The 57,671-nt window shown below is 50.8% G+C and carries 53 protein-coding genes and 1 pseudogene (1 of these 54 running past the window's edge); 18 read left to right on the forward strand and 36 right to left on the reverse strand.

Annotated features, from left to right (window positions below; translation table 11 throughout):
* The first annotated feature begins 226 nt into the window (after positions 1-226).
* From KME12_17770 to blaOXA, 7 genes and pseudogenes are all read left to right on the forward strand, one after another.
* Positions 227-583 (forward strand): YciI family protein, encoded by a 357-nt coding sequence (locus tag KME12_17770; protein ID MBW4489635.1) that lies wholly within the window; start codon positions 227-229, stop codon positions 581-583.
* A 17-nt stretch (positions 584-600) separates the two neighbouring features.
* A pseudogene (locus KME12_17775) lies at positions 601-1,101 on the forward strand (VOC family protein).
* 56 nt (positions 1,102-1,157) lie between these two features.
* Positions 1,158-1,586 carry a YciI family protein gene (locus KME12_17780; protein ID MBW4489636.1) on the forward strand — a complete coding sequence of 143 codons (429 nt, stop codon included), beginning with the start codon at positions 1,158-1,160 and terminating at the stop codon, positions 1,584-1,586.
* A gap of 81 nt (positions 1,587-1,667) precedes the next feature.
* Positions 1,668-2,102, forward strand: coding sequence for a VOC family protein (locus tag KME12_17785; GenBank protein MBW4489637.1), 435 nt, complete (start codon positions 1,668-1,670; stop codon positions 2,100-2,102).
* Positions 2,103-2,157: 55 nt separating this feature from the next.
* A complete protein-coding gene (locus KME12_17790) occupies positions 2,158-2,559 on the forward strand; it encodes a VOC family protein (protein MBW4489638.1) in 402 nt (133 codons plus the stop codon).
* 39 nt (positions 2,560-2,598) lie between these two features.
* Positions 2,599-2,763, forward strand: a complete 165-nt coding sequence (locus KME12_17795) for an acetyltransferase (protein MBW4489639.1) — start codon at positions 2,599-2,601, stop codon at positions 2,761-2,763.
* A 124-nt stretch (positions 2,764-2,887) separates the two neighbouring features.
* On the forward strand, positions 2,888-3,730 hold the full coding sequence (gene blaOXA / locus KME12_17800; protein MBW4489640.1) for a class D beta-lactamase: 843 nt from the start codon (positions 2,888-2,890) through the stop codon (positions 3,728-3,730).
* A 126-nt stretch (positions 3,731-3,856) separates the two neighbouring features.
* On the opposite strand, the gene KME12_17805 is transcribed toward blaOXA, so the two are convergent.
* Both KME12_17805 and KME12_17810 read right to left on the reverse strand, forming a co-directional pair.
* Complete coding sequence (locus KME12_17805) at positions 3,857-4,495, reverse strand: ThiF family adenylyltransferase (GenBank protein ID MBW4489641.1); 639 nt, start codon at positions 4,493-4,495, stop codon at positions 3,857-3,859.
* A 1-nt stretch (position 4,496) separates the two neighbouring features.
* Positions 4,497-5,330: a hypothetical protein gene (locus KME12_17810; GenBank protein MBW4489642.1), complete on the reverse strand. Its 834-nt coding sequence runs from the start codon at positions 5,328-5,330 to the stop codon at positions 4,497-4,499.
* 105 nt (positions 5,331-5,435) lie between these two features.
* Here KME12_17810 and KME12_17815 point away from each other — a divergent pair, with 105 nt between their 5' ends.
* Positions 5,436-5,660: a hypothetical protein gene (locus KME12_17815; GenBank protein MBW4489643.1), complete on the forward strand. Its 225-nt coding sequence runs from the start codon at positions 5,436-5,438 to the stop codon at positions 5,658-5,660.
* A gap of 66 nt (positions 5,661-5,726) precedes the next feature.
* On the opposite strand, the gene KME12_17820 is transcribed toward KME12_17815, so the two are convergent.
* The 8 genes from KME12_17820 to KME12_17855 form a co-directional block, all read right to left on the reverse strand.
* The gene (locus KME12_17820) at positions 5,727-6,164 is read right to left on the reverse strand and encodes an NADAR family protein (protein ID MBW4489644.1); all 438 of its coding nucleotides are present in this window, start codon (positions 6,162-6,164) and stop codon (positions 5,727-5,729) included.
* Between the two features lie 156 nt (positions 6,165-6,320).
* The gene (locus KME12_17825) at positions 6,321-6,974 is read right to left on the reverse strand and encodes a DUF4291 domain-containing protein (protein MBW4489645.1); all 654 of its coding nucleotides are present in this window, start codon (positions 6,972-6,974) and stop codon (positions 6,321-6,323) included.
* Between the two features lie 282 nt (positions 6,975-7,256).
* Positions 7,257-7,700, reverse strand: coding sequence for an IS200/IS605 family transposase (gene tnpA, locus KME12_17830; protein MBW4489646.1), 444 nt, complete (start codon positions 7,698-7,700; stop codon positions 7,257-7,259).
* A 9-nt stretch (positions 7,701-7,709) separates the two neighbouring features.
* The gene (locus KME12_17835; protein MBW4489647.1) at positions 7,710-7,877 is read right to left on the reverse strand and encodes a hypothetical protein; all 168 of its coding nucleotides are present in this window, start codon (positions 7,875-7,877) and stop codon (positions 7,710-7,712) included.
* Positions 7,878-7,919: 42 nt separating this feature from the next.
* A complete protein-coding gene (locus tag KME12_17840; protein MBW4489648.1) occupies positions 7,920-8,228 on the reverse strand; it encodes a hypothetical protein in 309 nt (102 codons plus the stop codon).
* A 115-nt stretch (positions 8,229-8,343) separates the two neighbouring features.
* Positions 8,344-8,907 carry a Uma2 family endonuclease gene (locus KME12_17845; protein MBW4489649.1) on the reverse strand — a complete coding sequence of 188 codons (564 nt, stop codon included), beginning with the start codon at positions 8,905-8,907 and terminating at the stop codon, positions 8,344-8,346.
* A gap of 87 nt (positions 8,908-8,994) precedes the next feature.
* Positions 8,995-10,428: a hypothetical protein gene (locus tag KME12_17850; protein ID MBW4489650.1), complete on the reverse strand. Its 1,434-nt coding sequence runs from the start codon at positions 10,426-10,428 to the stop codon at positions 8,995-8,997.
* A gap of 543 nt (positions 10,429-10,971) precedes the next feature.
* Positions 10,972-11,178 carry a hypothetical protein gene (locus KME12_17855; protein MBW4489651.1) on the reverse strand — a complete coding sequence of 69 codons (207 nt, stop codon included), beginning with the start codon at positions 11,176-11,178 and terminating at the stop codon, positions 10,972-10,974.
* Positions 11,179-11,419: 241 nt separating this feature from the next.
* Here KME12_17855 and KME12_17860 point away from each other — a divergent pair, with 241 nt between their 5' ends.
* From KME12_17860 to KME12_17885, 6 genes are all read left to right on the forward strand, one after another.
* On the forward strand, positions 11,420-12,085 hold the full coding sequence (locus KME12_17860) for an SDR family oxidoreductase (protein MBW4489652.1): 666 nt from the start codon (positions 11,420-11,422) through the stop codon (positions 12,083-12,085).
* A 112-nt stretch (positions 12,086-12,197) separates the two neighbouring features.
* Entirely contained in the window at positions 12,198-12,383 is a 186-nt protein-coding gene (locus KME12_17865; GenBank protein ID MBW4489653.1) for a hypothetical protein, read from the forward strand.
* Positions 12,384-12,509: 126 nt separating this feature from the next.
* Positions 12,510-12,755, forward strand: coding sequence for a hypothetical protein (locus tag KME12_17870; protein MBW4489654.1), 246 nt, complete (start codon positions 12,510-12,512; stop codon positions 12,753-12,755).
* 150 nt (positions 12,756-12,905) lie between these two features.
* Positions 12,906-13,502, forward strand: a complete 597-nt coding sequence (locus KME12_17875; protein MBW4489655.1) for an HAD family hydrolase — start codon at positions 12,906-12,908, stop codon at positions 13,500-13,502.
* A 282-nt stretch (positions 13,503-13,784) separates the two neighbouring features.
* A complete protein-coding gene (locus KME12_17880; GenBank protein MBW4489656.1) occupies positions 13,785-14,264 on the forward strand; it encodes a GNAT family N-acetyltransferase in 480 nt (159 codons plus the stop codon).
* 349 nt (positions 14,265-14,613) lie between these two features.
* Positions 14,614-14,880 (forward strand): hypothetical protein, encoded by a 267-nt coding sequence (locus KME12_17885; protein MBW4489657.1) that lies wholly within the window; start codon positions 14,614-14,616, stop codon positions 14,878-14,880.
* Positions 14,881-15,568: 688 nt separating this feature from the next.
* Here the strand turns inward: KME12_17885 and KME12_17890 are convergent.
* The 8 genes from KME12_17890 to KME12_17925 all read right to left on the reverse strand — a co-directional run bounded on the left by KME12_17890 (position 15,569) and on the right by KME12_17925 (position 27,429).
* Entirely contained in the window at positions 15,569-15,733 is a 165-nt protein-coding gene (locus KME12_17890; protein ID MBW4489658.1) for a hypothetical protein, read from the reverse strand.
* A gap of 725 nt (positions 15,734-16,458) precedes the next feature.
* A complete protein-coding gene (locus tag KME12_17895) occupies positions 16,459-16,647 on the reverse strand; it encodes a hypothetical protein (GenBank protein ID MBW4489659.1) in 189 nt (62 codons plus the stop codon).
* 185 nt (positions 16,648-16,832) lie between these two features.
* Positions 16,833-19,883: a DUF3854 domain-containing protein gene (locus KME12_17900; protein MBW4489660.1), complete on the reverse strand. Its 3,051-nt coding sequence runs from the start codon at positions 19,881-19,883 to the stop codon at positions 16,833-16,835.
* 1,024 nt (positions 19,884-20,907) lie between these two features.
* Positions 20,908-22,881, reverse strand: coding sequence for a helix-turn-helix domain-containing protein (locus KME12_17905; GenBank protein ID MBW4489661.1), 1,974 nt, complete (start codon positions 22,879-22,881; stop codon positions 20,908-20,910).
* Between the two features lie 270 nt (positions 22,882-23,151).
* Positions 23,152-23,919 carry a thioredoxin domain-containing protein gene (locus KME12_17910; protein MBW4489662.1) on the reverse strand — a complete coding sequence of 256 codons (768 nt, stop codon included), beginning with the start codon at positions 23,917-23,919 and terminating at the stop codon, positions 23,152-23,154.
* Positions 23,916-24,521, reverse strand: a complete 606-nt coding sequence (locus tag KME12_17915; protein MBW4489663.1) for a hypothetical protein — start codon at positions 24,519-24,521, stop codon at positions 23,916-23,918. The genes KME12_17910 and KME12_17915 overlap by 4 nt, the downstream gene beginning before the upstream one ends.
* 38 nt (positions 24,522-24,559) lie before the next feature.
* Positions 24,560-25,081, reverse strand: a complete 522-nt coding sequence (locus KME12_17920; protein MBW4489664.1) for a hypothetical protein — start codon at positions 25,079-25,081, stop codon at positions 24,560-24,562.
* A 23-nt stretch (positions 25,082-25,104) separates the two neighbouring features.
* Positions 25,105-27,429: a M23 family metallopeptidase gene (locus KME12_17925; protein MBW4489665.1), complete on the reverse strand. Its 2,325-nt coding sequence runs from the start codon at positions 27,427-27,429 to the stop codon at positions 25,105-25,107.
* A gap of 449 nt (positions 27,430-27,878) precedes the next feature.
* Here KME12_17925 and KME12_17930 point away from each other — a divergent pair, with 449 nt between their 5' ends.
* The gene (locus tag KME12_17930) at positions 27,879-28,313 is read left to right on the forward strand and encodes a hypothetical protein (protein MBW4489666.1); all 435 of its coding nucleotides are present in this window, start codon (positions 27,879-27,881) and stop codon (positions 28,311-28,313) included.
* A gap of 34 nt (positions 28,314-28,347) precedes the next feature.
* Positions 28,348-28,887 carry a hypothetical protein gene (locus tag KME12_17935; GenBank protein ID MBW4489667.1) on the forward strand — a complete coding sequence of 180 codons (540 nt, stop codon included), beginning with the start codon at positions 28,348-28,350 and terminating at the stop codon, positions 28,885-28,887.
* Positions 28,888-28,932: 45 nt separating this feature from the next.
* On the opposite strand, the gene KME12_17940 is transcribed toward KME12_17935, so the two are convergent.
* The 12 genes from KME12_17940 to KME12_17995 form a co-directional block, all read right to left on the reverse strand.
* Positions 28,933-36,384 (reverse strand): bifunctional 3'-5' exonuclease/DNA polymerase, encoded by a 7,452-nt coding sequence (locus KME12_17940; protein ID MBW4489668.1) that lies wholly within the window; start codon positions 36,382-36,384, stop codon positions 28,933-28,935.
* On the reverse strand, positions 36,381-38,828 hold the full coding sequence (locus KME12_17945) for a strawberry notch family protein (GenBank protein MBW4489669.1): 2,448 nt from the start codon (positions 38,826-38,828) through the stop codon (positions 36,381-36,383). The genes KME12_17940 and KME12_17945 overlap by 4 nt, the downstream gene beginning before the upstream one ends.
* Before the next feature lie 16 nt (positions 38,829-38,844).
* On the reverse strand, positions 38,845-39,042 hold the full coding sequence (locus tag KME12_17950; GenBank protein ID MBW4489670.1) for a hypothetical protein: 198 nt from the start codon (positions 39,040-39,042) through the stop codon (positions 38,845-38,847).
* 2 nt (positions 39,043-39,044) lie between these two features.
* Positions 39,045-40,529, reverse strand: a complete 1,485-nt coding sequence (locus KME12_17955) for a hypothetical protein (GenBank protein ID MBW4489671.1) — start codon at positions 40,527-40,529, stop codon at positions 39,045-39,047.
* 13 nt (positions 40,530-40,542) lie between these two features.
* Positions 40,543-42,267, reverse strand: coding sequence for a type IV secretion system DNA-binding domain-containing protein (locus KME12_17960; protein ID MBW4489672.1), 1,725 nt, complete (start codon positions 42,265-42,267; stop codon positions 40,543-40,545).
* Positions 42,268-42,312: 45 nt separating this feature from the next.
* Positions 42,313-43,011 (reverse strand): hypothetical protein, encoded by a 699-nt coding sequence (locus tag KME12_17965; GenBank protein MBW4489673.1) that lies wholly within the window; start codon positions 43,009-43,011, stop codon positions 42,313-42,315.
* Between the two features lie 1,680 nt (positions 43,012-44,691).
* A complete protein-coding gene (locus tag KME12_17970) occupies positions 44,692-45,468 on the reverse strand; it encodes a hypothetical protein (protein ID MBW4489674.1) in 777 nt (258 codons plus the stop codon).
* An 18-nt stretch (positions 45,469-45,486) separates the two neighbouring features.
* The gene (locus KME12_17975; protein MBW4489675.1) at positions 45,487-46,623 is read right to left on the reverse strand and encodes a hypothetical protein; all 1,137 of its coding nucleotides are present in this window, start codon (positions 46,621-46,623) and stop codon (positions 45,487-45,489) included.
* Between the two features lie 98 nt (positions 46,624-46,721).
* Complete coding sequence (locus KME12_17980) at positions 46,722-47,864, reverse strand: hypothetical protein (GenBank protein ID MBW4489676.1); 1,143 nt, start codon at positions 47,862-47,864, stop codon at positions 46,722-46,724.
* A complete protein-coding gene (locus tag KME12_17985) occupies positions 47,854-50,682 on the reverse strand; it encodes a hypothetical protein (GenBank protein ID MBW4489677.1) in 2,829 nt (942 codons plus the stop codon). The genes KME12_17980 and KME12_17985 overlap by 11 nt, the downstream gene beginning before the upstream one ends.
* A complete protein-coding gene (locus KME12_17990) occupies positions 50,679-51,032 on the reverse strand; it encodes a hypothetical protein (GenBank protein MBW4489678.1) in 354 nt (117 codons plus the stop codon). Before KME12_17990 ends, KME12_17985 begins: the two co-directional genes overlap by 4 nt.
* Before the next feature lie 113 nt (positions 51,033-51,145).
* The gene (locus KME12_17995) at positions 51,146-51,859 is read right to left on the reverse strand and encodes a hypothetical protein (protein MBW4489679.1); all 714 of its coding nucleotides are present in this window, start codon (positions 51,857-51,859) and stop codon (positions 51,146-51,148) included.
* Positions 51,860-52,219: 360 nt separating this feature from the next.
* Between KME12_17995 and KME12_18000 the strand changes: the two genes are divergently transcribed.
* Together KME12_18000 and KME12_18005 are read left to right on the forward strand one after the other, a co-directional pair.
* Positions 52,220-52,975: a response regulator transcription factor gene (locus tag KME12_18000; protein MBW4489680.1), complete on the forward strand. Its 756-nt coding sequence runs from the start codon at positions 52,220-52,222 to the stop codon at positions 52,973-52,975.
* 36 nt (positions 52,976-53,011) lie between these two features.
* A complete protein-coding gene (locus tag KME12_18005; protein ID MBW4489681.1) occupies positions 53,012-54,130 on the forward strand; it encodes a HAMP domain-containing histidine kinase in 1,119 nt (372 codons plus the stop codon).
* Between the two features lie 8 nt (positions 54,131-54,138).
* Here the strand turns inward: KME12_18005 and lepB are convergent, their stop codons facing one another.
* The 6 genes from lepB to KME12_18035 form a co-directional block, all read right to left on the reverse strand.
* On the reverse strand, positions 54,139-54,696 hold the full coding sequence (gene lepB / locus KME12_18010) for a signal peptidase I (GenBank protein ID MBW4489682.1): 558 nt from the start codon (positions 54,694-54,696) through the stop codon (positions 54,139-54,141).
* Positions 54,693-54,899, reverse strand: coding sequence for a hypothetical protein (locus KME12_18015; protein ID MBW4489683.1), 207 nt, complete (start codon positions 54,897-54,899; stop codon positions 54,693-54,695). Before KME12_18015 ends, lepB begins: the two co-directional genes overlap by 4 nt.
* Before the next feature lie 5 nt (positions 54,900-54,904).
* A complete protein-coding gene (locus KME12_18020) occupies positions 54,905-55,408 on the reverse strand; it encodes a hypothetical protein (protein ID MBW4489684.1) in 504 nt (167 codons plus the stop codon).
* On the reverse strand, positions 55,405-55,935 hold the full coding sequence (locus tag KME12_18025; GenBank protein MBW4489685.1) for a hypothetical protein: 531 nt from the start codon (positions 55,933-55,935) through the stop codon (positions 55,405-55,407). Before KME12_18025 ends, KME12_18020 begins: the two co-directional genes overlap by 4 nt.
* A gap of 108 nt (positions 55,936-56,043) precedes the next feature.
* Complete coding sequence (locus tag KME12_18030) at positions 56,044-57,300, reverse strand: hypothetical protein (GenBank protein ID MBW4489686.1); 1,257 nt, start codon at positions 57,298-57,300, stop codon at positions 56,044-56,046.
* Positions 57,301-57,444: 144 nt separating this feature from the next.
* Positions 57,445-57,671, reverse strand: the 3' portion of a protein-coding gene (locus tag KME12_18035; GenBank protein ID MBW4489687.1) for a relaxase domain-containing protein. Its footprint extends 1,537 nt past the window's final position; the window shows 227 of its 1,764 coding nt (coding positions 1,538-1,764); its start codon lies off the right edge, out of view — the gene reads right to left on this strand; the stop codon is at positions 57,445-57,447.

A 57,671-nucleotide genomic window follows, 5' to 3' on the forward strand; every position in this document is an offset into this window, starting at 1 on the left:
GCCCGATAAACAGAGGCGATCGCCTGAGTAACATCCGATTTTGTGGTTGGAGCCATAGCTGAGCTAAAAAGACAAAAAACTTTTTGGTGAAGTGTCGATTTGAGCAATTCCCGTTCGACTGACTTACGAAGGAGGCAAAGCTCAATCGTACCGAATGAAAAAACTTTTTGGCGAGGTGTCGATTTAAGCAATTCCCGTTCGACTTAACTACAAAGGAGGCAACGGAATGAAATACATGCTGCTGATCTACATGGACGAAAACGCCCTGAGCGAAACCGAGCGAGAGCATTGCTATGTAGAATCCGCCCAACTCGCACAGGAACTCAACGCCAAGGGTCAGTATTTGGCGACCGCTCCACTCCATCCCGTGGCAACAGCAACCAGTATCCGCGTTCGCGACGGTAAATCACTCGTGACTGATGGACCGTTTGCTGAAACCCGCGAACAATTGGGTGGATTTTTTCTGATTGATGCTCAGGATCTCGATGAGACGATCGCGATCGCCACCCGCATCCCAGGAGCGCGAGTTGGCACGGTCGAGATTCGTCCTGTTCTTGAAATTGTGGGATTACCAGCGCATTGAACTTGAGGAGAACCATCATGCAAAATAATCATATGATCACCCCCTGCTTGTGGTTTGACGATCAAGCCGAAGCCGCCGCTCAGTTTTACACCGCCATTTTTCGCAATTCCAAGATCGTTCACATCAGCCGTTAGGCAGAAGCTGGACAGGAAATTCACGGAAAACCCGCTGGAACCGTCATGACCGTTAGCTTTGAACTAGACGGTCAGCCGTTCACAACCCTGAATGGAGGCCCAACCTTCAAATTTAACAAAGCGATTTCCTTCCAAGTCTTTTGCGACACCCAGGAGGAAGTGGATGATTACTGGCAAAAACTGTCTGCGGGTGGGGATGAAACTGCACAGCAATGCGGCTGGCTCAAAGATCAATATGGCGTCTCATGGCAAATTATTCCTCGCATTCTGATTGAGCTGCTCAACCACCCCGACGCAGCAATATCCCAAAGGGTTACCGCTGCCATGCTGCAAATGAAGAAAATCGAGATTGATGAACTTAAGCGTGTCGCTGCGAGTGAGTAATCAGCACACCAAACCCATAGCCGTCCAGTTCAAACCACTCAACAGGAGATTTCACAATGAAAGTCATGGTCATTGTCAAAGCCACCCAAGATTCCGAAGCTGGCATCATGCCGAGCGAACAGCTTTTGACTGCAATGGGGCAATACAACGAAGAATTAGCCAAAGCAGGTATCTTGCTCGCTGGTGAGGGGCTTCATCCTAGCTTAAGAGGGGTACGAGTTCACTTTTCAGGCACAGATCGCACCGTTATCCAGGGACCATTTCCAACGCAGGAGCTAATGGCAGGGTACTGGCTGTGGCAGGTGAATTCAATGGAAGAGGCGATCGCCTGGGTGAAGCGCTGCCCCAACCCCATGCCCGGAGACTCCGAGATTGAGATCCGTCCCATCTTCGAGGCAGAGGATTTTGGTGAAGCTATGACACCCGAATTAAGGGAGCAGGAAGACCGCATTCGGGCCCAGCTTGAAACGCAACAGCAAAAGTAACATCAACTACCACGCCAATGATGTTCGTGGGCGAACGATCCGCTCATCCAAACGCAGAATCGATGACGAAAGGAGAAAACAATGGAACTCAATTCTTACCTGATGTTCAATGGCAACTGTGAAGTTGCATTCCAGTTCTATCAACAATGTCTGGGTGGCAAGATCAGGATGATGATGACTCACAAAGAGGCACCCTCATCAGAACATGTACCTACTGAATGGCAGGACAAAATTATGCACGCCTGTCTCGATTTAGGCGTTGGCGGAGCCTCTCCCTCGGAAAATCGTTTGTTGATGGGATCTGACAGCCCACCTGGATATTTTGAACCCCCACAAGGCTTCTATGTACAAATTAGTGTTGCCGAACCAACCGAGGCAGAACGGATTTTTCACGCTCTAGCAGAAAACGGCAAAGTGAAGATGGCGATCGCTCAAACCTTCTGGTCTGTCCGTTTTGGCATGTTAATTGATCAGTTCGGTACGCCGTGGATGGTCAACTGTGAGCAAGTAGCTTGAGTCTTGAATCGTCTTTCAACCGATACAACTGCAACAAATCACACTCGAAAAAACCATGACTACTCAAATCTTCGTCAATTTACCCGTCAAAAACCTCAAGCAGTCGATCGAATTTTTTACCCAACTCGGCTTCCAGTTCAATCCTCAATTCACTGATGAAACTGCTACGTGCATGATTGTCTCCGAGAGTATCTTCGTGATGCTCTTGACTCATGAGAAGTTTAAGACGTTTACGCCAAACACGATTTGTGATGCTACAAAAAGTACTGAAGTGTTGGTGTGCTTATCGACGGAGAGCCGAGAAAAAATTGATGAAATGGTTCGCAAGGCGATCGCAAGGGGTGGCACAACCTACAATGAACCTCAGGACCACGGATTTATGTATGCACATGGGTTTCAGGATTTAGATGGTCACATTTGGGAACTGATGTACATGGAACCCAGCGCAATCAACTAATCAAAGAAACTCGATCGCACCCCTGATTGGCGAGAACAACTGATTGCTGAGATAGAAGGGCGTGCGATCGGCTTTATCCAGATTATTGATCCCACCCTTGAGGAGAGTCATTACTGGGGAGATATTGCTGCAAATCTTCGCGCCATTGACATTGGGATTGGTGAAGCGACGGATTTAGGCAAGGGTTATGGAACGAAAATGTGAGTGTTCTCCGGAATCGCTCTCAATTGCAATGTATTTCTACAGGCTCAATCTGCTATTTCACAATTAGAATATCGTGAGGTTCATGAAATACTCTTTCAGCAAGCAGTTTAGACGATTGGCTCTGATGATGGGTAGCCTTCTACTGCTATGCCTGTGCAGTTTGGCACCTGTATCTGTCCAATCTCAGCCTGCCACAAAAGATGCTACCCAGGCGATCGCGCCTTCCAAGCAAACTGCGATTGCCCAAGCGCAAAATCTAGCGAAAGCCTTCAAGGAATTAGGAGTAGATGGCTCGATCATCATCTATGACAAAAAGCGCGATCGCTTTTACGAACATAACCCGACTCGCAATACAACGGTGTTCTATCCTGCCTCTACCTTCAAAATTCTCAATGCCCTAATTTCTCTCGAAACGGGCGTAGTTCGCGATGATCTTGCCGTTCTGACTTGGGATGGTGTGCAGCGTGAAATCCCTGCTTGGAATCGAGATACTAATCTCCGTCAAGCCTTTAAAGACTCTACCGTTTGGTTCTATCAAGTCCTTGCTCGTCGCAATGGGCATGAACGAATGCAAAAATTTGTGGCGCAAGCAAACTATGGTAATCGCCAAATTGGCACACCTGACCGAATTGATCACTTCTGGTTAGACGGCCCTCTGCAAATTACGCCTAGACAAGAAATTGAATTTCTTCAACGGTTAGAGCGAAACGATCTGCCCTTTTCAAAACGCACAATTGACTTGGTCAAAGACATCATGATTGTGGAGCAAACACCAGACTATATCTTACGAGGAAAGACAGGCTGGGTGACGGAGGTTAACCCCGGTGTGGGTTGGTTTGTCGGTTATTTAGAGCAAAATAACAATGTGTATTTCTTTGCCACTAACATTGCTATGTCTAAAATGGAAGATGCTCCTAAGCGATTAGAACTGACTCGTCGTACTTTCAAAGCACTAGGGCTGCTCTGATTTGAAGCGATCGCTGCCCCTGATAAGTTGCATGGTGGCTGAATTTCTCTCAAGTCGGCAGTTAAATATCGAAAGATGAGGGTGATGGTGACAGCCTACGGAGAGCAACCCAGTCACCATCAGTGCCTACAGATTTAGAGATTGAACACTCAAATCCTTCAATGTAATCGTGTAATGATGTTGTTTCCCTATTGCAACAAAGGAGGCGATCGCTTCACTGGTCACCGCCACGGTTAGCATGACCAAATTCCGGGCCAGTGAATAATCGCAAACATCATCATTGACATCTGAAGGAACGCGATAAACATCATTCCAAATCACTTCAGCGTAATCAGCAGCGAGCCCAGCGTGGAGGCAAGGAGTTTTAGTCTGCTCAGCATAATCTTTCACTGCTCGCCGTGAAGTACTGTTATCAAACACATCCACAATCAGTTGACTGCCTTTGAGTAGTTGAACCACATTCGCCACAGTCAACTCTTTGGTTTCTACTTCCACCTTTGTCGCGATCGCCCGATATAAGTTATTCGCCAAAATTTTGGCTTTGAATGCACCCACATCAGAACGGTAGTAAGGCTGAGTCGAGAGATTACGTTCTTCAATGCGATCGCGCTCGATCACCTTGAGCTTACCAAACCCAGCACGAGCCAAGTTTTCAGCTAAATTTCCCCCTAACGCTCCTGCACCACAGATAGCGACAGGAAACTCCTTTAGCTTTGCCATCACAGCATCGCTTCGATAGAGTTGTTCGTGAAAAAAGATACTCATCTCACCACTCCCGGTCTTCCATTACACCCACTAACGATTGCAAGTCAAAGTCGTGGTCGCGTCCGCTTAAGCAAATACCAGAACTCACGACGGTCAGGTCATCTTTGGCGATTGCGCTCGTATGACGAACCCCATCCGATGTTGTCCAATCGACTGTCCAGTAATCCCCCCGATCCTGGAACTGGTGCAGTTCACCACCACCTAGTTTAAGCGCTTGACGTAGACGTTTTTCATCTCGTTGAGGATGAGCAAAGCCTTCAGTTCTTTGAGTGGCTAGATCGTAGAGCGATCGCATTTCGGGTGTGATGCCCTTAAACTGCAACTCTTCAACAGGAATCAGTTGCTTGAGATTGGATTGCAGAGTTTCGGCGATCGCAGGATCATCACGGCGATCGATCTCCTCGAACCAGCAGGAGTTACCATTCCAACGAGCGATAATCTGCTCAAAAGCAATTCCTTCGGTGACTAGATGCACAGGTACAGGTTTAATGGTTTTGAACCGCTGGCGCATGTCTGCTTCGTTGACTGGATAAGCTAACCAGGTTTGATGCTGTAAGCGATAGGCCAAGCGTAGACGAATGGTTGGCAAGTTCTGTAAGTAGGCAGCAATTTGAGGTAGATCGGCCTCTTCAATCAACATTGCGGTCTGTGCATTCACAGCCTGGAAGATGCCCCATCCCTCGAACTTTTGGGGTTTGGGAGTGAAGGTGTAAATCATACCTGCTACCCGTGTGCGAACTTTTCCACCTTTGACGCAAGGTGCCAAAAACTGAGTGGATTGTAGTTGTGCTTCGGCACTCGCAATCTGGCTTAAGAGCTTGCGGATGTCTTGCATATTGACACCTCATTATGGCGGTTGTGGGCATCTGTCTTAGGGTGGCTGTGCATCATCTCAAGATGACTACACTGGAGTACAAAAGCATGATTCTGGAGAACAGTAATGATGACCGCTGATGACTCTCAGAATGTACCCAAGCAAGTTGATCAAGAAGACTGGTTTAGCCGTGGCAGGGCAGATGCACTGATGGGACACTCTAAACAGCCTCCTGAAATTGATCCTGAACAAGCCAGCCAGTATGACTTGGGATATGGTGAAGGGAGCCTCCAGCAATCTCTCGCTCAGAGCACCTCAGCACCAGACGCTGCGATCGCTACAGACGATTAAGCCTGTCAATGACTGACTCCGTTGGTGTGCAAGGGCATGTTGACTCAGCTTCTCACTAGGGGAAGGTCAGGAGCGCAAAGAACCTCGGATCTCCATCAAAATTTGTCCTAATTTGTTTTTGCCGCTGCCATCTTTGCCACAGCCCCAGTAATAATCAACCGGGGAGTTTTCCACCAACACTTCATCCCCCGTTGCCAGCAAGATTTCTCGGATGTCTGCATGAGCCATAAACTTTTGCAGAACTGCTTTTCGCATCACGTCATCTTTCACTTGCTCCCAATCAGAACGAAGTGGAAGAGAGCGATCGCGCCCCATATTCGCTGCATCTTTAGGAGTTTTGGTCTGTCTTAGCTTCTCTAAATAAGGCGTCTCAATAAACTTCTGAGCTTGAAAATAGTGTTCGCTCGTTGCCCAGTACAGATCATCTAACATAAAGCCATGTGCTGAGAAATTGGAGAAGCAACCATAGGGCTTTTCGCGTTCGACGTAGAAGTAGATAGTCATAGTTGCTCGTTACCGTTCCTCTCAGACTGCGTATGTAGGCTCTAAAGGTTAGGGCACGCAGGATATTAAAGTGATTTTATTTGTACTACAAATACTACAATAGCAATTTCGGATTGTCTAGGGCGATCGCTATTTTGTAGAAAGCAGTCATCGCCTCTAAAGTATGGCTTCAACGGTTGATAACTGGCGCCGTCGAGCAATCTCTGGATCAGCAACAGGATAAACTGACTCACTGGGGACGATAAGTTGCGCCCAATTTCCAGTCTGAACGAATGAATATTGCTCCCGAACGAATTGGGAGATATCCTCAATACTCACAATCCAATCACGGGTGTATTGAGCCAGCGTTTCACCCCGTAATCCCAATTGGATGGCACGTCGCTCTAGCTTGGCACCAGACGGATGATGATCCGGGTCCCACTGCAACCGTACTGAGGATTGAGCTACGGCTTGTTTCCACTCGGCTTCAGTGGAGTAGACCTCTGGAGAAAAGCTGGAATGGACAGCGGTTGCCAAAATTGTTTCAAACGCCGATTGCTTGATCCGAATTGCCAGAATAACTTCCTGACCTGCTTTGGTGCCCCAGCCAGAACGGTACATCATCCATAAAAAGTTGGGCTTAATCCAACTCATGCGATTCAGGCTAAACTCACCACCGAAGTAACCATGCTCAAGGGCAAAATGGGCGATCGCCGGACGATATGCCTGATACACCACAACGGAGGCTTCACCGTACTGAGCAATAATATGTCGTCCAGTTTTCGGTGAGCGGAGAATGCTAGTGGTGTAATCTTCTATTAAAAGTTGCATATTATCTTTCGCCTCCGCAATCTACACCTTCTTGACACCCCTTATTAATATCGCCTCATGAGAGTAAGCGATCGCCTAAATCGAGGACACGCCATAGCATGTTACAAACGAGACTATGGAAACTTCTGTGTCATTCTTATTGCCAACAGAATTAGGCAGGACATCAATGAGCTTAAAATTCTGCTATGAAGTAAAATTTCATCTATGATTTAGAGTAGATTATAAGCTTTAAGTATTCTGTAAGTAATGAACTACCCCGCCGCAAGCAGCGGGGTATCAGCATCAAAAGAGGGCTAATTGCTCATCTCGATGCAGTTGCAGATACTCCTTGCCCTGCTTTTTGACATACCTGGCAATCATACCTTCATCCCCATGCTTGCCCACCGTACTGGCAAAGTACCCGTCACTCCAAAACTCCCCACCCCACAGCTGCTTTTTCACCCCTGGGCACCGTTTGAATACCTCGCGTGCTGTTAGGCTCTTGAGCATCGTCACCAACTTCGTCACACTGTACGTCGGCACCGACTGAATTAAGAAGTGCACATGGGCTTTGTCGATCCCAATCTCGACAAACTTAATCTCATAACGCTTCTCGATTTCAAGGCATACCTCACGTAAGACTGCATCAACCTGTTCGTCAAACACAGCCCGTCGATACTTTGCAGGAAACACCAAGTGATACAACAAAACAGTGACGTTATGGCTCTTGTGAATATATTCACTCATCCTGGCATTTTACGCCCCGAGGGGCGGGGAATCTACCCGCAGAGATTGAATCTGCTCTCGCAGGGTCAGCTCGATGCCTTCGAGCGTCTTCATCGCTTCTGGGTCACTTTCGTCGTACAGAATTTGAGCAATCGCTTCAAGGTGAACTTGGAGGGCTTGTTCTTGAGCAGGAGTCATGTCAGAGGTTGCAGCAAGTGAATCCTTCTATCCTGACTGATCTCACCCAACTCTTGCAAAGGTGACATGCTCCCATAAGACTTCAGGCAATGTCTTTATTTCTTCATACTTACAAAATCTCATTATGAGATTTACAAATATATGGTTATTTTTCCATTTATCCAACCAGTCATTTGAAGATCCTGCGTGAAAGTGATATGCATTAACTAATGCATCTCCAAATATTGAAATGCATTTTCGATGGTTAATAAAACCAGGATCAATATGACTACTGAGGCTATCATCTTGATCAAATCCTGGCAATGGTTCCATATCTTGAAGGCTCAGTGAAATTTGAAATGAACTAGGCATTGCTGATCAACAGTTGTGAATCAGCAATGCTCTATTTTAACCTCACCTATCCAATTGCAAAGGTCGTGCTGTGTATAAAATTTCCAGCGGCTCCAGATGAAAGGGATATACTAACCTACAGTTTCAACCAACCGAATACATCACTTACAGTTAGCCGCAAGTTGGCAACTAAATTAGGAACAGGTAAAACTTCATCTGCTTCTTGTAGCAGTTCGGGTTGTTGTCCTGATGGGTAGATGAGAAGCGATCGCTCGTCTGGATCAATCAGCCAACCCATCTGACAGCCATGCTTTAGACAGTGCAAAATATTACCCGTTACCTTGGTTGGGCTTTGTTCTGGAGACAGAATCTCAATCGTCCAGTCTGGGTAAATTGGAAATACATTGGCAATGTCGCCATTATCATCAACCGGAATTCGATTCCAGGCAAACACAGCAACATCAGGAACAATAGATCTGCCGCCAAACGTACACCGCAATTCTGGAAAAGCTAAAGCAATTTTCTTATCTTCAACCACCTGATTGATGGCTGTCACTAACTTGCCTTGTAGCTTGCTGTGCTTTCCCTGCGGCATCGGCTTTTGAACCAGCTGTCCATTAATGTATTCACTCGCTGGTTTTGTCTCTGGTAAAGCCAGAAACTCCTCCAGCGCGATCGTTTTTTCAGGGATTTGTACCATCAGCGATTCCCCCTTTGCCCAAAGTCAGCACTCAGAATAGAAAGGGCAGTAGTCCACCAAAATGATGAACCATGCCCTATTCTAACCTCACTTATCCGATCGCACAGGGAGTGCAGTGTCCAGAATCTCCATCAGTAGATCTAGCCGAGAAGGGCGCGTCAGCAGTGGTACGAGATTGGGCAAGCTGTAGTAGTCTCCTGCAAACGTGAACGTCTCCACAGGCAGTTGCTTCTGCTTCAGTTGCTGCTCCACATAGTTGTAGTGGGTTCCAACTCGGACAATTACCACATTGGGCATCACTGCAAACTCGCGCTGGTAGCTCAAGTAAGCCTCCAGGAAGTAAGGAGAAGCATTCTCACCTTCGTCTGTGACGATGATGATTTGGTCTACAATTTGGCGCTTCTTCCGCATGGCCTCCAGCGCACAACCAATACTGGTACTGCTGCCTGCCTTGATGTGGTGGAAAGCCCGCTCCCAATCAGTCAACTCCTTGCCCTGTGCAACCACAGGATAAGGAAGGGTGTCGAAAGCGTAGACAAACAGATCCGCCTCAGTGATACCAGAGATCAGCGCTGCCAGTCGCTTACCCAGCTCGATCGCATTCTCCATCGAACCAGATTTGTCTACAAACAGAGCCGTCGGACGGGTAATCGTACCGCGCCGCTTCACCTGCTCGTTGGTCACCTTCTCCAACCGCGCCACCGTATCTTCATCCAGCTCCACAGCGTCCGCAGCCACTTGTGCCTTATATGCGGCAACCCGTGTTCCCTGAGCTGCTTGATCCAGCTTGGTATCAATCAACGCTTTCACCTCTGGGTGATCCATTGCCCCTCTCACCTTGAGAGATTTGAGGTTATTGATCACTTCCTGGGGAGACATGCTGTTAATCAGCGCCACCAGAACCGTAGGAGTCAGTTGCTTAACTGCACCGATCGCGATCGCATAGGGCAGATTAAACTCCACGATCAACCGCGCCTGTTCTGCTGCAGTGGTAGTCTTGGCAAGCTGCTTCAACACATCCGCCAGAGAACCGACAGGAGGCTGGTCGTGGAATAGAATCGCATTCGCCCGCTCACTAGGCTTGATGTGCAGCGACGCATACAGGTGCTTCATTGCCTTTCGTCCTCGAAGAGCCGCGCGATCGAACAGGGCAAAATTGCTTTCCCGCACCTTCAGATAGCGTTGCACCGCAGTCCGAGCAGAACGAGGGAGCTTATTTCGGTGTTGCTTCATAAAGTCCACCACCCGTGCCACTTGATAAGGCGGGAACTCTTGGAGCATGATGAATCCTGCATCTCGGTGTTCGGTCAAATCGCTAGTCAGCAGATGCGCGACAAATACTTCTTTGTGATCGCGCACATCACCATTGCGGTGATACCAGACTGCCAGATGCCCGTAAAAGATCGGGTCAACTTCTACAAATAATTGATGAATTTCTGCCACTTGCTCTAGTTTGCGGTGAGGAGTAGTGAGCAAGCTGTTGAGCATCTCCAGCCGCAGATCTCGTTCGGCGTTGTTCATGGTCGTATCCTCCTTGTTAATAGTCAGGAGGCGATCGCCGCAGTGCATGGCAAACAATAACCGCGCAAGTCGGAAGAACAAAGTTCACAGGTCTTGTGCTTAAAACAAGTGTGTAAGTTCTTCCCGTTGGGGCGCGGCGATCGCGTTAAAAAGATAAAATTTTGGTCAAATTGGGCAAAGCATTACCGCGCAAGTTGCAGAAGCTAGGTCAGGGCTGATTGTTGGATGCTAAATACCAAGAGCTTCCCCAGCATTTAGCATTCCTTCTCAGCACTATTTGTGCCTGCTATCGGTCTCAGGCTTGCAGCGTATCCCTCCAGATACGCACCGTTGGTTTGGTTAGAGAGTATGTAAGCTTCTGCGATCGGGGCGCGGCAATGATCGCCTCACTGCCAAATTGAATTAGGTCACCTCGTGCAAGTTGAAAAAGCAATTGTGTTATACACAGGAATCGAACCTGTAGTACTTGATCTCAAATCAAGTGCCTTACCGTTTGGCGAGTATGTATGCTTCTTCTATTAGGGCACGAAGTAGAAAGATTGTTTAGCCGTAAACCGCTTCAGGAAGGATGATTAAATCTCCACTGGGTCGGCGATCGACCACATAAGCAGAGAGCCGATTTGCTTGAACATCGAGATGTTGAGAGACTCGCTCTTTGACGGCAACATCATTCATGCCTGCGGTAATGCCCAACTGATTTTCTGCGATGTCGAGCGATCGCCCTTCAAATCGAATATGAACCATTGCCATCACCTCCCATTGATGTTGCTTTCGGCGTTTTATCTCATGCTATAAGCATAATACAACATACTACAATCTGTCAATAGGATACTACAAAATTTTTAAGAGGTGAGAGGGTAATCATTGAAAGAATGGCTGGATTGCTTTCGGAGTCTGGTTGTAGGCGTTACGCTTAAAGATGGTCACTACTCTCAGCAAGTCTATGAGTAGTTTCTACGCATCTCTCTCAAATAATGCGATCGGAGTTCACATGGCAACCTATATCGTCACAGGGGCAAATCGGGGAATTGGTTACGAGTACTGTCGGCAACTACAAGCACGGGGTGAAACCGTCATTGCTGTCTGTCGTACGGCCTCGGAGGCATTGCAGCAGCTAGGAATACAGGTTGAAGCGGGAATCGATATTACCTCAGATACTTCCGTGTCAGACTTACGAAAGCGCTTGGGCGATCGGGACATTGATGTTTTGATTAACAATGCAGGCATCATCAAGCGCGTCACCCTGGAACAGCTAGACTTCGACTGCATCCGAGAACAGTTTGAGGTGAATGCGCTCGGTGCTCTACGGGTGACCCATGCACTACTGCCCCAGCTCCCAGCAGGCTCCAAAGTTGTGTTGATGACCAGCCGCATGGGATCGATCGCAGATAATACTTCGGGTAGTTCCTATGGCTATCGCATGTCGAAGGTGGCGTTATCGATGGCAGGAAAATCTTTAGCTCACGATCTCAGACCCCGTGGCATTGCCGTCGCGATTCTGCATCCTGGTTTAGTGCAAACTCGCATGACTAATTTTACGGCAGGTGGCATCACACCAGAGGAATCTGTGCAAGGTTTGTTGACCCGGATTGATCAGTTGGCCTTGAAGAATACGGGCACGTTTTGGCACGCCAATGGAGAGGTGTTGCCTTGGTAATCAGCGCCCTCTGGGCCAAGGCAGAACTCTAAGCAGCTCCGCTTTGGCCCCATGACGAACATTTGTAACCCTTCGCCACGAAAAAATCGGAGCTGCTTAGAATCGAGAAGTTTTGTCTGCGATCGCAATTTCTATGACAGCCCGCCACAGCCAATCACAGCTTCAAGACTTGACTCAAGCAGTGCTCCAAGATGGCTTTTGTATTCTGCACATTGCCCGCGAAGGCGACTTGCAGAACCGAGGAGCTGCCCGCTACTATGTCACCCTCCCGTTTCACCCTCTTCCATCTGCCCTTTGAACGATCGCGAATTTAAGTAAAGTACAAGGTTTTGATGACAAAGAGTCACGGTGTTTTTCGTTAGTCGAAGAGATTAAGCGATCGCTTTAAGAAACTCCTATTGGTGATAGAAGGGGGTTGAATGCTATGCATTGTCACATCTTTCTTCACAAAAAGGATAACTACCAAAAGGTTTGTGAAAAAGGGCAGTTGCAAGAGGGCAATCGCTTAAATATCCACTACATCAGCGTTTTAATAATTATTCTATTTGTAAAGAAAGATGCGGCAATGGATAGGATTGTTGTTGCCCTGCTGCTCCAGGAAGTTGAACAAAAGCGACTGTTACTACAAAAGCAGGGATGGGACATTCAGATCACAAGGTGCAAGATGTAGTCAAGGTATTTGCAGATATTGCGGAAGAGGTTAGACAGTGGTTGTCCTAGCCACGGCATAACCAGTCGGTTGCAGCGGACATCTGAAACTTTTATGCTGGATTCAAAGCTACTTGCTACCGCTGATTTGAGATGTTAGGAGGCTTTACCCATGCGCGCAGTCATCTTCGACATTGACGGCACTCTCCTTCACTCCAGTAAACTCGATGACGAAACGTACACCTCCGCCATTCACGATGTACTGGGATCTGTGCAATTCAGAAAATCATGGAGCCACTATAAAAACGTCTCTGGTTCTGGAACCCTCCTTGAAATTCTTGGTGACAATAACATCGGGAATACCGCTGGTGTGCTGCGTGCCGTTGAGGAGGCATTTGTCGCTAGAATTTCTAGGCACATTGAGAAGCATGGGCCGATCATGGAGGTACCAGGCGCAAAGGACTTCGTTAGTAAACTAGCGAGCTCAAGAGCCTGCCAAATAGCCTATGCCACTGCCGGATGGTTCGCATCTGCTCGGATAAAATTGAGATCATCGCAGTTTCCAGTGGATGGGATACCCTTAGCATCGTGCAACGATCACATTGACAAAGTCGCAATCATGACCCATGCGTTCAAGCAACTCACCGCGCCGTTTGATTCAATTACATACTACGGCGACGGCGAGTGGGACAAGTTGGCAGCTAACGCGCTGGGTTGGAACTTTGTCCCTGTGGGTGAGAAGCTAAATGGTCTCGAGCACTTTATTTAAACGCACCAGAACCTTCATTTAGGAATCGCGCTCCGCCGCCAGACAAGCGACTGTGATCTGAATAGATACGAGAGGTTACCTGGCGGTGATTGCACTTCGCGGTCTTGAGTCTGTCAGTTCATGCCAGATGGTGGGCTGCTTCTAGGTATCAGTGGGGCAGTAAATTGAAGTCCATCTGTTGGTGTTTCAGGTTAAGTTCTATTTAGCTCTTGGTGGTGTAAAAAAGATAAAGTTGTTGCCAAGTCCAGTTCTGCGAATTTATTGATACGTACGGCAATTCCAGTGATTGAGATCAAACCGCTCCAGCAACGTCAAATTGAACAAGCCAAGCAAATCGTCACGACAGTTTGCTTAGAGGTTTGGCGAGATATCGTGACCGAGGAGGAGTTGAATCGCTATGATTCTATGTCCGATATTGAGCATATGCGCTTGCACTATTTCGACAATGGTGGTGTGTTCTTGGTCTTGGTGGACAACGAGCACGTTGTAGGGACTGGAGCAATCCGAAAACTTGATAATGAAGTTTGCGAACTTAAGCGTATGTGGTTTCTCAAAGAGTATCGAGGACAAAGATGGGGCTGGAACATGGCTCAAAGGCTTCTTGATTTTGCTAGGCAGGCAGGTCATCGAAAGGTGAGACTAGACCTCGTGAACGAGGAGCGCCAACTACAGGCACTCAAACTCTACAAAAGACTTGGCTTCTACTCAATCGAGAGATATAACGATAGTCTATGCAATATTTTTATGGAAAAGCTTTTATAGTGGTAGTCAAGCAGCCCTAACTTTGCGTTGGTGCCGACAGAGCAGAGTTTATCGGTCGCTGCACAACTTCACCGCTAATGCTATAGCATTACCGAAAATGACTAACTTCAGCATTATTTGGTTTATCATGGCTTGACGCCTCAATCGTTTGAGGCGTATTACAAAAAATGCACCACTATTCATTTTCGGCAATGTTTCTAAAAAAGCTATAACACCTCCTCGCAAACCCAAAAATCAAGAAGTTCGATCGCTAGGGTAGGCAGTAGCAATCTTACGCCTACAGACTGAATCATGGACTGGAAAAAATCCAGACCATTGGCTACATGAGGATGGATGGAAGGCGATCGTCATGCGGATAAAACTGAAGGAAATTACGTTTGCTAATGGGTCAGTGTGCGTAGACCTCTACAACCTCGGTTTTAGGGTTCAAGCAGTCGTCAACACACAGCAGGCGAGCGGGTCAGCGGGAAGCAACCCAGGAACGCTCTTGCAGGGAGAAGAGATGGCAGTTGAGCGAGTGTTCACGAATGCTGGTCGGTTATGGGTCAGCGGCAAAAATCCCAGAGACGAACGAGTGGATTTGGACCCAAAAGATTTGATTTACGTGGAGCAGTAGCGATCGCTGTCGTAGTTACGCAACAAAGTATGGCAAGAAGGCGTTAGGTATGGCTCAAGAACTTAACTGCCGTCGTGGCTTGTTTGGAAGCGATCGCCAACCAAGGTATGGCATCGGCACAATAGCCGCAGATTGTGACAGAAGGTGCTAAATGGTGCCCTACATGATTGGATTACCACTGCCGCAACTTTCTCAGTGTGGCAAACTGTGCCAATGAGTGCCGCTGGGTGTTGATGGGTGATGGCTTGTGCCAACGTGCGATCGCAGGGTTATGATCACGCCCTTTCACAGCCCTCGGCTTGTTGGGGAAATTTGTCCCATTGAGTCCAAGCAAAAGAGTAGCATTGCTATGATTGTGGCCGTCAATTTGTGGAAGCCTCGCAGTGGCGAGTCATTCCTCCTGATAGTAAAGCTCTCCTAGAGTGTTGACAAGTCTTCTAGAATTTCCCCAGCAATTCTCAGTATGAGAATGATTCTCACCCAAGCTTCTGAATTCAATTGCTTCTAGTGCCTGAAACCCGCATTCTGCAGTTCAAGAAATTGAGTGAGAAAGCTGGTGGGGGCACTTATTTCAGTACAAATGTTTCAAAATGAGAATTGCTGTCTGCGAACACTGCCCCTGCCCCATTAGCAAACGCAATTTCCTTCAGTTTTATCTGCATTCCGATCGCCTTCCATCAGTCTTTACTTAGCCAATGATCTGAATTTCCCAAAGTCCCTGACTCAGTCTGTAGGCACAAGATTGATGATGCCGTTCTTGTTTGGCGATCGCTTCCCCAAAAGCCCGACGGCGGTTTAGTCTTGTGCCATACCTAACGCCTTCTTGCCATACTTTGTCGCGTAACTGCCGCACTTTTTACCAAACATTTGCCGCACCTTGGAGCAGGTGTTCCCCAAAGCGGGACTGCGACAGGTTCTTTTTGCGCCATACCTAACGCCTCTCGTCGCGTGACGGTCGCGTGACTGCGGCATCCCTGTCGCGTGAGCGCGACACTGAGTCGATCTACCCCATATCCATTGCAGCAATTTTCGTCGCAGCTCAACTTTGACGCACTTCTGACGCACTCTTGACGCACTTCTAGTCCTTAGGAGCCATTAATTCGGCTTCATCGACTTCTACGATTGATTTTTGACGCACTTCTGACGCACTCTTGACGCAGTTTGTGTGAATTAAAAAACCCCTAGCTGTGCGGTTAGGAGTGTTATGGGTAGTACAAAAGTACAAATGGCATCCTTCACAAGTTTATTCTAGGACTACTGGCAGCTTAGTTCAGCCCTGTCGCGATCGCGCCTCTTCTACATCAATCAAATCTTTGGGGTCCCAATCCACTCGCCGCCTCTGGGGTGCTTGCCGCTGACCCACAAGCGACCAGAATTCGTGAACGCTCGCTCCATTAACATCTTTTCCCCCTGCAAGAGCACCCCATGACTGCTGCCTGCTGACCCGTCTCCCTGTTGAGTGTTGACCGCTTGAATCCTAAAACTGAGGTTATAGAGGTCTACAAACACTCCTCCATTGGCAAACACAATTTCCAGTTTTATCCGCAGAGCGATCGCCTTCCACCCGTCTTCATTTAGTCAAGCTGATGTCCCACCTTGGTTGGGATCGCTACCCCAAGACACGACCGCAACAACTTGATTTTGCGCCATACCTAACGCCTTCTTGCCACACCCTTGTCGCGTGATGCCGCGCACTTGCCTTCTGTTACCGGATAGCTCAGCTCCAATCAGTCGGAGGCGAGATTGCTTTGATCGCCAATCACCCATGAGCTCCAATTGCTCAACTGCCAGTCCAGGAGGGATGAGAACGTACTCGCTAAGCAGTACGACTGTATGGATGGGGAAGCTTGGGACGCACGCTGGTTCGCCTATTTTGGCAACGGGGAAATTGATTGTAGTGCCAGCATTACCAAAGGAGAGAGCTAATGAGTAATGTCCACTTCGCGGGAGGGTCAGTCTTTAACTTCCGATCCTCTAGAGTCAGTCCCATAGGCTTCTAAGCTCTCCCTCATATCACTTGAGACCGCTTCATTGAGCCAGGAATCTGACTCAGTTGTAGGCTCTCCGCCTGGATCACCCGCAGGAGATTCAATCTTAAACCGGACAGGTGATCCAACCTCTGGCTCTATCTCTAAACGCTGCTGAAGTTGCTGCCGTTTCTCCTGCCGACGTTGCAGAATCCCCCACACCTGCTGCCAATGAGCCAGATCCAGACTGTACACCCTGAGTTTCTCCCTCTCATAGCCGGGATGAGTTCGAGACCAATGCATGGTTAACTTAATACCTATTTGGGAGAGGAGCTGGTGAATGATCTGAGTGTCACTCATCGCGCTGGTAATGGTGTAGTGGAGTGCGACTTTGATTGGTGCTGTCAGTTCTCGGGCGCGATCGGCGTAGGGTTTCAAGTCGTACTTGCACCACTGCCAACCAGAGCGCATCTTGGCAATGAGTTCATCCATGCCAATGTTTGAGCGCAGCCAACGCCGCAGTTCGGAGCCGGAAATATCCCAAGGGCAATACCCCTGGTTCCAGGTCGCCTGCTTCTCCAATGCTTTAGCACTGCGATCGCTGGCCACGCCTGGAAACAGTTGCATCTCCAGGTTGAGCAGCTCTCCCCGCCGTCTGCCTTCTTTGTCCCACAACACATCTTCTAAGGTGAGGCAATCGAGGCAGTAGAACTCTTTGAAGTAAAACTTGGCGACTGCTAACGATTCTTCTCGCCCCAGTCCCTCCCTTTGCTCCAACATGAGAATTTCGCTGAACCTGAGGTCTTCTGCATTTAACATCGCCTCCGCATCTACCTCCTGCTGTTCTTGGCGAGCGATCGCCAGCAGCGCTTTCATCGCTGAGTTGTTTTCCCGATCTTCGATGCTCACTTGATTACCTTCAAATCGCAGTCGTACTAGTAGGGCATCCCTCAAGTGATACATGGCGAAGTTCTGTTCAGCAGCAATCCGGCAAAACAGGTTGAGATGGGGATCACTCTGCCAGTCGTAGTGAGTGACTTCCCCGGTGACATCTTCTTTCAAGCTGGAACGAATCAGTTGAATGGTGGCCGTAGTGCGTTGCTGGAGATGGTCTTTGAGCTCCAGGATATTGGGGGAACGACTCACCTTCGAGAAGTTGCTACCTCGCTGGGCACACCAGACGAGGCGCTCAACCGGTTCTCGAACTCGACCCAGGGCCTGGGCCATATCTGCGTCGGTGCTGGAGGTTCCGGTAAAAATGCCGTAGACCTTGGAGATGATGCTTTGAGCTTCAATGCTGACTCCCGTCGCCACCGAGGGAGAACAAATAATCAGGTCATATTCACCTCGTTGCAGCACCACGTCTGGAGTTTGAATAAATTCGCGTTCGCAATCCCCGCCGCTGGTTTCGGAGTTGACGAGCAACAAGCGCTGGTGGGGAGCCTCTTGGCCAATCAGGCGGGCGATCGCCTTACTGGTTCCCTTACTATCAGTGGCGACGAAGAGAACTTTGCCGCGTGCCAAGGATTGCATCTCTGCTAGCAGTTTTCCAGTAATGGCGCTGCGATCGGGGGAGCGAATAAAGCGCACGGGGTAGCCTGCGGACTGGTAGGCGTTGCGGATTAAGAAAATGGGGGTGTCATCGCCTCGCAACTCTTTCAGGTAATGCAGAGTCGCGTTGTCAAGATCGGCGTCAGCCACAATGACGCGACGAGCTACTCGAATCAGTTCGCGTAACCGTGATAGCAGCACCGGACGTTTGCCATCCTTGGCACAGGTCGAACTCGTCAGCAGGTGGCGGATGACCTGCACCACTTCATCGAGGATGAGATCACATTCGCTGAACTTGTTGGGATCAATGCTGAGTAAGGAGTCCACACACAGTCCGACTCGCAGGGTGTAACCGGCTCCATTGATAAACTCTCCCTTGACCTTATCGAGATCCCCTTTGTAGTCCAGTCCCAAGCGAGCGGACAGGTTGCGCATCAGTGCGATGCGGTGCCCTCCCGCGATCGCTTTTTCAGAATCTTGGAGTAGTGCCTGAATTTGTTTGGTTTTCCCAGTGCCTTTGGCACTCGCGATCGCCACAATGCCGCTGTCAGGAAGATGGTTGAGGACGAGAGTGGACAGGTCAGCGGTGGTGACTTTAACTGCGGCGGGATAGGTCAACCGATGCTCTAAGCGTTGCCAGATCAACCAGTGCTGCAAAGGCAGTGCCTGGTCGTAAGCACTCTGCCAAGCGGCAGCGCCACAGCGCACCATCAAATCATCGACCCCTTTGCCTTGAGCCGCTTTCCACGTTGCGACACTGACTAAGTTGCCTGCTTGACCTAGCAATCCTCCCAAGCGATACAGGGCCACGGACACTCGTTGTTGGGTCGCTTCCTTTTCGTCCTGGTCAAACGCCAAAACGAAGCGGCGATCCGGGATAGCAAATCTTGCAGCATCGGGAATCAACCGTCGAGTGCCATCGAGTAACCTTTGATAACCGCCGTTGACCCCGTAGAACGCCAAGGGCACGAAACCCTGACTCAGTAGCGAGAGCGCCTTTTTACCCCCTTCAGTCGGCACCAGGGGAATTTCAGGGTGTGCCTCAACCCAATCCCAGAAGGAGCCAAACAGAGGAATTTCTACGCCATAGCGCCGACCGATTAACTGTCGAATTTCAGGTGGGACCGGGGGGAGATAGGCGCGGGAACCATTGCCGACAGGAGTTTCGTACTTCTGAATTTTACCTTTGCTATTGTGCCGGGGATGACTCAGTTTTGCCTGCCAGCAGGAACCATCTTCATTGATGAGTAGAACGGCATACAGATTGGTACGGGCCTGATACCCAAAGCGAGTCACATGCCAATTCAACGCTTCGTGGATGGGATAGGTAACCTCACCACCCGGGAGCGATTCAGTATCGCCAACCAATCGGGTTGCAACTTGGTACAGGCAGGGCGCGATCGCGCTACCTTCTACAAATTCTTGTTGGATTTGCTGCGCAAACTCATCTCGGTGAGTTGAAGGAAGAGAGACTAGGAACGTCATACAGCCCCTCCCTCTTTCGTTAGTCTGATTCCCGCTGGAATAGCAACCCTTAGCTGTAGAAATTGAAAAGATTTTTTACCTTGCTTATAGAGTTGAAACATGGCTTATCGCCCCTCGCTGTAAGGATTCGCGCGAAAAATGCCATGCAGCAGCAAGAGTGTCTCGTAACAGGCTTGCTACCAGTACGAAACTCCTCATAAAATAGCAATAATAAAACTTATGCCTTTAACGGCATGACATTGCTATAGCTACATAGCTAATCCACAAGCACACCTTTTCTATGCCTGTGAGATTAATGTGTCTTTGCAATCGCTTAATCGATAAAAGTCTTAGAGGCCTTGTCCAACTGCGAATTGGATGAGGCTTTTTCTTTGTGGTTATCCTTCCTCCTAGCACTAACTGGCTTTTCATTTTTCAGAGAGCTACTTTAGGACGCACCCGCAGCGCTTGGTAGAAGGTCTTTCCATTCCAGAAGCTAAATCACGCTAGAAATCTAGCTTAAAAATGGTTACGAACCTGGTACACCCGTCCTATCGGTAGATGAACGATAACAACACAATGGAAACCATTATCAGGAAATCTCACGGAATAGTCTTCCCTCCATTAGCTCAGAATGGTTATGAACTCGTGCCATTCTACAAGGCAGATCTAAATGCTCACTTTGTTTACGCCCCGTTAAGATCATTTAAATAATTAGGCTTGTTTACTTTTTCCAAGAGCGTTACTGTCAAAGGCTTTTCAGAATTTCAAAAAAAATTTTATCCCCTGGGGTCGGGCAAATTATCCCTGAGGGTCGGGCAAATTATCCCTGAGGGTCGGGCAAGTTGCCCTTAAGTTTGGGTTTGTTTCACCTTAGAGTTTATCTATTTGCCCCCTAGGGTCGGGCAACAGTTTACAGGCTGAAAACCTCACAATGTAAGTGTTTCAAGATTTTAGGCACTGCGTAAGTAAACAAAAAATGGTATTTTGTTTACTGTTTACTCATTCCTGTTTACTTGTTTACTTTGTTTACAAGCGTAAACTCTTAAGCGTTGAGGTTCAAAATAGCTCTCAATTGAGCCGCATCTTCAGGTTTGATACTTCGTTTGTCCCGCTCAATCAAGCTAATCCACATTTTGGTTTTACCGAGCTTCTTGCCCAGTTCTTCCTGGCTCCAGCCCTGACTTTCCCTAGCTCTCTTAATCTGCTCTCCGTTTAGGACTGAGCTAACTGGGATAGGCTTGGAGGTAGCGGGCTGATGGGTTGCGCTGATTGTTCGCCTCTTCCGTCGCAGCTTGGCAATGCCATCCGCAATTTCCCTCGGAGGGTGGATGTATAGACGGCTATTTCGAAGTAATTCCCAAAACCCCTTAGGGCGTTTCTTTTCACCTCGCCCCCCTGCTTTCCAATCGGGTTGAATTTCGGCTGGGTAGGTGATCGGGTCGAATTCGATAGTTAACCCTGCTTCATGCAACACCAATAAATCCCGATCCCAGGTATTGGCTAGTTCACTCCGTAAGTCTCGGTTGCGTTGTGCGGCAATCACTTTTTCACTCCCGTAGGCAACTTCCATCAGGGTAGAAGTCAGCATTACCTGATTCGTGCTAACACGCATCCTGAATGAAAGCCATGCCAGCATCCGGGCAGCACCTTCACTGTGTTGCCAGACGCGAGTGATGGTTTGCAGAAGGGTTTTTGAGAGAACTCCATACTGGTAAAAGGCATTGCCTTCTTCTGAGCCCCGCTTGTTGAGGAAGTACTTGGCCCACATCCCTGCCCGACAGCGAATCGTCAGCCCGGTACACTTGATGTCTCCTAAGAGATTTCGTTGGCCGTGATAGCCGATTGCCACCTCCCACAGGCGGCTTTTTTCCACATAAAAGCTTTCAATATTGCCTTGTTGAGGCCAGTGTAGGAAGGTGAGGATCTGAGCTGGTTGCTCAGAAATGCGCTCGATTAGCTTGAGCCGCTGCTCTTTGGTTAGGTCTTTCCGTTTATCTAGCCCTAGATAGGATGAGATTTGAGCATCATCCACCACAAACTCTTCTTCCCACGGGCGATCGAGAGTAGTAACGTGAGCAGCGTAGATCAGGTGCATGCAAGCCGCCCGGATATCGAAAGTCTCAATTACCGCCAAGGCAGCTTCCCCTGCCAGAGCTTCTGGATATTGCTCTTCTGGGCTATCGGTGACCCAGAAGATCAGTCGCCCTCTCCCATCTTTGAGGGTACTAGTATAGGTTAGCTTGCCATCCTCATCCAGTTGCCACTGGAGGTCGCTGCGCTGCGTCAGGATATTAACACTCTCCCAGAGCAATTTGCACGTCGCAAAATTGCTACTGATTCCATTGGCAAACAGATCAGGACTCGTCGCTGGAGCATTTGGAACTGCTTTTTGTTGCCCTAAGCCCGATAGCCACTCCAGCTCCTGAAGGCTCTTACTGGGTAAATCATATTTATTGAGAATGAGTTGAACTGCCTGGTCAATATAAACTTGCAGAACCGAAGAAAAGTTGGACTTTAGTGAATCAGAGGCTTCATCAAAAATGTAGCGGTAGAGCGTCTCTAAGCGAGCTGGAGCATCCATCTGCTCCAACACGACCTGCCCCAGATCTTTTTCCATCTCAGCGAATGCCATCTTGGTCAGGTTAAACCACATATAGGAAGCCGAAGACTCCCAGAAGTTTAAAGCCTTAAAGAGATGTTCTACTTGCTCTTCAGCAGCGATAGACTTGCGAGTGGTTTTGCTGGTCCGCTCAAGCGAGACAGTATGTTTTCCGTTCTTACCCTTCTTAATATCAAGATAGGGCGATTGGAGCTTGCGGAGCTCAACTTCTCCTGAATTGAGGGCAAGTTCGACCCGTTGACGGTAGACCTCAATGATTTGTTGAGAAATTTGAATGGCGACCAGTTTCAGGATCGGCGATCGCGAAAGTTCCTCCTTGAACTTTGCCTCCCACTCATCTGGGATAGAAGCAAGGAGCGTCTGTCTGTCGATCGCAAGTGGGTTATTGAGGGACATGACCTTAAACGCTTGCCGTGTCTGTGATTTTACAGCAATCCTCAAGAAAGCTCGTGCCTTAATAGTGAATCGAGTTTAGCCTTGCTGTCGGGGTTAGTGTTGCCCTCAAAGGGATTGCAATTGTCCAAGACCACTTGAACAATTATTTTTTCTAACGAAATCCTAATTATCTAGTTCTGTAGAGCCTGAGATGGACTCTACAGACAAGGCGTTTAGCTCCGTCTCAAGTTGCTGAATGCTGGGAAACTCCCTTGGAGTTGCAATGCTAACTCACTCAGCATCACCTACCCGTGGCAGTGATGGAGCTTGTTGAATCGTCTCTTTGAGTGCTTGAAAATCTGCTCCAGATATCAGCTTTACTCCTGCGGAACTCAAAGTTAGAAAAGAAGGAGTACCCTCGATTTTAAGGTGATTGGCCAGTTGCATATCCTGAGCGATCGCCTGGGTTGCAGCATCGCTATGGCGATCGCGGTTGAACTGGTCGAGGTTGAGTTTGAACCGAGTGGCGATCGCTAGGTAGAGGGGTTCGTCCAAGTTTGGTTGTCGCTCGAACAGCGCATCATGAAAGGGCCAGAATTGTCCTTGCTGTCCGGCAGCCCAAACAGCTTTGGCGGCGGGTAGGGATTCGGGATGAATGTCCGTTAGCGGAAAGTGCTTGTAAATTAGAGCCACCTCCGGATGTTGAGCCAGGAATTGCTTCAGCGATCGATGAGCCTGGATGCAAAAAGGACACTCAAAGTCGGCAAACTCGATCAAGGTGACTTTAGCCTGGTGAATATCACCGAGAGATGGGGAGGTGCGAATGATGTACTCAAGCTGCGGTCGAACCTGAGCGATCGCTGCGGTCTGTCCCTGTTTTTGCTGCTCTTGTTTTTGCTGCTGGTAATCGGCCAGAGATTTGAGAATGACCTCCGGATGCTGCTCAATAATTTCCAGAACCGCTTGTTCCAGGCTCGGGTCAAGTGCTTCAGCAGGAGGCATCCCGACCATCCAGAGGCAGCAGCAAAACAGAACGACAAAGTATTGCCAGATTTTCATGGGTCACCTGCCTCAATTGCAGAATTTGCCATCTTCACGAGGGCAGCGTGATCGCCCACCTTGATGCCCATTGAGTAGCGGTAGCTATACTCATCCCAAACGACTTTGGCATCACTACAATTGGCTCCGCAAGTCCAGGGGATAAACCAGCCCTCAATATCATTAGCCAACTTCACTTTTTGCATCGGTTCTTGGGACTTCACGCCTGGATAGCGGCGCACCCAAGCATACTCAGACTCAATCGATTGAGCAGGCTTCAGATGACCTGTCACCGTACCAAAGCGACAGGCATTGCCACCAGAGCAGGTGGGGGAATAGCCTAAGACGACTTCATACCCCCGATTGGAAGGTTGTTCTGGCAATACAGCTTGAATGGGGGGTGGTTCATAGTTGGCTTCTATCTGCAAGTTCTGAGGCAGATAGGTGGGCAGGCGCAGAGGAATCTGAGTGCGCTTCAAGGTGGGATGTACCGGAGCGAAGAGGGTCGAGGCATTTGAGATCGAGGGAGGAATTTGCTGTGTGAACGCTTGCAAGGCCAATCCACCCCCTAAACTGAATCCCAGCAAGATGGCGAGTAGTCCTAACTTAAATCTTAATCTCATGGTTGTTGACCCCAACTCTGACATGAAACCTGTGACACTTATTGGCTCACCTGTGTATTTGCAGGTAGCTTGAACCCGAGTTGCCTGAGTGCCCAAAGGTCTTCTGGGTAGAAAAGGCCCTGAGCCGCGATGACGCGATTGACATTCGCTTGTACTTTGGCCCGACCCCAGCGCCGTATTTCGTTTTGATAACGACCGAGTGCCAGTTGATTGGCCACATTTCGCTCAACAATTTGGGTTAAGGAGACAGCATCACCCGGTGCGTTGTAAAACTCTTCCCGGCACTGTGAGCCTACGACTGAAATGACGAGATCAGTTCCGCCTGCTTCATCTGGATGAAAGGTGTAAAGCAGGAAGTAAGTGTTTTCCTTTGACGAGGCTTGAGCGATTAATTCTGTGCGGACAATGGGTGGCCGAACTCGACTAGGAATACAAGGTTTTACGAACTCTGGAATTGAGGCTGGTTGAGCTTGTCCGATGTGCCCACTTCCAATGACCATGAGCGTCGTGAGACAGGTCATTAATCCAAATACAATTGTTTGCTTCAAAGCTTTTTTCATGATGCTGCCTTTGATTCTAGTGATTAGAACTTGATGTACTTTCTGGGGTCAACCTCGCGACCGCTATAGGGGTTGCCAGGAGTGGCTCCTTCAATCACGGTGATGTGTAAGTGGGGTCCTGTGCCCACCCCTGATTGCCCACTTCGAGTAATGATTTGTCCTGCTGAAACGGCATCACCCACTTTGACGAGCCGCTTTGAGTTATGCGCGTATAGCGTCATCAGTCCCCGGCCATGCTCGACAATGACCGTCTCGCCATAACCACTCATCCAGCCTGAGTACACGACTGTGCCTCCATCTGCGGCTTTAACGGGAGTGTGGCTCGGAACTCCTAAATCAATGCCGCGATGGAGAGAACTGCACCCCGCACAAGGTGACGCTCTAGGGCCAAATTCACTCGTGACTGGAGCACCTGGAATCGGGTTTTGCAATTGACCCGTTCCTTTGCCACTGCCTTGACTGGTGCTGCTACAAGTGAGAGCGGTTGTGCCCGTGGTCGTCAAACGACGACTAGAGGTCAAAGCCTTTTGGAAAGTTTGAGCATATCGGGCAATCAGTTGCCACTGGTCAGTTCCATTCACTTGTTGCCGCGCGCAGCGATAGTCTGCTTTGCCGCCAGCAATACACTGGGCGAGGGGGCGCATGTGCCCATACCAGCCTTCTTTCATCCCTCGACACAGGGCATCTGCCGCGATCGCGGGTTGAGTCAAGCGTCTGTCCCTGATCCCTCGGTAAGCGGATAAGCCTAAGCGCTGGAGAACAAAGCGTTTTTTGTCACACCAGGTCACCTGAATCATGCCTTCACCCCAGCCGCACTCGTCATAGTGATGGCGGCTGTACTCATCCATCGTGTTCCAAAAGTCGGTTTCATGTTGCGCAGTGGCCAGAATATAAGCCAGTTGCGCTGGATCACTCACGCCTGCTTTAGCACAAGACTGCATAATTAAGGGAACCATTTTGATGGCTTGAGCTTGCTTGCTACTGGGTAGAGAGGCCAGAACCTGTTGACTGAGCGCATCTAATTTTGTGGAATTGACTTGGCAAATCTGACTGCCCTGATCTGAGGCTGTGCCTGGGTCATACTGGTGAATCATTGCTTGCACTTCCGGGGGAAGTTCAGGTTCCTGAATCCCGGATGGCGGTGGGAGCTCAGTCAGTCCGACGAGAACTTTGCCCTTCTCGTGAGTGGGAAACCAGGGAACTGGACCAATGAAGTAAGGGGTACAGCCGAGATCGACAAAGGCGCTGCGATGGCACACCCGAAAGTACAGTCCGAACTTTCCCGTTCCCGTCGATTCGTCTGTATCCGTCAGCACGACCTTAAAGGCTTTGCCAAATGGGTGTCTTCCTGTGGGCTCTTGACCCCCATTGAGCGTTCCTAATACCCCATGCCCCCCTGGTACCATCTGCCCCCCCGCGCCATTGCCTCCTCGAATCCATCTGGCTCCATGTAGCCGGGTCGGGTCGCCCGCAGTTCCCAGCGAAATTGGTGAACTCAGTTCCAGGTAATCGCACCCTTGGGCTTGAGCGCACTCATAATTGAAGCCCACCTTATAGCTGCCCGTGATGCTGTGTTGGGTGGGTGTCCAGCGGGACTCCTGGTGTGCACTATCACCCCCATAGGTCACATCATGAATGGCGATCAGACCCAGGAACTGAGCGGGATTGAAGAAGGCAGAAAAAGGGACATGGCCCAGTCCTGGGATTTGGGCCAGATGGAGGTTTTTCCAATCCCGAATGCTACTCAAGGTCGCCTGTTCCAGCCCTGGCAGTTGCGTGAAGCTGTACTGACTCAGGTCCAGGTGATTGAGAGAGAGATTGCCGACTGCTGGGATCTTGGCTAATGCAGCGATCGGCTGCTCTGTCCAGACCCTAAAATTACCCATCTGTGAAAGGGTTTGGGCAACATTGGGGATGTTTTGGGCCATTAGGTCATAGAGCGGTCTGACCTCGCTGATTTTGAATCCCGCGATCGCGGGTATCTGGTTCACCAAGCCAGCAATAGTTTCTTCCTTGAGAAAACTAAAATTGCTCAAGCTCAAAATGGTGGGGTCAACCCCGCCCAGCCGCACGCCATCGCCAAGCGTAAAACTGCCAAGATTAAAAGCATCTTGAACATCCCCCAGTTTCAGCACATTCAAGACAGAGTCTCCTGCCTGCCATGAGCGCGACAAGGTGTAGTCAAGCTGTCCATCTGCATCTTCTGGTACGTTCAAGTTCCCGGTGCTGTCAAAGGGCGGAAGGGAGGCAAAGGAAACTTGATCCCAAGCCGGAGCGTACTGTCCCGTTGCGTCAGACGTTACGGGTAATGCTGAGGCCACCTGGGCTTGAACGGGAGATGTAGCCAAAAATAGGAACCCCAAAGCAAGGCAAAAGCAACTCAGAATAGACTGGATTCGGTTGAGCAGTGAGAGCATGACGCTAGGAAAGATGAGTCATGCGGTCACTGTAAAAATCTGAAATGTCAGAGAAATGGCACTGAGGAGATCGGCAGATGGAATTGAGATGTCAATCTAACTGTTTCTAAGCAACCCACTAAATTACCTCAGTAGATTGCTTCTAGCGATTACGAGGTTAGAAATTGCCAAACTTTTAGAGTCTGTAAGTTTCTCCCACTCCTTCACCCCAAACGTGGGAAAATTGCTGTGATTGAATTTCAGAGCCGAGAAACTCAACCTGCTTCCTCAGGATGCAACGATCAATTCAACTACTAAGTGGTACAGGAGCAATCGTAGCTGGGCTCCTTTGTGACATGAGGGAGCGCCACCTGGAGGATTTTGAAACGATCTGGCAAGGAATGCTGAGTGTGACAAACCAAGCCGATCGCGACTGGAGATGGAATTACAAACTGCAACAAGCCGATCAAGCCGTTCGATATGAAGCTTACGTGATCGAAGTAGAGAGCCTCACCCAAGGACTGATGTGGCTGGAAACCCAATGGCATCGCTCTGTCTTGCCGCAGCGCGATCGCCTGGTTTATGTAGAAGCTTTGGCGGTGGCTCCTTGGAATCGTCGATATCTCGAAGATCCCCCTTATTTGCAAGGAGTGGGCCGATCCCTTCTGCTGTTTGCGCGACAACGTAGCCTAGAACTGGGCTATGGCGGTCGAGTGGGGCTGCATGCACTTCCCGGTTCAGCAGGCTTTTACCGCCGCAATCAGATGGCGGAATATGGGCCAGACTCTGACAAAGCAGGCTTGATATACTTTGAGTACAGCCTGATTCGAGGCTAGACTCAAAGTATCATTCCTTGGGAAACAATCCTGCATGGACGACCAGACACTTGCTATCCAATATGCCCAAACAGGCGATCTGATGGATCTGTGCGGCGCGGATGCCTGGTTGCACGAATCAGCTCAAATGGAAGAAGCTGTCAGGGGTCAGGTGGAAGCGGGGCTGGCGATGCAAGGATATCATCGCGCTGTGAATGCGATGGAGCCGGGGCAATCCCAACCAATGCGACAGCAGATGCAGGTGCAATCGATTTTGTTTACAGGCTTGCAGCAGTGGATGGCATCCTGGAATTTAGGCGCAGGGTTTGAAGAGGCCTATACTGTGGCGCGCCGCCTCATTCGGGAGCATCTTGTCGCGCCAACTCCCAGCCAACAGATAGCGATCGGACAAATTTCGGCAGCCGTGGCTCTAGGCGATTGTGCTCACAAACTGACTCAGCCCCAAGTGGTGGCAGTGCTCACTGAGCTGTTGAGCCCAGAAGATTGGCAAATGGTCGCCCATGCTGCTTCGCGATCCATTGCCTCTCAGGTTCTGAAAGCGAGGCAAACTCCTAGTGATCCAGCCGTAGCATGACGCTCTCATACTGCGGAGCTTCTCCGCTTTGTCCAGGTATTATTTTTATCGCTCATAACTCGCCACGACTGCTGGGTTGTGTGCCGCTAACTGAAGCTGTTGAGCAAACCGTTCAAATCGAGCGGCATCGCTATTGGTAATTCGGGTCGCTTTACAATCAACCCTGCCCTGTTCCACTTTGAGGATTAACCCCCGTCCCCAGGACAACATCTCGGTGGGTAACTGCTGGCAATCGCCCTCGGTCGGTTGCACTCCTCGTCCTAGAGCCGTCGCTGCTAGCAGGCCATCGCGTTCAAACAGGAGGCACTGCTGACCGCTATAAAACATGCCCCCTGCCATTGGTTGTCCCTTCAGGGCCAGAATGGTTTGAGCCTGGGCAACCACCGTTTCGACTTGGGCAAGCCACTTTGCCTGGTCTTTCGCCATTGCCTGCAATGCCTTTGCGCTCAGAGGTTGCTGCTCCTGGGCAAGGGCTTTACCCACCTCCTCAATCCGTTGCAAATAGCGATCGGACTGCCCAATCTCCCGCGCCTGGATGTACCACAACCGCATCTCATCTAGGGTCGGTTGTGGAGCTGGCTTTCCCAAAGAGGCAGCGTTCGTCGGAGTGATAGCGCGACCGGACGGTTCCCAAACTAATCGGGTCGGCTGATTTGTTTCAGAAGCAGTGGTATTCAACGGGATTGCTGGTTCGAAGCGGGTCTCTTGACCTCTCTCTTCTAGGGCTTCTAGCTTCGCTTGGGCGATGGCTACGGTCTCAGCAGGGGACTGCTGGCTTTGGACGCCTAGCTTGGTTAACGCCGCAGCAGTTTCTCGAAACGCTTGCAAATCCGCTTCGCTCACATCGGCTGTGGTAGCTGGATCAAGTTCTGACCCAATGCGTTGAGCCGTCATTTGGCTTTCCCCTTTCCCCATGACAAAAAAATTGTCATTGTCTGGGTTGTAGCCGATATCGAAATGATGTCCCTGAACCGTCCAGAACCCCCCCTCAAATTGGAGATGCCCAATCTGCTCTGCGAAGGCATAAGCCCGTTCAGCAATTGCCAAGATCTCGAGTCCTCTGGCTAATTCAGCTTCTCTGGAGGCTGCGGGCATGGGAGATACTTCATCGGTTCGACCCTTTTGGATCAGATCTGTTGCTTGAGCGATCGCCGCTAATTCTACGTCTGTTAGGGGGCGTGGGTTTTTCGGGGCTAAAAACTCAGTGGCAATTTGAGCGATCTCAGAGCGCTCCTCCAGCTCGGTGACCTGATACCAGTTCCACAGCCCATCGCATGCTGCTTGACCCTCCCAGGCAGGTTGAGGAATATCCCGTAAGCAATCATTCCAATCTTTATACCCCTCTGGTTGAATCCGAATCAAGGCATGCTCGGGGAACTGTGGTACAACACTCCAGGCTTGGCGGTTGCCATCGCGATCGCTATCTTGGGCCAAAATGAGTTCGCCACCTCCGTCGAGTACCTGTTGAATGGTAGCCACGGGAATCGCTCCTCGCCCATCCGTAGACAGGTAAACAGTTGCCCCCATGTCTCGTGACTCATCCATTGCGGCAAAAGCAATGGCATCGATTGGAGATTCCGTTAAAACCACGCGATCAATTGTTCCGTCTCCCTGCTGAATCCAGAAGAAACCGTCTTCCCGTCTGGTTCCAGGGGTGAGCCCTTTGAAGAACTCCCCGTCTGCATTAGGGATTGTGCCTCGGAGATTTGCCCCGATTGCGGCACCGCACTCAAAGGAATCTAGGAGTTCATGGCGAAAGAACATAACGTTTTGTCGAGAGTCTGCTGCGATGATGCCTTGCTGATGCAATGCCTCAACGATTTCTGGTGGGAGTCTGCGCTCCTCGGTGAGATACTGCTGTACCGCCTGCCACTGAGATTCGTCTCGAACATTGCAAGTGGGTGGGCGTTTCTGGAGTTCGGTCTGTTCAGGGATTTGTGGGAGATGCTGGGCTTCTGCCAACCACGAAAGTGCGTCCTTGTAGCTACTTCCCTGAACGTGCATGACCAGATCGATCGCCCCGTACTTGCCCGTCACACCTGTTGCCCAGTCTGAAAACCGGTGGTTATTGTTGTAAAGGCTGAGGGTATGCCCTTCATTGGTCCACTTCTGAGCGTCACGTTTGTCCTGAGTTAACCCTAGATTTTGGGCAACCTGAGCCAGCGGCAACTCGCGCAGGGTTGCTGCCAGCTGCTTCATCTCTTCACTCCTCGCTGGAGGCGGACTGGGATGAGGTTCTACTTCTTTGGCTGAAATGACTGCTTCAAGCATTGGGACAGGTCGGGCATTGCGTCCTGCCCAGTTCTCGCAAATCATCGCTTCGACCTCAACGGGCACCTCTTTCAAGAACTGCTGCCCAGCTGCCACCATTGTTTGTACTAGAACTTGCCCTGCCCGATCTGCCTGGGTGGCTGGCACTTCCAAAACAATTTCGTCGTGTACCTGCATCAACAGCTTTGCTCCAGTTCCTCGCAGTTTTTCCGGCAACTCGGCGATCGCCAGCTTGGTAATGTCTGCTGATGTGCCTTGGACGGGAGCATTAATGATTTCGGTGAAGGGGGCTGTGCCGTCCCATTGGCGTAACCGTCCGCCCAAGGTTCGACAAGAGTTTGCCTGTTCAGCTTTGACGCGATCGTGCCAATCGATTAGGCCGGGGTAGGTCTTGAAATATTGGCTGCGATATTGCTCGGCTTGGGGCAGAGAGAGGGTGACTCCATAGTTGCTGTGGGCGTAACTTTGAAATCCTGGTGCCCCCATGCCATAAATCAACCCAAAGTTCACGGCCTTTGCCAGTCGCCGTTCATCTTTTGTGACCTGATCCACTCCTTTATGGAGAAGCAGGCTGGCTGTGAGGGCATGGAGGTCTTGTCCATTTCGGTACGCCGCTTTCATGCGGGACTCCCCACTGACTTCAGCAGCAATCCGCAGTTCGATCTGGCTGTAATCGGCTTTGATCAAAACATTGCCAAGAGCCGGTTCAAAACAACCTTTGATGCGAGGGTCACGGGGGACGTTTTGGAGATTCGGGCTGGTACAGCTAAAGCGCCCGGTCACAGCCCCGCACTGGTTAATGTGAGGATGAAGTCGCCCCGTTGAAGGGTGAATCAGCTTCCCATACCCTTCTGCGTAAGTGGACAGGGCTTTCGCCGTCCGGCGATACTCCAACAATTGAGCGACAACGGGGTATTGCTCCTGCAAGGGGATGAGCGTTTCCTTGCGGGTGTTGGTGACTGGAATGCCCAACTGCTGAAGTGCTGGGAGCAGTTGTTTTGAGCTTTCTAGATTAATGGTGGGCAAGTGGTCATCTGATAGGGACGGCTGAATCACCTCTGCTTGCTGGAGGAGGGCTTGAATTTCTGGTTCTAAGCGAGATTTTTGATCCCGCAACGTTTGTGCCCAGGCTTGCAAATTCTCTCGATGGATCGCCATGCCGTTCCATTCCATCTCGGCCACGCCTATCACCGCACGGAACTCCAGCAGAGCAGTTTCAGCCAGCCCTTTTTCTTCTAGTTTTTCTGCTAGAGCATCTCGCAGCGGTAGCAATACCTCCACATCTTTGATTGCATACTCAATCTGGCTCTGGGTTAACTCGCCGCCCCAATGGCTTATCTGTTCAGTTTTATCAAGATCCACATTCAAATAGCGATGGGCGATCGCTTCGAGTTTATGAGACTGATTCAATCCAGCGCCAATCACTTGGGAAGCGAGCATCGTATCGAAGAGGGGTCCTTTGACCTCTAGCCCAATGGATTTGAGCATCTGGAGATCAAATGAAGCATTCTGGATAATCTTTTCGGCATCACTTCCCAATACCTCATTAAGGAGGTGTAACTCCTCTGCTGTGAAATTAGCGCATTGAATCAGGGTGACAGGCTGATCGATGGCAGCAAGCTGAATTAGTTCTACCTGGTCCTGATGCGGATCAAGTCCCGATGTCTCGGTGTCGATCGCCAGCCTCTCAACACCACTCAAGCGAGGGATGATTTGTGCTAACTGGTCTACTGTCCTAACCCGTACTACCTCAAACTCATCTGAGGCTGCTGGAGTCTCTAATTCTGGGGACACTGGAAGTTCAAGTTCTACGATTTCTCCAAGCGCCTGAAGCTGTGTGGTTTCTGTGATGTCAGTTTTAGTAGCTACGTCTAGCTCCGGCTCTAGTCGCTGTGCTGCTAAAGTTTCCCGTGCGGCTTCGGCAAACCCTTGGTGCAGGAGGTTACGCGAGAAGAGTTGAGCAAAGCCACGATCTGGGTAACGGGATTCACCGCCTCGAAAGGGATTTTGCACCGCAGTTTCTTGAAACTGAAGCCGACCATTTGGGTGAATCCCAAACACCATCTCAGAGTCAATCAAGGTGTCACCGTTCTGCTCCAGATAGTGGGTGAAGTAGAGTTGGCTGGCGTGTCGTTCGACCACCAGGGGGATATACGGTCCATTCTCAATTCGCAGATGGAAGTCTTCCCCTTGCAGAACCAGGGAGGCTAATCCAGCTTCGTGCAGCAACTTCGCAACATTGCGTTCAGCACCTCCTGTTTGCTCTTTAGCCGGTAGAATACTCTCCTTGCCGGTTAGTTTTTCCGCCTGTTCCAACAATTCTTGCAGGGATGGAAGATCTTCTCCGAATGGGATTTGTTCATCCCCATGCCCCATCAACTGGTCTGCCTGCTCAAACAATTCTGGCAGCGATGGGAGAGGCCCTGTGGATGGTGCTTCGGCAAGAGGCAAGAGAGAATCAGTCTCTGCTTCAGACAACTGTGATGCTGCATCCGGAGCGATTACGGTAGAAGCGTTCAGCGCCCGCTCTAATTCTCCCTGCATTTCGGTTTGGATTCCTAAGCGCATGAACTCCGGTGTTAACCCTAAGCGATCGCGCTCTGGATAGTGCTCTAAAAAAGGTTCTACCCCAGTTGGTGTATTGGAGATGACTTGAAGTTTTGGTAGCCTGATGCCTAGAAACTCCCGCGCCTTGTCTTTGAAATCAAATGTAGCCAAGGCGTATCCTTGCTCACTGATCAACACATTGAGAACCTGATCGATTCGTTCTACTGGAACGACGACCTCCATGCGATCGCTCACCGAGTAAAAGTCACTGCCACAGGCGGCAATCAGGGTTGGGTCGAGAGAGAAGCGAGCCCCAAGGCCGGAGTTTGGGGTTTGCAGGACAAAGCCAGCAGCGCTACTGCCAAGCCGAGCCGCCGCCTGGGATTTAACCGTCAGAACTTCATCAAGGGTTTTGACAGAGCCTTGATAGCCCGTGACTTCCGTCAAAAAGACTTTCACCTGTCTGGGGTCATGGAAGGTGACCGGTTCATTGCGCAGGGATTCTTGAATATCAAAGCTGGCAGGCATGATTAAACCCTGCCTCACTCCTCCAGTGTGGTCGGTATAGTTTAAAAACTTGCCGTTAGGGTATTTTTCATAGGCTTTGAGCAGGTTGCCCTGAAAGATTTGTCGCTCCAGGCGTTTGGTCTTTTGCCGCAAATCAAATGCCGCATAGATATCCTGTCCCTCCCAGTTGGTTTCCTGGGCCGTGATGGTTGTTGCTTTTCCCTCCTTGCCTCGGTTGAAGCGGGTCAGAGGGATGGTGAGGATACGGGCATAGTTATCGGTAAGAATCTCAGCTCGCCAGTTAGTAGGGGCGGCAGGACTGCCGTTTTGCCCTTTCTGAAATACCTTGGCCACCACGCCATAGGTGATGTTGCCTTCAGGCGACACGACACGGACCGATCGCCCGGGTGGAAAGTGCTTAAGCACCTGAGTGACATGAGTGTACTGGCTATTGAGCCGTTCTATGAATTTGTCTCGAGCGTACTTGTCATGCTTCGTGGGAAGGATGTCAGAGCGATATTGTAGAGTCACTTGTCGCAATTGCTCACTCTGCTGCCGAATCTGCTGAGTTGCGGCCTCTTCAGCTCGGCCAAAATCATGTTCAGCAACAGCTTTGACTCGCGCCAACCCCAGGTTTTCCCGAACGGTGTTGATGACTTCCAGTTGAGTGAACGGTTTAACCGGAACTTTGGCATCGACCACTTCTAGGTAAACAGGCCCGGTAAACTCGTTGCGAACCGTCGTCTCGTCTGAAATAACTTCCATCTGAGCGATCGTCCGAGCATCGAGATCTAGCTGCTGGGCCTCCAGCACACTTTCCCCCATTGCCTGCTTCTGAGCAATCAGATCTAGCGTTTCCGATTCAATCAAGCTGTAGAGTTCCTCCTGCTCTTTGACTGGAAGCAAGGGAATTCGCCCCGTCACCCGACTAATCAGTTCTGTATCTGTTTCCCCCTGGAGCCCCTCAGAGGGAAACGCCAGTTTTGCTTCTAACTCTGGGTTGTCTTCCAAAATCTCAGTAACGACTTCCTCACCGTAGGGATTGAGGAAGTCCACCACATTGGAAACGGATAACGCGGAATCACGATCGGCAGTTGTATTGGCGTTGAGTGTCGCCATTTTTTTAGACAGGATGGCTCCTAAGCGCTTCTCAGCCGGGAGATCACTCATCAGTAGCGTAATTTCTGGTTCCACCACCTGCCCGAAGCGGTTGACACGACCAAACATCTGCATCACCTGGTTGATGTCGCGCTCAGGTTGCGCCATGATCATGTGTCGCTGTTGCTGATCCACGAATTTTTCAGAGGCGTGAAGGTTAATACCTGTTGCACCAGAGCGGTTGAGGATGAGAACATCGAGTAAACCTCCATTGAATTGACTAACCGTTTCAACCTTTGCCTTTGGACTAACTTCTTTGGTTGAGCGAAAGCCATAGCCTTTTTCTCCGGTGGAGGTGTAATCGATCGTGTGCTGCCGTCCGGTAATCTCGCCAACCCGATAGCCTTCCTGATCGAGCCGCCACTTGATATAGTCAATGGAACTGAGGGGAATGGTAGACAGATCTACTTCATCAACCAAGGCACTCGCATCTTCATATGCTGCGAGTGCTTCATCTCCTAGCTCCTCATCCGTCATCCGCCTGCGGATGGCATTTCCTTCGTAATCTTTAATCGTGACATCACGGGAGCGTTCCAGGTAGCGACCGAGAACATCCCCGAAGGAAATGTTGATGGCATCGCCCGGATTCAAGTTGTGATCATCGGCGTACTGTTTGATGAATGCTGCCATCGTATTGGCAACCGCAATCACAGGTTTTTGCCCTCGCTCGATTGCTGCGATCGCCTCCTGCACGGTTGCCTCAGCCTTCTGACACAGCAAGCCTTGATCGATCGCGTTGTTCATCAACGATGTGAAGTGGGTCGATCTCGCCCCGGTTTGCCCAATCGAGTTATCTTCGCTGGCGGCCTTGGCTTCTTTCTTCAGTTGTTTGCTGAGTTTCTGAACAGCCTTTTCCTTGACTAAATCAAACTGACTGATCGCCCGCATGATGCCAGAGATGCTATCCGCAATCTCGCGATCGACCCCAACCGTCTTGGCGGCAAACGTGACCCCCTCAAACGATCGCTCTCGCCTGAGCATTTGACCGGAGGCCACAAATTTGGTGGCCATCATTTGCTGGAGTGGGACTCCCCCTCTTTGAGAGTTCGCTGCAAGGATGAAATGTCCGTCACTGCTGCGGTAGCATCGGATCTCCGTGCATAGAGATCCATCACAGCGGGGTCTTTAACAGCGGTGGCACTGGCAAAAGCTACTCCAGCACAGCGATCGACTAGTTCTCGCACGAATTCAGCGCGATCCGGGGCTGCACTGGCAATTTTCCATCCTTTTTCTCCAATACTGCCTCCCGCTTCATGAGCCTCATCAAAAATAAAAACGGCTTTCGGAGCGAGCGATCGCAAAAGATCCCGACGAAAGGGTTCTTCGCTCTGAACGGTTTGCAGCTGGCTGTAGGTGGTGAAAACTGCGTGATATCCCCCCATTCCTTGTTCTAAAAGTTGTTGCATTTCTGCCTGCTTCTGGGGTGGGGAGACTGCTTTTAGTTTCGTTCCATCTGGCAGATCCAACGTTGTGTTGCTATTGGTTGCAAAGATTGTGACGCCTGGTTTACCGATGTCTGCCAAGTCTTCTAGCATCGATACATAGAGGTTGGGCTTCTGGGTGACAAAAATTGGAATGTATCCCTGGTTAATGGCATCCACAATTTGGCTGGCGCAGAAGCGTCCCTTTCCATTCCCTGTTTGGTCGCCATTGAGAAATACTTTGTTGCGATCGCGCTGCCAAAACGCCAGAGCATTTGCATCAATTTGCTCAGCGTAGAGATACTGCCACATCTGCTCTTTGGATTCATACCCCAACCGCTGCTGCACAAAGGCATCAACATCACCCACAACTTGCTCTAATTTGTCGAGGGCAATCTGAGCTGCTGTTGCCATGTTGGCTGGAATTAGGGTGCCGGGTGTTCTACCTTGGCTGCGGGGAATGTAAGCCACATTCAATGGAGCATCCGAGCTAGGATGCTCTTGCTCTGTGATTGACATGGGTCGAATCCTTACTGCTGTATTGGGATAAAGGTTTAATCGCTGGTCATGCCGTAGGTCAGATTGGATAGCCAGTTCTCCAGCGTGAAATTGTCGTGGTCCTCCTGCAAGCCCTGTTGCATCTCTGGGCTGCTTGGCTGAATGGGAAAGGGAAAATCTAATTCCGTCTCCGAGAATCGAATCCTGAATGTCTCGTTGCGTTCCAGAAATGTCTCTGCCCATTCCTCGGTCCACCACCATAGGGCCTCGAGTTCCTGAGTCTCGGAGTTCTCGTATAAGCTGGGAGACTCCTGGAGATAAAGCTTCCTCAACCCCTGAGCGAGTCTGCGGTGCGTCTGCACCTGATCCTCGCCACTGCGCTCCATCCAGGTGTGAATTAGCCACTGAATTCGCAGCATCATCAGACGGTTGTAATCCCGCTCGCTCATCTGGCTCATCCCCCATGGGATTTTGACCATCAATAATTCCTGATCCCCTAATTCTGGGCTCCAAACGGATGGGTAGCTCGCGTAATCCTGATAATCTGGTTGCTGGTTGCTGGATGGGTTCATTGGGGAGTAGCTCCTTGAGGGCATCGAAGGATTTATAAATGGGCGGGACATCGGCGGCTGGTAACTCTCTGACTGCTTGCCCTCTGCCCTCAATTACAATCAGGTCGATCGGGAAACCCGCCCCCTGCTTGCGGTAAAGATCACCCCAAATCGAAATATGTTGAGTAACCTGGTATTGCTGATAGAGAGCGTAGAAGAAGCCTCGGCTCTCAATGGCGTTGTAGCGATTCGAGCGGAGATCTTCGTCTAATCCCAGCTTGCCTCCGAGGATCAGTACCGCTCGACCGTCATCCTTCATGGCTTCTAAGGCTTTGAAGGCGATCGCCTGATCGATCTGACGAGTGCCCCTCCGATTGCCAGGGATGGCAAAGCGTTTAATTCTGCCCTTCTCATCGTGGATGGGTCCGAACGGTGGGTTGGCGATCACAACATCCACTGCTTCGCTTGGACGATACTGACTGGCATCAAACTGGGTGAGTTGGCGATAACCTCGCTGGGTCAATTCGGCATGGCGATCGCTGTTCAACTCGTTGGCAATGACCTGGGCAGGATTGGCTTCAATGAGTAGGGCACCATTTCCAGCTGTTGGTTCATAGACGGTGGTTTCTGGATTGATTCCCGCTAGAGTGGAAGCTAGATAGGCAATCGGAATAGGAGTGCTGTATGCCTGCTGTAGGACTGAGGTAGAAGATCGAACGCCGAGAACAGGCTGGCGATTCATCAGGTCAATAAGCTTGTCGTAGGCCTGGTGAGTCGTGGCTGATCCTGCAATGAAGATAGGAGCGACCCGGACGAGCGCCGCTTCCATCGCCTCATCCACCACTTTAGTGAGCGCGCTGCCAGGGGGAATACGCTCTCCCAACACCGCCTCGGCCTGCTGCCGCGCCCGGTTAATGCGGGCGTAATGTTCTCCTTGCAATAGCGAACTGTGGAACGCCCGAATCAGGGCTTCCTTACGCTCATTCATAAATTGACTAATTGGGTTATGGGAGTCGAGATTCGATGCCAAACATCTCGTCGAGCTTGGCTTTTAGGTCTGGGTCTTCCTCGCGCATGACGGGCGGAGTCTCTTCGTCGAACACCGCATCCGGGTTATCGGGCGGGAGTACTGCATTCGATGCGGCTTGCTGTTGCAGCCACCATTGTTGCCATTGAAGGGGTAAGGCGTCGGGGTCTACCATATTTAACCTCGCTCCATTTCTCGATTGAATGGTTGGATTGTGTCACTGCTTATTTCATCAGCAGCTAAGGCCAGCGTCGCTTCTTGTGCCATCTCTGCCAGTTGTTGAATTTCTGTGGGGGTGAAATTCGTCTGAACGCGATCGCCATCTAGGATCAGAAGGTGGCCATTGGAGGTACTGGCAACTAAGCCTGCTCCTTGTCGTTGGATCGCCATTCCCGTTTCGGGGCTCTCCAGTTCTCTGACTCCCGTTTGCTCAAAAAAGGATTGCAGTTGATTTAATGTGACCAGCTCCAGTCGTTGTTCCTGTTGCACCCTGAACGCGATTGCTTGATGGATCGCCTGAGTTTCCACCAAATCCTCCGTAACTTCAACGTGCCCCACCACAGAACTTGCGGGCGTGGGTCGCCCAAGGTCATCTACGGATACTAGAAGCACAGGCGACTCGGACAACACCTCGTGATGTAGGGTCTCGACATTTCCCATCTGTTGTCCGTTCGTCGCCTCTACCTCTGAAAGGGGACGTTGCTGCATTTCGAGTGACGGAGTATCCGAGAAAAAAGCTAGCAGTTTTTTGGGCATCGGGGCCTGAGGTGGTAGATTTCGCTGCCGTTGCAGTTCTTCATTCAGCAGCTGGTAGACGAGATTGAGGTCGTCCGTTAGGTTCTCAGGGGCTTGAATGGTTGAGTCTAAATTGAATGGGTCGAAGTCCAAGATAATGTCTCGCTCGGGAGAGAGCGTCACATCCACCCCCTGCTGCTCATCCATGACGTAGAGACCCCGGCCTCCATCCGGTTGCTCCGGGGCGTAGTGCTGAAGCATATAGCGAGATAAATCCTCAACCTGGTCAGGAGTGGCGTTGAGTTGACTTACCGCGATCGCGTCGGCTTGAATCTTGACGATTTCTGGGTACAAGGTATTCACCTGAACCTGCCCATCGGCGATCGCAAAGTGTTCTATGTTGTCCACTTCAATGCGGGCAGCAGTGTGCGCCATTTTTACGGGTAGCGATCGCTCAGACTCGATGGGATATTCCAGAAGTTGCCGTAACGTGATGATTTGTTCGGGGCGCAACTCCTCCAAAGCGGGGAGCAAAAGTGGGAGGGGGCGCTCAATCACCGCATCTCCTAGCTCAATCCGGACGGAAGTTTCAGTCGGGTCCAAGTTGAGAGGCACTCGAGGTGAGAGCCCTAAGGGGTCGGAATCCCGGTAGGGCAGTGCGGCAAAATCCCTCCCTTCGATCCGTAAGCGCTCTGGTTGCCCTTCTAGTACCGGAGGGGATACCTGCCCGCCGAGTGCTGGCATCGGATCTCCTGCCAACAACCCCTGTTTTGGCCCTTCCTCGACCTCAATATCAATCCGAGGTATTGCCTCTGGCTGCGTACTACTCTCGAGGTCTAGTTTGGCGAGGAGTCGGGCGATCGCCTCACAGATTTGATTGATATCGTGTTGCACTCGGTGAGCTGCACCTGCATCCATAAAAACCATTGACTCACCTCCTTTAACGTTTCACTTTCAATTTGCCGTTGGCGATGGAGGTTTCTTCCATGGGTTGCGGTAAGATGCGCTCCGCTTCCGCTTCTCGCTCAGCAATCATGCGTTCGGTGTAGATTCGCAATTCGTCTCGAGTCAATTTGGGTTGAGGACTGCGCTCGGCGAGTCGTCCTTTCACCTTCTGATTCCAAAGCTTCCGGGCTTTGTTCTGCTGTTGTTCAATCGCTTCAGTGAGTTTGATTTTTTGAGCGATCGGAATACTCACTTCATCTTTGAGTGAGATTGCGGGATTAATCAAAATACACTTTCCCGGAGCCAGCCTGAGAAACTGATCCGGGCTAAAGAGTTTGCGGGTGCGTTCATTGTCTGAGACATTGGTGCTGGCTTTACCGCCACTGCGCCCCTTGGATTTCTGCTTCAGAGCCAAATGCTCTTCGCCAATATAGTCACTCGACCACTGGGCTGATTTCAGCTCCTGCGGGTTAAACCAGGCTTTGGTGGCACAGTTCGACAAAATGGTGCGCGACATCGCCTCACCGTAGCGCTGTTCCAACTGGCCAAAATCTTGATAGCCCATAATGGTAATGGCTCCTGCCGAGCGCTGTGTGGCAAAGGCAGTGGCTAAATCAATTCCCACGGTTGGCGCTTCATCGAGGATAAAGACAAAGGGGTCTTTACGGGCGATCGCCACATTGCGGTCGAGCACCATTTGCATAATGCCGGTCAGAAAAGGAGCCAGCGCCGTTTTGATCGCTTTATCCATACCAATCACCACCAACTTCTTGCCTTCCAGGGTTAAAGGGATGGTGGTGGGGCCACAAAAGGCATTGGCAAGGCCAGGGGTGGTGAAGGGCACGAACAGGTTTTGTGCCGTGCCCCGAATGCTATCGGCGGTCTTCTCACTCCCTGCGACCGAGAGATACTGTGAAAACGTATTTTTGGTGAGTTTACTGAGCTGGGGAGAATTCTGAATCCGCTTAGGTAAATCGGTCATCGATAAAATGACCTGACACATCATCATGTCCGGGAAACAAGTTTGTTTGGCCAAGAGCAGTACAGCCTGGATGAGTAGATCTCCGGCGATCGAGAAGAAGGGATCATCAGAGGCATTTTTATGTTCTGAGCGCATACAGTTGTGCATGACGGAGGCCAGTTGACGCGCTGCCATCCCGTCCATGTCGTCGAGCAAAAAGTCCAAAGGATTACAAATCTCTGATTCCGGCATCCCAGGTGCAAACACATGCACGTCATAACCTGCTTTGGTGGCAGTGGGTAAGACCACGGAAACCAAGCTGTCATTGGGTTCGGTGTACTTAAAGTCGTAGACGAGTGTGGGCATCTCCTGCTCAATGGCAGACTGAGCGATCGGCAGCACCATACTGGCGGTCTTACCCGAACCTGCCCCTCCCGAAATCGCTACGCCTCGCTGGGCATCGGGTAAATACAGGGAGTTGTAGATCTTGAAAGCAACGACATTGTGCTTGCGGGCTTCGATTTGTTTGAGAGCTTTGCGCCGAGCTGCTGCTTTCTCTCGGCTACTAGCGAATCGCGCGGTGGCTAAGCGTCCTTTCTTACCTTGTCCCTGCCCCAGCCAGGACAGCGCCACAAAGCCAACGAGCGCCAGGAGCAACATCAGACCATTCCCGCCTTGCAAGGAATTGAGTAGGCTGCTCCCAGAATGGACCAAACTGTGAGTCGCAGGGGTTGAGGAATGCGTCATTGGGTTGGGCATCGTGCCTCCCTTAGTTGAGGATCTCGTTTGTCATGCAGCCTAGGTTTACGGCATCACTGAGCGCTGGTTAACAGACACTGAAGCCTCTCCCATTTCGGCTAAGCGGGAGATGAGGGTTATTGAAACGTGGGATTGAGCGATCGCTTGGTGAAGCGGCAGGCCATTGCGAACGCGCGCTAGAAACGCTTGAGTCCGCCGAATGACAGGACTATTGCTTTCAATCAAACCTTGAACGACTGCCTGTTGTAGTCCTCGTTCGACCGCTTGCCAGTTTGCAGGATGCAAATTTGCCCCCCTAGAATGGCTTTCCGGGGTAATCACCACGCTGGCGTATTGTGCCTCTCCACTGCCATAGCCCACCTTAAACAGGTAGACCTTGCGGCCATAGGCAGACTGGGTCACGACTGTCAGCAAAGTGGTTGGAGTGGCGGGCAAATTGGGAAAGGAGATGCCTGTGACTCGCCGCAAGTGGATCAAAGATGCTCCCGCTTCTAAGTTGCTATCGAAGTCGATCGTCAACCTGTTGGGGTCATCTAACCAAGCTCGGTGGATGGTTTCGCCAGTGTGGGTAAAGTCAATATTCGTCCCCGATCCTGGCCAAACGCTGATCTGGGCTCCGTTGCCACTCAATCCTTGGGCCTGCATCTGAGGAATGGAGCGAGTCATCGGTGTGGCGATCGCGCTCAGCGGAGCCGATAGGAGGGTGGCGATCGCAAGCAGAACAAAGATGGGTACTGTTCTCATGGCTGGCAACTTCAAATGAATGGTGGATGAAAACTTGTAGGGCTTGACCGGCGGGAACCACCCACAGAGCGGGTCGGTTCACAATCTCTTGCATCTCCTGCTGATGCCGCTGTTGCACTTGTTGTGCGAGAGAACCAAACGCCCCCTGTAAGATGCCACCGACGATATTGGCATCTCCATTGTGGATAGACGTAGAGGAAAGATAAGGGGAAGTGGTGGTGCTTTCAGAATGAGGGCGATTCAGCAATTGCCCAACTTGTCCTAATGCGCCATAGAGAGCTCTGTTTCGATCCAGGCGCGCCAGTTCCCGATGCCCCGACTTTTCTCGTTCTGCAAGAATGGGTTTTCCCTGTTCCCGGGTGATGAGAATGGCGTCAGGCGGTAAACTGACTACCTCTCCACCGTGGGGGGTGGGGAGGACGGCATGGGTGGCAGTCAGCTGCACGAGGCCACTTTGGGAAATCGAATTGACCTGGGCAATGAGTTGAGTGTCTCTGGGTAGCGCGATCGTGCCATTGCCTGTGGCAACCGCATCATTTAAGCGAATGGAGAAGCGTTGCGGTTGCTCTTCAGCTGCCAAATCTTCGGCCCAGAAAATGGGGGTTTGGAGAGTGGCGCTCGCCATTGCTCCTGGGAGAACTGGGTCAAAATCACTGGGGTGACCCGATAGGATGGCAGTGACATCAGCTTGGTAACGAGAATCGTCCCAAGCGCTCGCAAATTCTACCGCTGGGGTTCCAGGTTGACTAACCACGGACACCACCGCTTGCGGATGACGCTTCGGGAACTCGACTGACGCTGCCGTTTCATCGGATACATCACGAGACGAAGCACTCGGCATTTGTCCATAGCTACCCGCTACCAGCGCTTGTTGCCATGCCGTTTGGGGATCTACCGCTGGGGCTGGGGAATCAACGCTTGAGACGACAGGAGACGTGGCAAAAGCACGGACTGGAGATGAAGTCGGAGCAATGGAGGGTGGCATCCGGACTGGAGTGTAAGGGACGCTGCTGTAATTAGCAGTCGTAATCGTTCGAGTTGGGCTAACAGGCGTTGGAGTTTGCGTTCTGGAAGTTGAGGGAGATGGATAGGCCTGCGCTTTGGGTGTGGGTCCATTACGGATCTGAGCTTGGTGATTTAACGTCTGAGCCTGACTTCCTAAAGCATTGATGGTTTTGAGATTACCGATTTGCTCTTGTGCTGGGTCCACGGATGTCTTGTCTGCTGTTGGTGGAAGTTGAGTCGGTTCTGGCTGTTTAACAACCGGCTTGATATTCTGCACGCTCCAGAGAAATAAGCCTAGACCAGCGACCCCCACCCCGATGATGGAGGCTACAAATCCACCCTTGGCCCAAGGATTGGTCCAGAGGGTTGGCTTCGTTGCAGCTTGTTCTTCTTCAGATTCGAGTAAATCTTCTGGGTCCAGCAAATCCGTTTTGAGTGTTGCGGGTTGGGGGACTTGCTCCTCAACCTCATCCGAGAAAAGTTCATCGACCGGCTCCTCGCTATTGGGAGCGATCGCGTCTATTCGTTCGGGGGGCTGAGTCAGGGGTGTGGATGGATGTCTACCTGGGGGAGGGTCTGGCTTAAACCCAGTCAGTGCTGCCAGCATTTCCCATTCCCCAGCCGGTAACTCGACATGAGATAAGGGATCATTGTCTTCAAACATGGCGATAGTTCTTAGGGATTGAGGGTTTGAATATCGAGATCTCGCATCTCCCGAATCTGTAAGCCACTTTGCTTCAGGCGATAGACAGCTTGCTGGATGGGAGTGGAATGATCCGGAAGGGGATCTGAGGTGGGTTCGATCGCTGCGACAAATACGGACTTATTGAAGGGAACGGTTAACCCTTGAGGGTGGGTGCCATCAAAGATCAAGAGGTTAGCTACTACATCCACCTGCCAGGTATCGTCGTCCAGCGGTTTGGGCTGAGAGACGGACTCAAAGCTCAACACACTTTGGGCGCTCCCAGTAAAGACTTCTGAGGGCGTCAGGGTGGCGACGGCTGCGAGAAATTTGCTGCGAAAGTCTTCTTGAAACGCAAAAGAGGCTTGCCAACTCGAGGTCGTTACTTTTCCACCGCCACTGCCTAAAGAAACGCCTGGATCAGACATTTGTCGAGTGGTCGGTGAAATCAGCCTGCCTGTGGTTGCGGGGTCAGCGGGTACGGTTGCGACCTTGGTGTTCCAGGTGAACATGAGGGCCAAACTGTCTTTGACAAAGCGATGGACGGTTTCAGGCGTTCGCTGTAAATGATCGACTGGCTCCATTGAGACAGAGCGCCCATCTACCATTTGCACCATTGCTGGAGTTGGTTTGTGTGCCAGATGGGTTACCCGGACGGTGTTGATAATTCCCAGCAAGAGAACCAGTCCTTGAATGCCCAGCGTCCCGAGGGCAAACAGGGGCAGAATATCTGAAGAATCAAAGCGTCGTTTGGGTTTTAGGAGTTGCATGAGATCGGTGCTCCAAGATTACTGGTGATATGCCAGGTCATTTTCATTCAGGCTGACGTTGGGGGTATAACCCGTTAAAATCGCCGCTGCTCCTGTGGCCCCGGAGGAGATGACATTGAAAGTTGTCATGCCACCCCCAGCGGCTAAGGCAAGCGCTAATGCGGGAGCGAGCACACCCAGAATGATCAGAAATCCGGTGGTATCGGTGACTTCAGCGTTGACGACGACCCAGGCCGCGAGACCCACAATGATGTTGTAGGAAACCTGAGCGAGTCCCAGTGAGAAAAATCCGGTCAGCCAGGCCAAAAAAGGTTTGTACTCCAAGGCCAGCGAGCCTGCAACCGCAATCGGTCCCATGAGGGCGTTGAGCAGCAAGGCAAGTTCCAGAATATTGGTGAATGCCCAACCAAAGCCTAGGAGCAATCCTGACGCTAAATCTTGAAAGATCGATCCGGCAAATCCTGCTAACCCCGCAAAGAGAGGGTTGGCTCCCTCACTCAACACGCCAACCCCAGTGGCTGGTTGTTGATTGGCGGCGGTTAACCCCCGTTCGATCGCTTGTTGAATCTGACCCAATCCGCCCGGTAACTGGATGTGTTGGATGGGTTGAGCCTTGATGGTCTTCTGGACTTGCTCATGGGCTTGCTGGAGACAGGCTGCTTGTTTATCTGCGACCAACCCGTAACACTGGCTCACCTGAGTTCGCAGCTCTGCGGCTAAGGCATTTCCCAGAACGGTGGATTGCAAGGCGTCCTCGAGTTTGACTTCCAGAAACTCCAATTGCAACACTTGATGAGCTTGCGTGTGAATTACATTGCGAATGGCAAGGGTACTGCGTCCTAGAATCGCTCCGTGATTGGCGAGAAGCACCGCGATCGCCAGGGGCAGAATTAGGCTTTGCATCGCCGATGTCCAATCTTCTTGATCGACTAAGCGCCGCATGAATTGCAGCATAAAAAAGACTAGAGCACCCGCTGCAATGAAGCCCGCCAGATTGACGATGCCGTAATAAAGTTGGCTGTGAAAGAGACCGACCCACTGTTTGTTCCAAGCTTCACCGATTTGTTGGGTGGTCTCCATGCCGCTTGCGAGCAAATCGCTGGCCCCTTCCACGGCCAGGAGCGGGAACGTCAGGGGGGAGAGAGCAGAATTCATAAGTAGTAATTGAATTCAGGAATGGTCTAACCCTAAAACCTGTATGTGTTAGCCGTATGGCAATGAAGGGATCGAGAGATGGAATTGCGATGTCAAAGCTATTTTGTTTGCCCTGGCAGGTAGAAGTTTGCGGCACTGTTGAGGACGTAGAGAGCGGCCCCCATGCGTTCTGCGTGGTGCATCCGGTTCGCTTCATCCGCCGCTTCTGAGATGTTAGTGTTGACGACGCTATCGGCGGCCATCTGCTGGCGAACGCCCATCAACTGCGCGTAGCTTCCAGCGCTCAGAGAAGATTGAGCCGCCGTCATAGCAGTCAAATCTTTCATGACATCTTGGGTCACATCTTTGGTTTGAGCGGCGGCAGCAGTTTGCTGAATGGATTGCAATGCCTGAGAAGCTGCCTGGGTATCCGCTGCCATCTGCTGTTGTCCTGCCGTCCCAATCACGGTTTGGGCCATTCCGCGACTGGCTAGGCGATCGCTTTCGGACTTCACTGAATAGGCAATCGCTTGAGGATTGGTATTGAAGCGATCGCTCTTCTGCAAGCGAGGATGATTGGGTTGCCGTGCCATCTGGTCGATGGCTGCATGGGTAGCTTGAATATCGGGTAGACCCAACGCGCCAACCTGAGGCGTGATTCCAGAGTCTCCAGGCGCTTTCGGAATTTGCCCCACTGGGTTGTTGAGTGAGATATCGAGTCCTGGCTCTCCACTTCCGTGACTTCCACTGTTTCCATTCCCAGAACTGCCGCCTAATAAGTCATTCAAGATGTTCTGGAGAAAGGTCGTGAAGGAGCGTAGGAGGGATTGGAAAGGGTTGAGCAGGGTTGCTGTTCTTCCAGGACTGCCGCCAAAAATGCTGCCGATTTTGTCCTCAATGGGTCCTAGAACTTCATCGATCGCACCTCCAACAGCTTGGTGGAGAGTGTTTTCGACCTGATTAACGGCACCAGTAATCGTTTGATTAATCGTATGCTCAACCTGATTGACTGTCCCGTTAATCGTGTTTTGAACTTGGTTAATGGGGCTGAGTACCTGGTTCGTGACATTCGTAACCGTTTGACTCAGGGTGTGGTTGAGCTCCTCCAGCGGGCCTGCTTTGGCATAGGGTGCAGCCAGGGTTAAGACAAACCCTAGACCAGTGAGTATCATCGCCGTGCGCTGAAAACTCAACTGGGAGAATTGAGAGCTGGGCTCTTTTGTGGGTGCTTCGGTATCTTCACCCTCTGAATTAAGCAGCATGAATAAACTCCTTCTTTTCTAAAGTGGACGAGGAAATCGCTGGAGCGATCGTTTCGAGGGAGGCTCCATTGCGAATGGCGCTCACGTATTGCTCGGCAAACTTGGCCATGCCCAAAAGTTTCTGGGCTGGGTATTGAGCTAAGACGCGAGAGCGAGCGGCTTGCTCATCGGGGTTGTTGGCAACCGTGGCAATTTGGATGGGGCTCGGGTAATAGCGGCAGTAGGTGTAGGTGCCATCAATATCGAGCAGCCAGTTGGAGTACAGCTCAGAGCGCCGGGGAAAGAAATGTTCCCCCGCGTTACGTGCAATGATGCCTCGCTCATAGTTGAGGTGTCTCACAAAGGACTCGATCGCCAGGGGTTGAATCCGCCCAATCAGACGAGCGTTCATGTTCTGCATGATTTGTTGCCCTGCCACCGAGTTCATGATGGTGTCGGGGTCTTGGGCTGAGAGGAACACCCGAATCCCAGATTTTGCCCCGTTGGCGCAGAGCCGTCCGATTAAGCGAGCGATCGTGTTGAAGGCGAACAGAATGGGTGATTCATCAATGAAGAAGATCGACTTTGGACTTTCCAATGCCCGTCTTAGCGCAGCAGAGTAGGCAGACAGCGAGAGCACTGCGGCTTCGTTCTCGTTGCTGAGGTTTCGCAAGGCAAAGACCAACAGTTGAGCATTGGTGGGAAAAGAGGAGGGATGTCCGATCGCCTTACCAATCCGCGAGGAATTGAGCCAGTAATCGAGTTGCAGCATCATCTGCGTCTGGGCACTGCGAATTGAGCCGATGTCATCCTCTATCCCTAGTTTTTCAAGGGTGCAGAAGCTCATGAAGTCAAACAGCGTGGGCATCTGCTTCCAGGGGATCGAACCGAATCCCGCCTCATGCGCTGCTGCGTATCGTTCGGTAATTCCGGGGTCACTGAAGAAGTTAGTCAGTGCTCTTCCAATGAGCGATCGCACCGTTTGCTCCAGCAAGGGATCTTGTTGGGCCGAGGGCAGCACCATTGTGACCAGCGCCCCTTCGAGAAATGCTTTGTAGTCATCAAAGCGTTCTAAGCGTTTTTCTTCACTGAGGTTGAGATGGCGCAGGTCAGGCAACTCCATCAGGTTGTTGCTCTCTTTGCCGATGTCGAAGTAAGCGGCTTGAGGTTTGAGAAATTCAGCGTAGTCAGAAAACGTTGAGGTGCCATCCGGTTTGGGATAGTCTAGGGCGACCACGGGATAGCCTTCGACCAGAAAACGGCTGAGTGCACCGGAGAGAAGGACCGATTTGCCAGAGCGGGTGGTGCCGTAGCAGGCGATGTTGCGGTGCTCGTGGATGAAGTCAACCCGCACCGGACTGCCACCTTCATCGGCAATGAGTTCTAACCCAGAGCGATCGCCTGGTTTGGTCATCGTCAGAGACATCAGCCCCGGGGCTTCGTGGGAGAGATAGGTCATTTGCCGTTTGAAGGGGGCCCCCAAGAGCTTTTCCCAAGAGCAAGGTAGCGTTTGCAGCCAGATCTGCCAGGTGAGTTCTGTTTCCCGCACTACTTTAGCGGGAAGCTGGAAGCATTCAGAGAGCAGAGTGCAAGCTTCGTTCAACTGGGTTGGTGTGTCTCGATGGACGAGAAATACGGTTGCCACCTGAATCGGCATGGCTCCCTCATAAAGCTTGGCTTGAGCTTGCACTGAGCGTTGAGTCTTGATGTAGGCTGCCACATCAATGCTGGATTTGCGCTCTGCCAGTTGAGCGGCCACGTTATTTTGCTTGATTAGGCGTTGCATGTTTACCTTGACCAGGCTGGCATTGGTGCTGGCTACCTGACAGAACACTTCTGTGTCAAATACCTGGGGACGACAAAGCACGTTCCACAAGAAACGTAGTTGTTCTTGCACACTTAAAAAGCCACCCGGTTTCGCTGTAAAGGTCAATACCCCCACATACTTGCCCTTGATCTTCATCCATCGCCGATCCGCTTTGGGCACTGTGGTATGCCCCTGTTCTCCCTGAATCAACATTGTGGCTGGATGTACGTCACTCGCCACAATTTCAGAGAGCCCCTGGGGATTGAAGAGCAGGTATTGGGGCACGTCGGGGGCAGGCGATAGGTTAAATCGGGTCCAGATCTGCTGCCACAATTGCTGAACATCCATCGGTTTGACATCTAAGCCCATTTTGATGTTGAGCAGTTGCTCCCAGCGTAAATAGCCTTCCGTCAAGACCCGTTGCAGGGTATCTTCCAGGCGTTGTTCGGCGACCTCATCTCCCTTGCCTTTGAACACCTCCCAGCACTCCACAACTTTTGCGAGGGACTTCTCAATCCAATCGGCATCACTGGAGGTTTTCTGGTTCGGTTCAATGGTATAGGTGGCGTAGAGATGCAACTGCTTGGGTTTACGAATCCCTGCCGTTTTCAGCTCCTGTGCCCGAGTCTTTTCGCTCATCAAGAGCAGACGCAATTCTGGAGAAGGAGCTTTCGCTAGCAGTTGATCGAGTTCTGCTTGGCGATCGCAGTCCTCACGAAACGATTGCAGGTGCAGTGTGAGATGACCGCTCGCAGGCAGTTCTTTGAGGGCAGATTCCAGTTTGTTCAAAGTAGGTTTGATTTGCTCCGAGCGCAGGGTATCGTGGATACCACTGCTGGCAAAGCCAAAGACAAACTGGTAGCGGTTTTTGCTTTTTTGCAGAATCGCAGTGCCAACACTTCGTCCCTTCAACTCCAATTGAGCGAAGCCAGCGAGGGCATTGAAGTCTTCAAAGGCCGATTGAGTCACCGTCTTTTTCTGCTGTCCCCGCTCTAGCAGGGTGACTCGCTTTTTACCTAATTTTGGTTTCATGATTTTCTCCGCTTGCGGCTGGGTTTGCGACTCCGTTTCGTCGCCCGTTTTGCTAGCAGGCTGATGTAGGGTTGGTTGCCCAACGTCCAGCGCGGCACCCCCTGAAACTTGCTCAAAAATCGCCAACTTTCATCCCCCGTTAAGGCCCACCAGGTTCCCATCCCCCAAGCCGCGATCAAGCAAGTTGCAATCCAGGGCAAGCCCAAAAGTCCCTGACAGATGAGGTAAGAGACGACAATAATGCCAATCCAGGCCACCACCTGCTCGCCCGGGATGGGTCCTAAGCGAGGTTTGGCATTGAGGATTTGATTGACTGGCACAAATTCATCTTGGTTCGGTTCAGTCGCCATAGCTGGTTCGTAAGAGAAAGAATGGTAACGGCGATCTCGCTTGAAGTAGACTTCAGAAGGGACGTTCAATCACCGTTACTTGGGGCATCAAAGAGCTGAAACAGTGAAGGTGATTAGCTCGTGATGAGTGTGGTTAGCGCGTCCCCCATGACAATGCAAAGCACCACAATGAGTGGAATGCGAGCGGCGGTTGTCCAATCTTCATCGTTGCGGAACGCATTGATGACGCGGATCAAGGCAATGCCAATGTAAATGCAGAAAATGACTCGCAAGGTTCCAAAGATCAGGGGGATAAAGGTGTCCACGCCTTGAGCACCGTTGATCGCAAACAGCTGTTGCACGTATTGTTCAGCGGTGTTAAAAAATAAGGCTTGACTGGGGGCTGTGGCAGAGAACCAGGCACCACTGGCAAAGCACGTGGAGAGCCAAGGTAGCTTGTGCTCAGGAATGCCTGTCTTTGCGAGTAGCCTGCTCCAGAGCTTCTGGCAAAGGGGACTAGACCGGATGATGCCTTTGACAATCCGCAGGGTTAAAGCTGCGATCGTTGCACCGAGTATAAATAGAGGTGCGTGGAGAATCAGGTTCAGTCCCAGGATGGCACCAGAAACGAGCCAGGGAGCTAACTTGCGTAACTGAGTGCGAACCTCTTTGGACCAGAATCGAGATATTATCGCCCGCAAACCTATTCTCGACGTGGCAGGTGGAGTTACTTCGAGCAGGGATGCTGCATCAGGAGCAAGCGGCAGCGACAGAGATAATTTAAGGGGACAAGGTGCTTCAGCAGACTCTGGACTGAGTTCACGTTCCTGCAAGATTGGGTTAGACATAATTTCTCTCTGGGTAATCAGTATTGAGTGAGGGAATAACTTCGCAACTGACTTGAAGCCTAAGGCTCTCATGTGTCAGAGATATGTACACAGATAGAAATCGAGATGGAATTGGGATGTCAAATCGCTTTTTCTCAAGTTGGGTTATGCCCCCTTCAAATTGGGGCTTTTTTCTTTCACTTGCTAGCAGAAATGGCTAATTTTCGGCACAATAGATAAGGATGTTACAGAAGCGGGCAGTTGGGGCGCGAAATAGCTGCTCGATTTTCCTCAATTCCGGCTGTCATCTACCTTGAGGAAGCCCTCAAAACATGATCGAATTTGTGGATTTCTGTTAAATAACCTTTACTAGCACAAGACATGAACATTCTGGTCGTAGAGGACGAGCTCAAGCTCGCGACTCTCGTTCAGCGTACTTTACAGTCTGAAGGCTATCAGTGTGAAGTTGCCCATGACGGAGAAGCAGGGCTAAAGGTCGTCCGTGAACAGCAACCCGATCTAGTGATCCTCGATATCGGGTTGCCCAAAATCAATGGTTTAGACGTTTGTAGTCGGATTCGTCAGAGTAAAACGATTCAGAAAGACCCTTACATCCTGATGCTGACGGGCAAGGGGGATGAGGTCGATCGCATCATTGGGCTGCATACTGGAGCCGATGATTATATGGTGAAGCCCTTCAGCTTGAAGGAGCTAGTAGCCCGGGTCTTTGCTCTTTTGCGACGAAATTTGCGAGCCGCAGAGCAGCTTCAAGCGACTCATCAGGTGCCAGAGACGGCTAAAACAGAAACTGCCATCATCACCGATCACTTCTTTATCGAGCCGGAGATGCGGCAGGTGATAGTTCAGAAAGCTCCCGGTGCTCCCATTGAATCAGTTGAATTGACGACCCTGGAGTTTGAACTCCTGTACACATTGGCGAAAAAGCCAGGGCGGGTCTGGACTCGAACGCAATTACTGGATGAGATCCGAGGCATTGATTATGTGGGGGACGACCGCACGATTGATGGGGCGGTGAAACGCTTGCGTCCAAAAATTTCCCCACTGAATGACTTAACTCGATTTATCAAAACCCATATCCGCCTGGGATATAGCTTTGAGGACAGCCGTCCCCGATAGGGCGAAAATGATATCGAAAGGGAAGGATGCAAGAAGATGGCTCGTCGCAAAATTCATCTCTCCCTGAGCCTGAGACTCTTTCTAGTGAATCTACTGGCGCTCGCACTAGGGGTGGCGGCAATCGGCATCGCCTATACTTACCGATCGCAAAAATTTTCAGATGGCTTCTCCAAGATTGTGAAGCCAAATGTTTTTGCTGATGGACGCAACCAAAATCAGGAGGTGATTGAGCTATTTAATCAAATCAATGCAGAAGGGATTGTATTAGCATTGCTATTTAGCCTCTTGAGTGCAGCAGGACTGAGTATTTTCATGACTTATGTACTGACTCGCCCTCTTAAGAAGATTGAGTGGGCTGCCAAGCGTTTCAGCGAGGGAGATATAGAATCGCGAATACCGCCCCTGGCAATTCCGGAGTTACATCACCTAGGGTTGACCTTGAATAGTGTGGCAAATCGGCTCCAAGGGGTGGAAGAGCGACGACAGGCCCTGATCAGTGAAGTGTCTCATGAAATGAGTACCCCTCTGATGATTATTTCTGGCTATCTGGAAATGATTGCAGAGGGGAGATTGCCCTCTGAGGAGGTGGTTGACGTAGCTCAAACCCTGCTGACCGACGCGGAGCGGATGCAACGTCTCCTGAGCGATTTACGAATGCTGGCACGAATTGAACTGGGTTCTCTCCCCTTGAACCTTCAGGTTGTTCAACCCCAACCCTTGATTGCAGAGGTGATTCGTGCTCTAGCGATCCAAGAGCGGCAGGAGGTTTGCCGTCTTATCCTAGAGTGTCCTGAGGCGCTTCCTCCCATTTTTGCTGACCCGGATCGCACCCGACAAATTCTGGTCAATCTAGTAACGAATGCGCTGAACTACACGCTTGAGGGCAGTGTAATCGTCTCTGTGAGCTATGACTCGAAGTACCTTTGGGTGAGTGTCACCGATACAGGGATTGGGATTTCAGCCGAGGATTTACGGCGGGTATTCGATCGCTTCTGGCGCTCCGCGCGATCGCGCGAGATGCGACAGGAAGGCTCAGGGATTGGCTTGGCACTCACCAAACGATTGCTAGAGGCACAGTCTGGCCGAATTGAGGTGGAAAGCGAATTGGGCCAGGGCAGTATGTTTCGATTTTGCCTTCCATTGGCTGAGCCTTAATAGTTGCATTATGGCAAATATCTAAAGCGGGTTAGGGGGTAGATGCGTATAGATGCCTGACCAATAATGTTTTGCCCTGGCACAAAGCCCCAGAAGTGGCTGTCATAGCTATGGTTTCGATTGTCTCCCAGGACAAAGTATTGTTGCTTGGGGACGATCACAGGCCCATAGTTATAGGTCGGCTGCTCTTTCACATAAGGCTCATCAATAACCTTACCGTTGATTAGCGTTTGTCCATTACAGATTTGCACCACATCTCCTGGTAGACCTACCACACGTTTGATCAGGTCATGATGCAAGTTTTGTGCCTCCAATTCTGGGGGAGCTTTGAATACTACTAGATCCTCTCGCTGAGGAGGATGGAATCGGTAACTGAGTTTTTCAACCAGCAGGCGATCGCCCACTTCCAGTGTTGGTTGCATGGATTCAGATGGGATGTAGCGCAACTCAGCAATCAAGGTGTGGATGCCCAACGCCATGAGTAACCCAACTGCAACGGTTTTGGTGGAGTCAATCCAGGGGTTGGGGGTGTCTTTACGAGAGTAAGTTGGGTGTAGGGTCGTCATAAAAATGTGCTAGCCAGTGCGAGAAGGGCAAGAATTGCTTTATAAGTCCAGTGAATTTGAGTTTTAGGACAGAGCAGGATGGCAAATCCCAGGTGTAGGACGCCAAGGAGAGGGTTTTGCCAGAGTTCTAGCCCGCCTACAATGGTGAGTAAGCCCGTCATGAACCACTCCAGCCATCCTACAAATCGAGCAAACCCGTCCATCTTGCTCACGGTAAACCCCAACGATTCTTGTGCTGCTGTCGGGCACTGTGTTGGGCTTGTTGCAGCATAGGGACAATTTCGGTCGGCAGGTTCTTCTGATTGGGGTGAAGTTCAGCGAGTCCCTGCGCTAGGAGAATCTGTTGTAAAAGTGTGCCACTGGGCAGACGGACGAGTGCCAAGGGAGACTCTGGACTCAGGAACTGGATGTCAATCTGGTTCTGATAAGCGTGAATCAGCATCCTCGCGGCGCGATTGGCTTGATTCTGCCAAGTGGCGTCAATAGGTTTGAGCCCTGCCAGTTGAATGCTTCGAGACGGATGTTGCGGCGAAAAGATTTGCCAGGTGTTGCTATCCATCGAGATCACCCTTGTCTGCGCCACTTTTTGTGACAGTAACTTCGGTGGTTGAGCGGATTGGAAAAGTTTTAGGATGCCCCAGCGCATCGCGATCGGTAGCAATAATCCCAGCAAGCTACTGTACACCAGTATTCGTGCTGGGCCTGCCTTCATGATTTGCTACCGAACCAGCGATTAATGAAGTGAAATTCGTGGAGCAGTAGGTTTCTGAGACGCTGTTGCCAGGATGGATTTAAGCGAAATAGTGGGGTTTGTCGGGCTAGGGCTTGCTGTAAATCCGCAATGCCTAAGCCAACAGCAGTCAGCTGCAACTCCAAATGCCCAATTTCTGGAACTGCCCCTCTCCCAATCGAGCGTTGCCCCAGGAGATTCACGACTCTGGTTGCGGTCTTAATCTGTTCCACCAAGCATTGCATTAAGGCTGCATCACTTTTTTGATCCAGCACATCATCAAAGATGCCATCCTCCCACCTGATTTCTTGCATGAGCGTATTTATATCGACAGGTAGCCCTGACTCGGTAGTAGAGGCTGATGTGGCAGCAGCGCCGGGAACGCCTGCCAACAAGTTGCCAAAGAGTGTTTTCATCGCCATCCGATCGCCTTCAGACAGTTCATCCTTCAGCGAGGGGTCGCTCAAAACTTGATCTAAAAATCCCTCTAATGGATTCGGTTCGCTCATATGAGTTACGCCTCAACTTAAGAATGTTCTTACCTTAGAGAGTGGATGTGTTAGAGATATGGGAACGAAGGGGAATTAAGATGGAATTGGTGTGTCAAAGCTGAATTCTCACCCTCGCTCCGTCTCCCCTGGTTTTGGCGATGGGGTCTCTATGGAATCTTTTGAAAGGAACTCGAATACCTGTAGGTCCTCTGCTTCTGTCCGTGGACCAGTGTCTGAGCCTTCAGCATCAGACACTCTAGAGCGATCGCGACGGTAGGTGTGAATCAGGCTGCGGTCGTGATCGGCTGACGGTTGCCATTGTGGGTGTTTCACCTGAAGCCACGCCTGGAGAGATTGCATCTGCTCAACGTCGAATGGGGTAATATTTCCCAGCTGCTCCAGCCCTTGCAGTTGCCAGCAGTTCTGATCGCAGTAGTCGTGCCAGTTCGTTGCTGATACCAAGCGAGAGCTTCGCTGTTGCGCCCCGCGATCGCCAGGGCGATCAATCCAGAAGGTGTCAGTTGCAGGAACATAGCCAAAGCGATAGTTGCCGATGCCACTAACGTAGCTCTGATCCGCTTCATCTAGGTGCAGCGTTCCATGTTGTTCCTGATAGGCGAAGAGTTGTTCCGCGATCGGCAAGATGGCATTGGCTCGACTGATTTGCTGTTCCCAGTATGTGCCTTGCCAACCGTCGCGGGGATCTGCTAGAGCTTCAAAACGGATGGATTGCGGCTGGGTGAGCCAGGTATCAATGTCCTGCCAAGTTTGGAGGTCATTGCGGCTCAATGACTGTGCATCCTCCCTTTGCACGCTATAGGTCATTGCGGCATCGTCGCGACTAATGAGATAGACCGCGTCATCCACCGTGACTCGGTAAAACCATTCGTTGCTGTTGAGAGATTCCTTATAGGCCTCCGTTCCCTGCTCTACATAACACTCAAATAGTCGGGCAGCAGTAACTGAGATAGCCTCTTGTGCTTCAGGGAGGAGGGAGTGCTCTAGTTTCCAGGCTTGTTGTGCCGAAGAGGTGAATGATCGTAAGTCAACCGTCTCAGGAACCGCCTGGTCATCTAAAAAAGCGTTCAGTTCCCGGAATTCCTCCAGTTGTTGATCAGTGATTTGGGAGCTGTTGCCAGAGAGAAACGCCTGCTCATGATATCCCAACTGCCAGCTGCCAGCATTCGCCGTCATCCAAAGCGAATCAGACTCGGGGTTGTAAATCAGGGTATGCTCGTTGCCTACATATTGCCAGAAGCCATCTTTCGTTCTCTCCAAGCTGCCCCGATCCTGAGCCAGGGCTAAGGTTCGCTCTAGAATCAGCCGAACTTCCTGAGCGCGAGACTCTTGTTCTGGGGAGGATGAGTCAGATAGATACATCATGATGAAGCGTCTCCCTGGGATGTGGGTGAGTGATGGATCTGGAGGTGGGCTGGCTTTTGCCCCAATGAGGTGACGTGAAGCAACCCGACCGTCAGGGCACTGGTCAGAAGGGCGAGAACGCCAGCCTCAAGGAGTTTGGTCAACCTACCGCTCTCTTTCCAATTCGAGATCGTCTGTTTCCAAGGATTGAGCCAGGTAGTTTGCGCCTGAGTCCGACGTTTCCTGGGGTGAGCCGTGCTCAGTCCGGTTAGGGCATGAATCATCAGATCGAGCTTCGTCCTCAGCTCGTACCATTGTTCGTCGCTCATACCGCTCGAGGACTTGGGCCACGAGTTCATCCAATGCGCGAAACTCTGTTCCAAGTCTGCTTG

Origin of the sequence: Trichocoleus desertorum ATA4-8-CV12, assembly GCA_019358975.1 — a bacterium.
In the GTDB taxonomy this organism is placed as follows: Bacteria; Cyanobacteriota; Cyanobacteriia; order FACHB-46; family FACHB-46; genus Trichocoleus; species Trichocoleus desertorum_A.

Coding starts and splice junctions, on each gene's coding strand:
- KME12_17770 (MBW4489635.1), top strand. CDS start 227: ATGAAATACATGCTGCTGATCTACATGGACGAAAACGCCCTGAGCGAA.
- KME12_17780 (MBW4489636.1), top strand. CDS start 1,158: ATGAAAGTCATGGTCATTGTCAAAGCCACCCAAGATTCCGAAGCTGGC.
- KME12_17785 (MBW4489637.1), top strand. CDS start 1,668: ATGGAACTCAATTCTTACCTGATGTTCAATGGCAACTGTGAAGTTGCA.
- KME12_17790 (MBW4489638.1), top strand. CDS start 2,158: ATGACTACTCAAATCTTCGTCAATTTACCCGTCAAAAACCTCAAGCAG.
- blaOXA (MBW4489640.1), top strand. CDS start 2,888: ATGATGGGTAGCCTTCTACTGCTATGCCTGTGCAGTTTGGCACCTGTA.
- KME12_17805 (MBW4489641.1), bottom strand. CDS start 4,495: ATGAGTATCTTTTTTCACGAACAACTCTATCGAAGCGATGCTGTGATG.
- KME12_17810 (MBW4489642.1), bottom strand. CDS start 5,330: ATGCAAGACATCCGCAAGCTCTTAAGCCAGATTGCGAGTGCCGAAGCA.
- KME12_17815 (MBW4489643.1), top strand. CDS start 5,436: ATGATGACCGCTGATGACTCTCAGAATGTACCCAAGCAAGTTGATCAA.
- KME12_17820 (MBW4489644.1), bottom strand. CDS start 6,164: ATGACTATCTACTTCTACGTCGAACGCGAAAAGCCCTATGGTTGCTTC.
- KME12_17825 (MBW4489645.1), bottom strand. CDS start 6,974: ATGCAACTTTTAATAGAAGATTACACCACTAGCATTCTCCGCTCACCG.
- tnpA (MBW4489646.1), bottom strand. CDS start 7,700: ATGAGTGAATATATTCACAAGAGCCATAACGTCACTGTTTTGTTGTAT.
- KME12_17835 (MBW4489647.1), bottom strand. CDS start 7,877: ATGACTCCTGCTCAAGAACAAGCCCTCCAAGTTCACCTTGAAGCGATT.
- KME12_17840 (MBW4489648.1), bottom strand. CDS start 8,228: ATGCCTAGTTCATTTCAAATTTCACTGAGCCTTCAAGATATGGAACCA.
- KME12_17845 (MBW4489649.1), bottom strand. CDS start 8,907: ATGGTACAAATCCCTGAAAAAACGATCGCGCTGGAGGAGTTTCTGGCT.
- KME12_17850 (MBW4489650.1), bottom strand. CDS start 10,428: ATGAACAACGCCGAACGAGATCTGCGGCTGGAGATGCTCAACAGCTTG.
- KME12_17855 (MBW4489651.1), bottom strand. CDS start 11,178: ATGGCAATGGTTCATATTCGATTTGAAGGGCGATCGCTCGACATCGCA.
- KME12_17860 (MBW4489652.1), top strand. CDS start 11,420: ATGGCAACCTATATCGTCACAGGGGCAAATCGGGGAATTGGTTACGAG.
- KME12_17870 (MBW4489654.1), top strand. CDS start 12,510: ATGCATTGTCACATCTTTCTTCACAAAAAGGATAACTACCAAAAGGTT.
- KME12_17875 (MBW4489655.1), top strand. CDS start 12,906: ATGCGCGCAGTCATCTTCGACATTGACGGCACTCTCCTTCACTCCAGT.
- KME12_17885 (MBW4489657.1), top strand. CDS start 14,614: ATGCGGATAAAACTGAAGGAAATTACGTTTGCTAATGGGTCAGTGTGC.
- KME12_17895 (MBW4489659.1), bottom strand. CDS start 16,647: ATGGGTGATTGGCGATCAAAGCAATCTCGCCTCCGACTGATTGGAGCT.
- KME12_17900 (MBW4489660.1), bottom strand. CDS start 19,883: ATGACGTTCCTAGTCTCTCTTCCTTCAACTCACCGAGATGAGTTTGCG.
- KME12_17905 (MBW4489661.1), bottom strand. CDS start 22,881: ATGTCCCTCAATAACCCACTTGCGATCGACAGACAGACGCTCCTTGCT.
- KME12_17910 (MBW4489662.1), bottom strand. CDS start 23,919: ATGAAAATCTGGCAATACTTTGTCGTTCTGTTTTGCTGCTGCCTCTGG.
- KME12_17915 (MBW4489663.1), bottom strand. CDS start 24,521: ATGAGATTAAGATTTAAGTTAGGACTACTCGCCATCTTGCTGGGATTC.
- KME12_17920 (MBW4489664.1), bottom strand. CDS start 25,081: ATGAAAAAAGCTTTGAAGCAAACAATTGTATTTGGATTAATGACCTGT.
- KME12_17930 (MBW4489666.1), top strand. CDS start 27,879: ATGCTGAGTGTGACAAACCAAGCCGATCGCGACTGGAGATGGAATTAC.
- KME12_17935 (MBW4489667.1), top strand. CDS start 28,348: ATGGACGACCAGACACTTGCTATCCAATATGCCCAAACAGGCGATCTG.
- KME12_17940 (MBW4489668.1), bottom strand. CDS start 36,384: ATGATGGCCACCAAATTTGTGGCCTCCGGTCAAATGCTCAGGCGAGAG.
- KME12_17945 (MBW4489669.1), bottom strand. CDS start 38,828: ATGAATGAGCGTAAGGAAGCCCTGATTCGGGCGTTCCACAGTTCGCTA.
- KME12_17950 (MBW4489670.1), bottom strand. CDS start 39,042: ATGGTAGACCCCGACGCCTTACCCCTTCAATGGCAACAATGGTGGCTG.
- KME12_17955 (MBW4489671.1), bottom strand. CDS start 40,529: ATGGTTTTTATGGATGCAGGTGCAGCTCACCGAGTGCAACACGATATC.
- KME12_17960 (MBW4489672.1), bottom strand. CDS start 42,267: ATGCCCAACCCAATGACGCATTCCTCAACCCCTGCGACTCACAGTTTG.
- KME12_17965 (MBW4489673.1), bottom strand. CDS start 43,011: ATGAGAACAGTACCCATCTTTGTTCTGCTTGCGATCGCCACCCTCCTA.
- KME12_17970 (MBW4489674.1), bottom strand. CDS start 45,468: ATGCAACTCCTAAAACCCAAACGACGCTTTGATTCTTCAGATATTCTG.
- KME12_17975 (MBW4489675.1), bottom strand. CDS start 46,623: ATGAATTCTGCTCTCTCCCCCCTGACGTTCCCGCTCCTGGCCGTGGAA.
- KME12_17980 (MBW4489676.1), bottom strand. CDS start 47,864: ATGCTGCTTAATTCAGAGGGTGAAGATACCGAAGCACCCACAAAAGAG.
- KME12_17985 (MBW4489677.1), bottom strand. CDS start 50,682: ATGAAACCAAAATTAGGTAAAAAGCGAGTCACCCTGCTAGAGCGGGGA.
- KME12_17990 (MBW4489678.1), bottom strand. CDS start 51,032: ATGGCGACTGAACCGAACCAAGATGAATTTGTGCCAGTCAATCAAATC.
- KME12_17995 (MBW4489679.1), bottom strand. CDS start 51,859: ATGTCTAACCCAATCTTGCAGGAACGTGAACTCAGTCCAGAGTCTGCT.
- KME12_18000 (MBW4489680.1), top strand. CDS start 52,220: ATGAACATTCTGGTCGTAGAGGACGAGCTCAAGCTCGCGACTCTCGTT.
- KME12_18005 (MBW4489681.1), top strand. CDS start 53,012: ATGGCTCGTCGCAAAATTCATCTCTCCCTGAGCCTGAGACTCTTTCTA.
- lepB (MBW4489682.1), bottom strand. CDS start 54,696: ATGACGACCCTACACCCAACTTACTCTCGTAAAGACACCCCCAACCCC.
- KME12_18015 (MBW4489683.1), bottom strand. CDS start 54,899: ATGGACGGGTTTGCTCGATTTGTAGGATGGCTGGAGTGGTTCATGACG.
- KME12_18020 (MBW4489684.1), bottom strand. CDS start 55,408: ATGAAGGCAGGCCCAGCACGAATACTGGTGTACAGTAGCTTGCTGGGA.
- KME12_18025 (MBW4489685.1), bottom strand. CDS start 55,935: ATGAGCGAACCGAATCCATTAGAGGGATTTTTAGATCAAGTTTTGAGC.
- KME12_18030 (MBW4489686.1), bottom strand. CDS start 57,300: ATGATGTATCTATCTGACTCATCCTCCCCAGAACAAGAGTCTCGCGCT.